We start from the raw sequence: 56,697 nt of genomic DNA, 5'->3' as shown, positions 1-56,697 counted from the left end.
CCCCGGCGACCTCCTTCTGCACATCCGGGCCACCCGGTTCGACCTGTGCTTCGGGCTCGCCGCCGAGCTCATGCGCCGGCTGCGCGACGCGGTGACCGTCGAGGACGAGGTGCCGGGCTTCAAGTACCTGGACGCCCGCGACCTGCTGGGCTTCGTCGACGGCACCGAGAACCCGGTCGGCGCCGCCGCCCGCCGGGCGGTCCTGATCGGTGCGGAGGATCCCGGTCATGCCGGCGGCAGCTACGTGATCGTGCAGAAGTACCTCCACGACCTGGACGCCTGGAACGCGCTGCCCGCCGAGACGCAGGAGCGGATCATCGGGCGGACGAAGGCCACCAACCTCGAACTGGAGGAGCCGGCCTCCCACGTGGAGCTGAACACGATCACCGGACCGGACGGCGAGGAACAGCAGATCCTCCGTGACAACATGCCGTTCGGCAGCCCCGGCGGCGGCGAGTTCGGCACCTACTTCATCGGGTACGCCCGGACGCCGGACGTCATCGAGCAGATGCTGCGGAACATGTTCCTCGGCACCGCGGACGCCTCCCACGACCGGATCCTCGACTTCTCGACCGCGGTCACCGGCACGCTCTTCTTCGTGCCGTCCGACGACTTCCTGGACGATCTGCCCGCGCTTCCCGAAGCGGGCGAGAGGGAACAGTGACAGCGCTGTCCGCGCATGTGATCGTGCTGCCCGGCGGCGGCTACGTCGGGTACGCCGAGCACGAGGCCGAGCCGGTCGCCGAGTGGCTCACCGGGCTGGGGCTGGGCCTGGAGGCGAGCGTCTTCCGGTATCCCCTCGACGCCCGGCATCCGGTGCCCCTCGAAGCGCTGCGCGCCGAGATCCGGCGGCTGCGCGCCGAAGGGGCCGACCGGATCGGGCTGGTGGGCTTCTCCGCGGGCGGACACCTCGCGGGGCTGGCGGCCCTGGCCGCGGACCACGACGTACGGACGTCGGTGCAGTTCGCCGTGCTCGGCTACGCGATCACCTCGATGGAGACGGAGACCTGCCGGCCGTCCCGGATCGTCCTGCTGGGCGAGGACGCCTCGCCGGAGCTGCGCCGGGCCACCTCGCTCGACGCGCTGGTGACCCCGTCGGCGCCGCCGTTCTTCCTGTGGCACACGGCGGAGGACCCGTACGTCTGGCCGGAGCACACCTACCGCCTGGCCACGGCCCTGGCCGCCCACGACGTGCCGCACACCGTGCACGTCTATCCGCACGGCCCGCACAGCCTGGGCCTCGCCCACGGCGCGGGGGAGGCCGAGACCTGGACCCGCTCGGCCGCGATCTGGCTGGCCGAACAGACCGGCCCCGTGACCCCGCTCGGACGCCGCTGAGATGACGACGGGCCCGTATCCGGTCCCGCTCGACCTCGCCGGGGCCGCCGACAAGGCGGGCCTCATGGACCGCGTCGCCGCCGCCCTGGGGCTGCCCGGCCGGACGAGTGGGAGACCGCCCGGCGCGTGTTCACCGACGCCTCGGCCGGCGAACCGGCGCCGACCGTCGTCCTCGCGCCGGGCCGACCTCGTCCCCGTAGGTTCCTCCAAGCGGGCTCTGACCTGCCTGGACCTTCGTCCCGGGCATGACGTACCGGTCCGCATGGGAGAATGAAGTACGTGCTCTTCCCCCTGGCCGGCCGGTCCGGGGGTCACCTCTGATCGACCGGGATGTGCGGCACGTGCGTTTCCTCAATGACCTCCAGCCCCCGTACGACCTGACGTACGACGACGTCTTCATGGTGCCGAGCCGCTCCGCGGTCGGCTCGCGTCAGGGCGTGGACCTCGGCTCGCCCGACGGCACGGGCACCACCATCCCGCTGGTCGTCGCCAACATGACCGCGATCGCGGGCCGGCGGATGGCCGAGACGGTGGCCCGGCGCGGCGGGCTCGTCGTGATCCCGCAGGACATCCCGATCGACGTGGTCACCGACGTCATCACCTGGGTCAAGAGCCGCCACCTGGTGCTGGACACGCCGATCGTGCTGGCCCCGCACCAGACCGTCGCCGACGCGCTGGCCCTGCTGCCCAAGCGGGCGCACAACGCCGGTGTCGTCGTCGACGAGGACGGCCGTCCCGTCGGCGTCGTCACCGACCGGGACCTGACCGGCGTCGACCGCTTCACCCAGCTCGCCGAGGTGATGTCCCGCGACCTGCTGCTGCTCGACGCGGACATCGACCCCCGCGAGGCCTTCAACAAGCTGGACGGCGCCAACCGCCGCTACGCCCCGGCGGTCGACCGGGACGGCAGGCTGGCCGGCATCCTCACCCGCAAGGGCGCCCTGCGCGCCACCCTCTACACCCCCGCGACCGACGCGGACGGCAGGCTGCGGATCGCCGCCGCCGTCGGCATCAACGGCGACTTCGCGGGCAAGGCGAAGCAGCTGCTCGACGCGGGCGTCGACACGCTCGTCATCGACACCGCGCACGGTCACCAGGAGTCGATGATCAGCGCGATCAAGCTGGTCCGCGACCTCGACCCGAAGGTCCCGATCGCGGCCGGCAACATCGTCTCCGCGGAGGGCGTCAAGGACCTCGTCGACGCCGGTGCGGACATCATCAAGGTCGGCGTGGGCCCCGGCGCCATGTGCACCACCCGCATGATGACGGGCGTCGGCCGGCCGCAGTTCTCGGCGGTCCTGGAGTGCGCCGCCGAGGCCAGGAAGTACGGCAGGCACGTCTGGGCGGACGGCGGGGTCCGGCACCCCCGCGACGTCGCCATGGCGCTGGCCGCCGGTGCCTCCAACGTGATGGTCGGCTCCTGGTTCGCGGGCACCTTCGAGTCCCCGGGCGACCTTCAGCAGGACGCCGACGGACGGCTGTACAAGGAGTCCTTCGGCATGGCCTCCGCGCGGGCGGTGCGCAACCGCACGTCCGACGAGTCGGCCTACGACCGGGCCCGCAAGGCGCTCTTCGAGGAGGGCATCTCGACGTCCCGGATGTTCCTCGACCCGGCCCGGCCGGGTGTGGAGGACCTGATCGACTCGATCATCGCGGGGGTGCGGTCGTCGTGCACCTACGCCGGCGCCGGGTCGCTGGAGGAGTTCGCGGAGAAGGCGATCGTGGGGATCCAGAGCGCGGCGGGGTACGCGGAGGGCAAGCCGCTGCACGCCAGCTGGAGCTAGCCGCTGCGCGGGCGCGGTGCGGGACGGCGCGCCTTCGGGCTCGTGTTCTACTTCGTATACGGCTGCCGCCGGTCCCGTCCTGCACCACTGAGAGCTGAACGACCCCTTGCTGAACGATCTCGACGAACGCATCGTGCACGCCCTCGCCGAGGACGCCCGCCGCTCCTACGCGGACATCGGGCAACTGGTCGGCCTGTCCGCACCTGCCGTCAAACGGCGCGTGGACCGGCTGCGCGCCACCGGGGCGATCACCGGATTCACCGTACGGGTCGACCCGGCGGCCCTCGGCTGGGAGACCGAGGGGTTCGTCGAGATCTACTGCCGGCGCAACACCTCCCCGGAGACCATCCAGCGGGGCCTGGAGCGCTACCAGGAGGTGGTGGCCGCGTCGACGGTCACCGGTGAGGCCGACGCGATCGTGCAGGTCTTCGCGTCGGACATGCGGCACTTCGAGAGGGTGCTGGAGCGGATCGCGGGGGAGCCGTTCGTGGAACGCACCAAGTCGGTCCTGGTGCTGTCGCCGCTGCTGAGAAGGTTCTCCTCAGGGGCGCCGGGGTGAGAGCGGGCGCCGGGCCGGCGGTGGTACCGCGCCCTGAAGGGGCGCGGGGAACTGCGCGACCAGCCACGAGACACCCGCACCCGGCACACCACCGCGGCCCCTCTACTCCGCGGTCTTCCTCGCCAGCGCGTTGTTGCCGATGGAGTTGTGCACACTGAAGCTCACCGCGTCCGACCGGTAGCGGTCGTCGGACCACTCCACCGGCCGTCCTTCCCGCGTCGTCGTCACGCGCCGCACCCGCAGCAGCGGGCTCGTGCGGCGGATGCCGAGCAGCTCCGCGTCCTGCGCCCCCGCCGCCACCGCATCGATGACGTGCTCGCCGTAGGCGAAGACCAACCCCGTCTCCTCGTACAGCCGTTGGGTGACCGACGGACACTCGGGCTCTATCGCCTCGACCGCCGGGGAGATCCAGTCCGCGTACACCGTCCGCTCCAGCAACACCGGTTCGCCATCCAGGCCGCGCACCCGGAGCACGTGCAACACCCTTGTGCCGACGGGGAGTTGGAGACGGACCGCGTCCTCCTGGGTGGCGGGGCGGTACTCCTGGGACACCACGTGTCCCGTCGCCTCGCGGCCCATCGCCCGCGCCCACTGCGCGAAGCTGCGCAGTTCCGCGAAGCTCTGGCTGCGGCGGCTGGCCAGCACCACCCGGCGGGCGCCCTGGCGGGAGCCGATCAGCCCCTCCGCGGTCAGCGCGGCGACCGCCTGGCGGACCGTGCCGCGGGAGACGCCGTACTCCGCCGCGAGCTCCGTCTCCGAGGGCAGCCGACTGCCGACGGTGTACTCCTCGCGGTCGATGGCGCGCCGCAGCTCGTCGGCGATCTCCTCGTGTCGCGCCGTCATGCTTCCCCTCTGGATAGACCGCTGTGCACAGCGTGACCAGCCTAATCGACGTTCCCGGGTGATTCGTTTCAGCCCCGAACCGGCCAGGACTGTGCAGCGAATTGGGGCTCAGGGTTTTTCCGGAGTTCACAGTCCCGACACCCACGCCGGGCGTACTGTGAGCCAACTTGTTCAGACAAGTTCGCCCGGTGCCATCCGCAGCGCCACCCACCCTCATGTGTACTACCTGGAGAGACCGTGACCGTGTCCCTGCCGAGAACCGCCCTCCTCGGCGGCTCCCTCGCCGCCGTTGCCGCGCTTGCCCTGAGCGCCTGCGGCGCCGCCCCCGACAACACGTCGTCCACCACCTCCGACGGCAAGAACGCCGCCACCGCGACCTCCGCCGCCGACCTCGGCGGCATGGACAAGCTGGTCGCCGCCGCCAAGAAGGAGGGCACGCTGCACATCATCGCGGTGCCCCGCGACTGGGCGAACTACGGCGCCATCATCGACGGCTTCAAGAAGAAGTACGGGATCAAGATCGAGGACGAGAGCCCCGACGGCTCCAGCCAGGACGAGATCACCGCCGTGACCTCCAGGAAGGGCCAGGACCGCGCGCCGGACGTGCTCGACCTCGGTTCCTCGTTCGCGCTCAGCGCCGCCCAGCAGGGCCTGCTCGCGCCGTACAAGGTCGCCTCGTACGACTCCATCCCCACCGGCCAGAAGGACCCGCAGGCGCGCTGGTACAACGACTACGGCGGCTACATCTCCATCGGCTGCGACGCCAAGCGCGTCAAGACCTGCCCGACCACCTTCGCCGACCTGCTCAAGCCGCAGTACAAGGGCCAGGTCGCCCTCAACGGCAACCCGACCAAGTCCGGTTCGGCGTTCGGCGGCGTCTACGCGGCCGCGCTCGCCAACAAGGGCTCCTTCGACGACATCCAGCCCGGCCTCGACTTCTTCGCCAAGCTGAAGAAGAACGGCAATTACACCCCCGTCGAGTCCACCCCGGCCACCGTCGAGAAGGGCGAGACGCCCATCTCGATCGACTGGGACTACCTGAACGCCGGTTACGCCGACGAGTTCAAGTCCAAGGGCGTGGACTGGAAGGTCAGCATCCCGAGCGACGGGCAGTACGCCCAGTACTACTCCCAGGCCATCAACAAGGACGCCCCGCACCCGGCGGCCGCCCGCCTGTGGCAGGAGTACCTGTACAGCGCCGAGGGCCAGAACCTGTGGCTCAAGGGCTACGCCCGTCCGGTCCTGATGTCCTCCCTGGAGTCGGCCGGCACGCTGGACAAGGCCGCCGCCGCCAAGCTGCCCGCGGTCACCGGCACGCCGTCCTTCCCGACCGAGGCCCAGCAGGACAAGGCCAAGACGGTTCTCGCGACGGGCTGGTCGAAGGCCGTCTCCGGATGACGGCCACGCTCACGCGGGCCGACGTGGCGTCCGCCGCTTCCCAGAAGCGGCGGCGCCGCGCCCCCGGCTGGCTCGCCGTCGTCCCGCTCCTCGCCTTCACCGCCGTCGCCTTCGGGCTGCCGGCCGTCGCCATGCTGAACGGCGCCTTCACGGTCAAGGACCCGTCCAGCGGGGTGAGTTCGTACACCGCGAGCAATCTCAGCGACTCGCTCCAGGGGCCGTACCTCACCGCCCTCGTCGGCAGCGTCAAGCTGTCCGCGCTCTCCGCCCTCATCGCCGCCGTGCTCGGCCTACTGCTCGCGCAGGCCGTCGTCAGCTCGCGCTCCCGGGCGCTGCGCGAGGCCGTGCTCACCGCCTCCGGTGTGCTCGCCAACTTCGGCGGTGTGCCGCTGGCGTTCGCGTTCGTCGCGACCCTCGGCAACGCCGGTGTGCTGACCACGCACCTGCACCTCACGGACCACGGCTGGAACCTCTACAGCTTCTGGGGCCTGGTCCTCGTCTACCTGTACTTCCTGATCCCGCTGATGGTCCTCACCATCACCCCGGCCCTGGACGGACTGCGCACCCAGTGGCGGGAGGCCGCGCGCAACAACGGCGCCACCGGCGTGCAGTACTGGCGGTTCGTGGCCCTGCCGGTGCTCGCGCCCTCGCTGCTCGGCGGACTGGTGCTGCTCTTCGGCAGCGCCTTCGCCGCCTACGCCACCGCCGCCGCGATGGTCGGCAGCGCGGTCCCGCTGGTCACCCTCCAGATCGCGGACGCCATCTCCGGCAACGTCCTGGTCGGCCAGGAGAACGTGGCCCTCGCCCTGAGCCTGGACATGGTGCTGGTGGCGGGCCTGGTGATGGCCGTGTACCTGCCCCTGCAACGACGGAGCGCCCGATGGCTCGACGCCTGACCCCGTGGCGCTGGGCCGTCCTCGGCCTGGCCGCCCTCTACTTCCTGGTCCCGCTGGGCGCCTCCGTCGTCTTCACGGTCGACGTGCCCGGCCAGGGCGTCACCTTCGACGCCTACTCCCAGATCCTGTCCGCCGACGGGTTCGTGTCCAGCCTGGTCCTCTCGCTGGAACTCGCCGTCGCCACCATCGCCGTCGTGCTGCTGCTGATGGTGCCCGCCATGGTCGCCCTGCGGCTGAGCGCCCCCAGGCTGCGCCCGGTCGTCGAGATCCTCTGCTCGCTGCCGCTGGTGGTGCCGCCGATCGCGTTCGTCGCCGGCATCGCGACCGTGCTCAAGTGGGGGCCGGACTACCTCTCCAAGACCCCGCTGTTCGAGACGTTCGTCGCCATCCAGAACCCGACCTTCCCGGTCGTGCTCGTCCTCGCGTACGTCGTGATGGCGCTGCCCTTCGTGTACCGGGCGCTGGACGCCGGGCTGCGCGCGATCGACGTGCGCACCCTCGTCGAGGCCGCCCGCAGCTGCGGCGCCAACTGGCCGCAGGCGCTCGTCCGGGCCGTGCTGCCCAACCTGCGCGGGGCGCTGCTCAACGCGTCCTTCCTCACCCTGGCCCTGGTGCTGGGCGAGTTCACGGTCGCCTCGCTGCTGGGCTACCAGCCCTTCGCCGTGTGGATCTACAACGTCGGCGGCTCCCAGGCCCAGATGTCCGTCGCCGTCTCCGTGCTCAGTCTCCTGGTGACCTGGGCCCTGCTCCTCGCGCTCGCCGGTGCCGGCGGCCGTGACCGAACCGCTTCCTCCCGGGGATGACACACCATGACCACCGCCACCCTTGAGAAGGCCGCGACCGTCGAATTCCGGTCGCTGCGGCGCGAGTTCGGCGCCACCGTCGCTCTCGACGGACTCGACCTGACCGTCCGGCCGGGCGAGTTCCTGGCCCTGCTCGGCCCGTCCGGCTGCGGCAAGACCACGGCGCTGCGCATGCTCGCCGGGTTCGAACACCCCGACTCCGGCGCCGTGCTGGTCGACGGCGAGGACGTCACCCACGTCCCGGCGCACCGCCGTGACGCCGGGATGGTCTTCCAGTCGTACAGCCTCTTCCCGCATCTGAACGCCGTCGACAACGTGGCGTTCGGACTGCGCATGCGCAAGGTGCGCACCAGTGAACGGCGGGCGCGAGCCGCCGAGTTGCTGGACCTGGTCGGGCTCGGCGACAAGGGGGAGCGGTTCCCGCACCAGCTCTCCGGCGGCCAGCAGCAGCGCATCGCGCTCGCCCGCGCTCTCGCCCTGCGCCCCCGGGTGCTCCTCCTCGACGAGCCGCTGTCCGCCCTTGACGCCAAGGTCCGGCTGACCCTCCGCGAGGAGATCCGCCGTCTCCAGCAGGAACTCGGCATCACCACCCTGTTCGTGACGCACGACCAGGAGGAGGCGCTGTCCATCGCCGACCGGGTCGCCGTGATGCGCGCCGGGCAGCTCGAACAGTGCGCCGAACCCGCCGAGTTGTACGGCCGTCCGGCCACCGCCTTCGTCGCCGAGTTCGTCGGCACGATGAGCCGGATCCCGGGGACGGTCAAGGAGGACACCGTCGAGGTGCTCGGGCAGCGGCTCCCGGTCGACGGTCAGGCGCCGGGTGCCGGCGAGGTCGACGTCCTGGTGCGGCCCGAGGCGGTCCAGGTGCGCGCGGACGGCGCCGGTACGGCCACCGTCGTCGCCACCGCCTTCCTCGGCGCGGTCGTCCGGGTCACCGTACGGCTCGCCGACGGCACGGAGGCCAAGGCCGACCTGCCCGCCCACGACGCCGCCGAACTGGGTGCCGGATCCGCCGTGAGCGTGTCCCTGCCCGAGCGGCCGGTACTCGTGGCGGAGCGCGCCCGGAAGTGACGCGACCACCCGTCAGCAGCGCATTCACCATCATCAGTGAGGAATGACAACAACGTGACCCCCCACCCACGACACCCGCTTCAGGCCGTCCTGTTCGACATGGACGGAACGCTCGTCGACACCGAGCGACTGTGGTGGGAGGCAGTGGAACAGGTCGCCGGGCGGCCGCTCACCGAGGCCGACGAGCCGGAGGTGCTCGGCCGGCCGGTGGAGCACACCGCCGACTGGCTGGCCTCGGCCACCGGCCGGCCGTCCGCCGATCTCGCGGCCGGCCTGCACCGGGAGTTCGCCGACCGCGTCCGTACCGGCATCGTGCCCCGCCCCGGCGCCCTCGACCTGCTGGACGCGCTGGCCGCGGCCGGCGTCCCCACCGCCCTGGTCACCGCGTCCCCACGCGCGGTCGCCGACCTCGTCCTCGACGCCCTCGGCCCCGGCCGGTTCGCCGTCTCCGTCACCGCCGACGACACCGGACGCACCAAGCCCGCTCCCGATCCGTACCTGGCCGCCTGCCGCGCCCTCGGCGTCGACCCGGCGGCCTGCGTGGCCGTCGAGGACACCGAGACCGGGGTCGCCTCGGCCGAGGCCGCCGGCTGTGCCGTCCTCGCCGTGCCCTCGCTCGCCCCGATCGCCGGCGCGCCCGGCCGGACGGTCCGTGACACCCTGGCCGGGGTCACTCCGAAGGAGCTGAGCGAGATGGCCGTACCGGAACTCCGGGTGATGTCCTGGAACCTGTGGCTCGGCGGCAGCCGGGTCGACGACCACCGGGCCAAGCAGCTCAAGGCGATCATGGACGCGGGCGCGGACGTCGTCGGCCTCCAGGAGACCGGCGGGACCAGCGCCCGGGAACTCGCCGAGGCCCTCGGCTGGCACCACCACACCGCGGGCGAGAACCTCGGGATCATCAGCCGCTTCCCGGTCACGGCCCGCCTCGGCGACCCGGACGTCGGCTTCTACGGCGCCGCCGGGGTGCGGATCGCCGTCCGCCCCGGCCGCGAGGTCGAGATCTGGACCGCGCATCTGCACTACACGCCGTACGGGCCCTACGAGTTCCACTTCGACGGGCTCGACGCCGAGGAACTGGTCGCCCACGAGGAGGTCCGGCTCGGGCAGTTGGGGGAGGCCCTGCGGCGGATCGGGGACGGAGACGTACCCGTGGTCCTGGTCGGGGACTTCAACTGCCCCTCCCACCTGGACTGGCCGGCGGTCGCGTGGCCGGTGACCAGGGCCGCCGAGGAGGCCGGGTTCCGTGACTCCTACCGGGAGGCGCATCCGGACCCGGTCGCCGCGCCCGGCCACACCTGGTCGCCGATCCACCCCGTCCACGAGGACGGCAGCGGGCGGCCGGAGCCACAGGACCGGATCGACTACGTGCTGCACCGGGGGCTGCGCGTGCTCGACTCCCGGACCTGGGTCACCGGCACCCCGGCGGCCTGGCCCGAGGTGGCGGGCAACGACTGGCCCTCCGACCACGCGGCCGTCGTCACCACGTTCGCCGTCGGGCCGTAACCAGGGGTTACCCGGGGCAACCATTGCGGTCGGGGTCGCGATCCCGTAGTTTGTGCGGGCTTCCCTTACTGACTGGTAACACCGGTAGGTAACCCATGCGCTGGCCTGTCGGCCGACCCACCACTGTCCGGGCGCGGATCGTGGCGCTCGCGCTCGCTCCGGCCGTCGCGCTGACGGCCCTGTGGAGCTTCGCCATGGTGTCCGTCACCGCCGAGCTACGCGCGCTGATCCGGCTTCAGGGGGTGTACGACGACTTCGGCACCCCCGTCGACACCGCCGTCGGGCAGATCCAGATCGAACGGCGGCTGTCGGCGGCCTACCTGGGCGGCCGCCCGGACCCGGCGGCCGCCACCGGCCTGCTCGCCCAGCAGCGGCACACCGACCGGGCGGTGCAGGCCATGCGGGACGCGATCCGGGACGGCGACCGCGGACGCCTCAGCGACCGGCAGCGCGAGTCGCTCGCCGCGATGGTGACCGCCACCGCCGGGCTGGAGAGCCTCCGCGGGCAGGTGCTGTCCCGGAGGATCTCCTGGGACGGGGCCGTGGCCGCCTACAGCGCCCTGGTGGAGCCCGGCTTCGACGTCGAGTCCACCCTCACCGCGCTGCAGGCCGGACAGCTGGCCCGGGAGTCCCAGGTCGTCGTCGAGCTGGTGCGGGTGCGGGAGTTCGTCTCGCGCGAGGACGCGCTGGTCGCCGGGGCGCGGGCCGCCGGACGGCTCACCGACGCGCAGTACGACGCCCTCACCGCGGCCATCGAGGACCGGCGGGTCTTCGAGCGGACCTACGTCCCCGACCTGCCGTCGGACTCCCGGGCGCTGTTCGAGACCTTCCGGCGCGGCGCGCTGCACCGCTCGCTGGTGGGCGGCGAGGACGCGCTGCTGCGGGCGGGCGCGGACCGGGCCGGGGCGGCCGTCGCCGCGGACACCTGGCGGTCGACCACCGACCGGGCCGTCAAGCGGTACATGCTCCTGTGCACCCGGTCGGCCGAGAACTCCGCCGCCCGTGGACGGGCCTTCGCCTACCGGGAGTTGACCAAAGCGGCCGTGGTCGGCGCGGCCGGGCTCGCGGCCGTGGGCCTCTCGCTCCGGTTCGCGGTGCGCGGGGCGCGCCGGATCTCGCGCCGCCTGGAGACCCTGCGGGACGCGGCCGATCTGCTGACGGCGCGCCAACTACCCGCTTTGATGGCGCGGTTGAGTGCCGGTGAGGACGTGGACGCGGTCACCGAGGCGCCGCCGCTGGCCGCCGGGGAGGCCGGGGACGACGAGATCGGCGACGTCGGCCGGTCGTTCAACCGGGCGCGGCTGGCCGCCGTCGAGGCCGCGGTCCGGCAGGCCGCGCTGCGGCGCGGCCTGTCCGCGGTCCTCCTCAACATCGCCCGCCGCAACCAGGCCCTCGTCCACCGCCAGCTGAAACTCGTCGACACGCTGGAACGGCGCACCGCCGACCCGGCCGTCCTGGCCGAGCTGTTCCGCATCGACCACCTCACCACGCGGATGCGCCGGCACGCGGAGAGCCTGATCATCCTCTCCGGCGCGGCTCCCGGGCGGCGCTGGCGGGGGCCCGTGCCGGTCGCCGACGTGGTGTCGTCGGCGGTCGGCGAGATCGAGGACTACCCACGGGTCGTGGTGCCGCCGATGCCCGAGGTGGGCGTGGCCGCGGACGCCGTCGCCGATGTCGTGCACCTGCTCGCCGAGCTGCTGGAGAACGCCACCGTGTTCTCGCCGCCGCACACCCAGGTCACCCTGCGCACCGGCCGGGTCGGCCACGGCTTCGCCCTGGAGATCGACGACCGGGGCCTCGGGCTCGACGCCGACCAGCTCGCCGAGGCCCGCCGCACCCTCACCGACCCCGGCGCCTTCGACCCGACCCGGCACGAGCGGCTCGGCCTCTACGTCGTCGGCCGCCTGGCCGCCCGGCACGCCATCGAGGTGACCCTGCGGGAGTCGCCGTACGGCGGGACCACCGCGGTGGTGCTGCTGCCGACGGCGGTGCTGGCGGAGCCGGAGAGCGCCCGGCAGGGCAGCGGGCGAGGGGGACCGGCGTCTGCGGCGGAACCCGGGGGAGACCGGCCGGCACCGGCGGTCGGCGTGCCGCCGACGTCCGGCGGCACGGCGGCCGCGACGCACGGCGCGGACGGTCCGGGCCGCGAGGCGCGGCCGCCGTCGTCCCGGACGGCGGCCCCCGCTCCCGAAGCACCGCCGGCCCTGCCCACCCGCACCCGTCAGACCTCCCTCGCCCCCGAGCTGCGCACCGGCCCGCCGGTTCCGGACCGGTCGGTCACGCGCGATCCGGACGCCGACGAGATGCGGGCGGTCTTCGGCGCCTTCCAGCGGGGCCTGGACCGGGGCCGCAGGGGGATACCGACCGGACCCGAGGAGCCGCACCACACCGAGGAAGGAACGCGTGCAACCAATGACCAGTGACACCCACCCCAAACCCCCCACCCCACCCTCGGCCCCCGCCTCGGCCTCGGGCTTCGGTTCGGTGTCGGGTTCGGCCTCGGCCTCGGCCTCGGGCTTCGGTTCGGTGTCGGGTTCCGTCCCGGCCTCGGGCTCCGACTCGGTGTCGGGTTCTGCCTCGGCCTCGGGCTCCGACTCGGTGTCGGGTTCCGTCCCGGCCTCGGGCTCCGTCCCGGCCTCGGGCTCCGTCCCGGCCTCGGGTTCCGCCTCGGCCTCGGGCTTCGGCTCGGTCTCCGTCGCTGGTCGTGGCTCTGTTTCTGCTGAGGGCGCTGCCTCGGTCCCGGTCTCTGTGCGCGCCCCCGGCTCTCCCTCCGCTCCCGCCCCGCGACCCCCCGTCGGTCCGGAGTCCGTCGACCGGGTCGGGGCCGGGCTCGGGTGGCTGCTCGATGATCTTGTTGCTCGGACCGACCATGTTCGGCAGGCCGTGTTGCTCACCGCCGACGGGCTGCCGCTGAGTCACTCCGAGGGGATGCGGCGGCGGGACATCGAGCATCTCGCGGCCGTCTGTTCCGGCTTCCACAGCCTGGCCCGGTCGGCGGGGGACCGGTTCGGCGCCGGGGAGGTGCGGCAGACCATGGTGATGCTCGACGACGCCTATCTCTTCGTCACTCCGGCCGGGCACGGCAGCCGCCTCGCCGTGCTGAGCGAGAGCCGTACCGACGTCGGCCAGCTGGCCCACGAGATGGCCCTGCTCGTCCGCCGGCTCGGCGGGCACCTGGACGCCGCCGCGCGCTCGGCCCCCTGACGACCGCGGTGAGCGACGAGCACTGGTACGAGGACGAGACGGGCTCGCTGGTCCGCCCCTACACCGTGACCCGGGGCCGTACCGAGCCCTCCGGACGGCATGCCATCGATCTGATGTCCCGGGTCACGGCCGTGGACAGGGGAGAGGACGCGGGCCGACCGGGCGTCGACCACGCCCGAGCCGCCCTGCTCGCCCTGGTGCGCCGAGACGCCCGGCCGGTCGTCGAGCTCGCCGTGGACGCCGACCTGCCGCTCACCGTCGTACGCGTGCTGCTGGGCGACCTCGCCGAGGCCGGCCTGGTGCGGATCGACGCGCCGCGCCGGGTGGAGCCGGCCGGCCCCGCCGCCGACCCCGAACTGCTGAAGGAGATCGTGGAGCGGCTGCGGGAGCTCTGAGCCCCGGCCCCGCGCAACGAATCGCCGCCGGGCCCCCGGCGCACGCAACGAACCGCTCACCGGCACGCAACGGCTCCGCCTTGTCCGGCCCGGCCCGGCGACCGTACGGTCTAAAGGGCCCAGAACCCCCTGCGTACCGGTGAGGATCCCGCATGCGTACCGCCCTGCTCCAGAGCTCCGGCCGCCCCGGCTCGACCGTCGAGAACCTCAAGGTCCTCGACGAGACCGCCGGCCGGGCCGCCGCCGCGGGCGCCGCGCTGCTCGTCGCCCCGGAGATGTTCCTGACCGGCTACTCGATCGGCGACGACGTCAGCCGCCTCGCCGAGCCCGCCGACGGCGACAGCGCGGACGCGATCGCCGAGCTGGCCCACCGGCACGGCCTGGCCATCGCGTACGGGTACCCGGAGCGCGACGGTGACCGCGTGCACAACTCCGCCCAGCTGATCTCCGCCGACGGCACCCGGCTCGCGAACTACCGCAAGTCCCACCTCTTCGGCGGCTTCGAGCGGGACCACTTCACCCCGGGCGACCAGCCGGTCGTCCAGGCGGAGCTGAACGGCCTCACCGTCGGGATCATGATCTGCTACGACGTGGAGTTCCCGGAGCTCGTCCGCGCCCACGCCCTGGCCGGCACCGACCTGCTGCTCGTTCCGACGGCGAACATGCACCCGTTCGAGCTCGTCGCCGAGTCCCTGGTCCCGGTGCGGGCCTGGGAGAACCAGATGTACGTGGCCTACGCCAACCGCATCGGCCAGGAAGGCGAGTTCGAGTTCTTCGGGCTCTCCGCGCTGGCCGGACCCGACGGGGTCGCCCGCGCCCGCGCCGGCCGCGGTGAGGAACTCGTCCTCGCCGACGTCGACCCCGCTCTGCTGGCCGCCTCCCGCGCGGCGAACCCGTATCTGAAGGACCGCCGCCCCGGCCTCTACGGGTCCCTGGCCTGACCTTCCTCTTCCTTCCCCTTCCTCCGCCGTCCTCCCCCGCTCCACCTCACGCATGCAGCAAGGAGTCCGTACCCCATGACGTCCACGGTGCCCAACGCCGTCGAGCACGCCGACGAGCAGCAGCCGCCGATCACCATGTTCGGCCCGGACTTCCCCTACGCCTACGACGACTTCCTCGCCCACCCGGCGGGCCTCGGCCAGATCCCGGCGACCGAGCACGGCACCGAGGTCGCGGTCATCGGCGGCGGGATGTCCGGCATCGTGGCCGCGTACGAGCTGATGAAGATGGGCCTGAAGCCGGTCGTCTACGAGGCCGACGAGATCGGCGGACGGCTGCGGACCGTCGGCTTCGAGGGCTGCGACCCCTCGCTGACCGCCGAGATGGGCGCGATGCGCTTCCCGCCCTCCTCCACCGCCCTCCAGCACTACATCGACCTGGTGGGCCTGGAGACCCGGCCCTTCCCCAACCCCCTTGCGGAGGCGACCCCTTCGACGGTCGTCGACCTCAAGGGCGAGTCGCACTACGCCGAGACGGCCGACGACCTCCCGCAGGTCTACCGGGACGTGGCCGCCGCCTGGAACAAGTGCCTGGAAGAGGGCGCCGACTTCTCCGACATGAACCGCGCGATGCGCGAGCGGGACGTGCCGCGCATCCGCGAGATCTGGGCGAAGCTCGTCGAGAAGCTCGACAACCAGACCTTCTACGGCTTCCTCTGCGACTCCGAGGCCTTCAGGTCCTTCCGGCACCGCGAGATCTTCGGCCAGGTCGGCTTCGGCACCGGCGGCTGGGACACCGACTTCCCCAACTCCATCCTGGAGATCCTGCGGGTCGTCTACACCGAGGCCGACGACCACCACCGCGGCATCGTCGGCGGCTCCCAGCAGCTGCCGCTCAGGCTCTGGGAGCGCGAGCCGGAGAAGATCGTGCACTGGGCGTACGGGACCTCCCTGAAGTCCCTGCACGAGAACGGCGAGCCGCGCCCCGCCGTGACCCGGCTGCACCGCACCACCGGCAACCGGATCACCGTGACCGATGCCAACGGTGACATCCGGACCTACCAGGCGGCGATCTTCACCGCCCAGTCCTGGATGCTGCTCTCCAAGATCGCCTGCGACGACTCGCTCTTCCCGATCGACCACTGGACCGCGATCGAGCGCACCCACTACATGGAGTCCTCGAAGCTGTTCGTCCCCGTCGACCGGCCCTTCTGGCTCGACAAGGCCGTCGACGACAGGGGAAACCCGACCGGCCGCGACGTCATGTCGATGACGCTCACCGACCGGATGACGCGCGGCACGTACCTCCTCGACGACGGTCCGGACAAGCCCGCCGTCATCTGCCTCTCCTACACCTGGTGCGACGACAGCCTGAAGTGGCTGCCGCTGTCCGCGCACGAGCGGATGGAGGTCATGCTGAAGTCGCTCGGCGAGATCTACCCGAACGTCGACATCAGGAAGCACGTCATCGGCAACCCGGTGACCGTCTCCTGGGAGAACGAGCCCTACTTCATGGGCGCGTTCAAGGCCAACCTGCCCGGCCACTACCGCTACCAGCGGCGCCTGTTCACGCACTTCGTGCAGGACCGGCTGCCCGCGGACAAGCGGGGCATCTTCCTCGCCGGCGACGACATCTCCTGGACGGCAGGCTGGGCCGAGGGCGCCGTCCAGACCGCGCTGAACGCGGTCTGGGGCGTCATGCACCACTTCGGCGGAACGACCGACGCGGCCAACCCGGGCCCCGGCGACGTCTACGACGAGATCGCGCCGGTGGAACTGCCCGAGGACTGACCGCCGGCGCCCGGTAGGGGCGCGGGGAACTGCGCGACCAGCCACGACGGCGCCGCACCCGACGACGGCGCCGCAGTCGGCGGACGCTCTGTCGCGGCAGACGGACGGTCTGCCGCGGCCTTGCAGAAGAGCGCGCTCAGACCCCGGCCGCCCGCGCCTTCTCGTACACCTCCGCGGCGACGTCCTTGAGTTCGCGGGCGTCGCGCGGGGTGCTCTGCAGGTCGATCAGGATCTCGTCCAGGCCGACCGCCGCGTGGGCCGCGAGGTCCTCGACGATCTGGTCGACGCTGCCCTGGAAGGGCTGGCGGTCCGGGCCGTCATAAGGCTTGGGCGTGTACGTGGTGTTGACCCGCACGACCGTCTGGATCGGTTCCGTGCGGCCGCGTTCGGCCGCCAGGTCCTGCAACTCGCGCCACTGGGCGGCGAGCTGCTCGACGCCCATGCCCACCGGCAGCCAGCCGTCCGCGCGGTCGACCAGTCGGCGCAGGGCCTTCCTGCCGTGCGCGCCCAGCAAGACCGGAATCGGCCGGGCGGGCTTGGGACCGACCACTGCGGAGGAGATCTTCGTGATCTCCCCGTCGAAACGCACGGGGTCGGGGCCCCACACCGCCCGGCACACGTCGATGAACTCGTCGAGCACCTTGCCGCGCTCCTCGAACGGCCGGACCCCGGCGGCCGCGTACTCGTCGAGGGACCAGCCGGTGCCCAGGCCCGCCACCACGCGGCCGCCGCTCGCCGCGTCCAGCGAGGCCAGGGACTTGGCCAGTTGGAAGGGGTTGTGCAGGGGGGCCACCAGCACACTGCTGCCCAGCCGCACCCGCTCGGTGGCCGCGGCGGCGAGGGTGAGGGTGACCAGGGGGTCCGCCACGTTCCGGTAGTTGTCGGGCCAGGGGAGGCCTTCGATGTTGTACAGGCCCTGGGTGGCGGGCTCAGGGAAGAGGGCCCGCTCGAACACCCAGACACTCTCGTAGCCGATCTGTTCGGCGGTGCGTGCCACGTCGGGGACGTCCGGGCCGAGGGAGTACTGCTGCATCTGGGGAAGAGAGAGGCCGAGCGGGGTGGTCATGCCGGTGCTCCTTTGCAGTCGGGTGCCTGCCGTCAACGTACGGCGGACGTCCGGGGATTCCGGTCAGGGCTCGCGGCCGACGAGATCAGGCCATCTCAGTCGCGCAGCGGGGTGAGCAGCATCCGGCCGGCCAGACCCACTGCCGCGTCCAGCCGTTCGGCGAACTCCTCGACCAGGTCCTCGAACCTGCGCAGCGCCCACAGCGCCCGCGCCGCCGCCCAGGTCGCGTCCCGGGCCCGCTCCAGGCTCCAGGAACCGAGCAGATGGGTCAGCGGATCGGCGACCTGGAGCACGTCGGGACCCGGCATCAGATCCTCGCGGATGCGCTCCTCCAGCGAGACGAGCAGGTCGCCGACGCGGTCGAACTCGTCCTCCAGATCTGCCGGTTCGCAGTCGAGCGTGCGGCAGGCGTCGACCACGGCCAGGGCCAGGTCGTGCCCGATGTGGGCGTTGATGCCGGCCAGCGCGAACTAACTGGAGTAGCATCACACGCTATGACGCTGCCTGTGCCGCGTGGAGAGAGGTTGCCTCTCCACGCTCCGAGAGTCGTTGGCGCTATCCGACTCAGCCGCTATCACGACTCCTCGACGTCGCCCGAAGTCCAAGAGGAGATGATCACGCTTGCTGCACACCGGGTCGGGGGCGTCATCGTCGGGTGGGCGAAGGATATCGACGTATCGGCTCTCAAAACCCCCCCCTGGGAGCGTGAAGAGCTAGCGCAGTGGCTTGACCATCCTGACCAATGGGACGTGCTGATCTGGCAGCGGATGGACCGCGCCGTGCGGTCCATGGCCGACATGGCAAATCTCGGTCGGTTCGCTAAGCAGCATAGGAAGCGGCTGATCTTCGCTTCCGGTCCAGGGGGCGACATGCTTGAACTGGACTTCGGTTCTGCCATGTCGGAACTCATCATGCTGATTCTGGCTTTCGCCGCACAGCTCGAAGGACAGACGATCGTCGAGCGAAACCAGGGTGCGGCTGCACGTCTTCAGTCACTGGGGCGATGGGCGGGCGGCCCAGTTCCATACGGTTTTCAGCCCGTTCGCAAAACCTTTCCCGACGGCAACGAGGGGTGGTGGCTGGGGGAGCATACGGAGACGGCCGATATTCGAAGGGTGGCTATCGCACGCACCATTGCGCATAAGTCGTATAGCTCAACAACTGATTGGCTCAATGACTCCGGAGCTGTCACGCCGGCTAACCACAGAGCACGGCTTGCCGGACGCGACGAGGACCCGGTAAGCCAATGGTCGGCTACGGTCGTACGATCAATGATGCTGTCGGGCATAAACCGGGGTCACCTCGTCACCCGTGAAGGAACCACCATCCGAAAGGGTGACGGCAGCCCCGTACTCCAGGGTGACGCACTGATCAATGACGAGACAGCCAGGCGACTCAAAGAGGCCGCTGAAGAGCTAGCGGTGGAGGTACTGTCGGCACCCCGTCGACGGGATGCACACGAACTCCTCGGCGTCCTCGTCTGCCATCACTGCGAAGGCAATATGCACACCGGAGTCCGTACGATGCCTGATGAGACGCGCGCTGAGGTCTTCCGGTGCAACCGCGACTCACACGGCAAGGGAATACCGAAGCCGACCGTCACAAAGGCTACGACGCTCGCGTGGGTACACGCTGAGTTCGTCAGTCGTTTCGGGTTCATGCGCCGTACTCAGTTGGTTCGTACCGCGGGAGTAGACCACCGACCGGAGATCGCAGAGTTGAAGGAGAACCTCACGGAGCTTGGTGAGCGGCTGCCGACGATGCGCGGTGCGGCTGCTGACGTCGTCGCCGGTCAGATGAACGGCATTGCCGCCCGGCTGGCGGAACTGGAGCAACTCCCCGTCATCCCGCCGCAGGTTCAGGAGATCGAGCTAGACACCACATGGGGAGACGCGTTCGTAGCCGCGACCGACGAGGGCAAGCGGCGGATTATGTTGGACCTGAGCATCCGTGTCACCGTCGGGCCGCCCACCGGATGGCGTCGGCCGGTTGGCGAGCGCCTTGCGATGACGATCAATCGCTCCCACCCTGAGCAAGATGCGCTCGACGACGTGGCCTACCAGGAGAGCCTCTGACGGTGCCGTGTAACAGAGAGCCCCGCCGGGACGTACCCGGCGGGGCTCTTTCACGTCTGCGGAGGCGTGCTCCACGGGCCGGCGGGAGCCCTTGGCGGAAGTTCATCGGTCCGCCCTAGGTAGTAGTCGACCCACGCACGCACGGAGGCTGATCGGTCGCTCTCTCCTGCCTTCGTCGCCTCGTCGAACGCGTCCCATGTCTCGTCGTCGATACCGCGGATGCCGCGGAGCTTGTGCTTGTGAACGTTGGCCATGCGCCCAGTCTGCCAGGGTGGTTGACCACCTGTCGAGCGTGTGCCACTATCGAGGTGGTTAACCACCCTCGACGCAATCAGCGCGGGAGGCTCGCCCAAGTCTTGGCGGACGACGAGCCTCCCGCTACTCCACGGAGGAGCAGCACGATGCTCGCACACACCATCCGTCCCATCCTCGTCCTCGGGAACGTCACCACGGCCGACAACCTTGCCGACGTCACCGCCTTCGCGTCCGACGTCGCGGACCGCCTCCGCTTCCCCGCCGTCGTCGCGACGCACCGGGACTACGACCTGTCGAAGTTCGAGGGTGTCGTTCTGGCCGACGGCTGGTCGGAGTCGTTCCCGTCGGCTGCACTCGGCTGCGAGGCGCTGACCACCGACATGTGCACCATGGAGGCCCGCGACGTCTACGAGTACGCCGTGAACACCACGTGCGGTCACTGCGGGGAGGTCGACCCCGAGGCGGCCCCGGTGTACCGCGACGGGATGTGGACCGTGTCGGTGTGCCCCGGATGCGTCAGCGCCCACGAGAGCCTGCGGTTCCCCGGCATCGTCCTCCCGGTCGCCGCGTGAGCGCCGCGGAGCGCGACCTCCGCGCCCTCCTGGAGGCTGTATGCGAGGCGCTCACGGTCCCGGGTGACGACTTCGGTGACCGGCGCCTGGCCGACAGGGCGCGTTGGGCGCGGACGACGATCCGGGGAGCGCTCGAAGATGATCCGGCTGACGTCGGATGGAACGTCGGCTACCTCCGCAGGAAGATGGCGGCGGAGGAGGAGGCCGCAAGTAAGTGACCGACAGTGACGGAAAGCCCGCGCAGCCCTTCGGCTGTAGCGGGCTTCCGCGCGTTCCGGGGGTGCCGTCGGCGAGGCGCGCAGGTGACGTTACGGGTGCTTCATCCCTTATGTGCGACTCGTGCGCCTCGTCCTCCCGTGCCGCGCCGTCGGAACTGTCCAAACTCCGCATCCCTCCGACCTGCGGTTTTCTCCAAACCGGTGGCCAAAGTGTCAAACAAACCCCCTTCTCAGCTTTCTCCTAAGACGCGTTAGAGAGAAGTTGAAAATGCCGTTTGGTTTGGCACTTTGACCTCAACTCTGGCCGGGAAGGACGTCGGCCCGCTCTGACGGAGGGCGACGGGGAGGGGTGCGACGGACGAGGTGCGAGGAAGCCCACAAAGGCCCCTCTCGCGCCCGTTCGGCGCTTCGGGGTACGGCGGGGAGCCTGGAAGCGCTCACGCGGCCGTACAGGGCTTCGAGCAGGTCACGACTGTCGCTCTCTACCGATCACCGAAAGTAGTCAACCGTCCGAGCCTAACAATGCGTTCGAATTCCCCCATTACCCCTCTGTAACCGCGCACAGGCGCGGCAGGTCTACTGAGGGGCAGAGGCATGTACGACGACAACGGCGCACCGATCCGACGGCGGACGCGGCTGACGGACGAGGCGGATGAACTCCGGTACCTGGCACTGGAGTTGGAGACGGACCACGAGGCGTTTGTCAGCCGTGGACGCGCCCCGTGGCGGGGGCTGAGCGGACACGACCCGCTCGACGACCTCGAAGACGAGGAGTTCGGCGAGCGGCAGTGGGAGGACTGGCATGACGGCATGTACGACGAGGACGACCCGGAGCGTCCGCAGCGTCGCCGGCCGTCGGGCCGCGGAGTCGACATCGTCCCGCCCGTCGTGGGTGATGTCGTCGTGCGCGTGGATCCGGCTATCGCCGCAGCCTTTGCCGCGCGGCAGCCTGACGCGGAGGAGGGTCCGTCGTGGGAGGTCGACGGTGGGCGCGTGACCGTCGTGGGCGACTTCAAGGTCTGGGCCGGCAACTGCGGGCACTGCTCGACTCCCTTCGAGCAGCGACGTCCGGCAAGCCAGCGCCGGAAGTGGCGCAAGTCGTGCAGTCGCGAGTGCGCGAAGGCGGTCGACCGGGCGAAGGCCAGGGAGCGCATGGCAGCGCAGCGGGGTACCGACGCTGCCTGACGTTCGAAATACATGAGGAAGGGGAGGGGCTGCCTCTCCTCTCCCTCTCTACTTCGCGAAGCCTCCGGTTCCGGAACCTCTGACCGTTGAAGGCTCGCGAGCCAGCGTGGCGCCGTACTCTCCTCCGGCGCCACGCTAAGGGCTCCCGCCTGTGTCCCTCCAGGGAGCGCGTTGAGCGCCGGTTCCTTCCTCTGGCCGTGCTGCTCCGCGTCGCCACTCCACGGGCGGGAGCCCTTTCTCATGCCCTCATTTCGAGCTAAAGACCGAACGCCATGGACGGAGACCAATGCGCACCTTTGACGTGCCTGGCCCGACGTCGCGGCCGTGTCTGACGTGCGGGGAGTCGTTCCCGCTCACGCTGGAACACTGGCCGTTCGACGCGATGGGACGAGGCGGCACACGCCCCCACTGCCTTTCCTGCTACAACCGCAAGCGCCGCGACGCGTACGCCCGGGATCCGGAGCCGACACGCGAGCGCATGCGTCAACGCCGTGCGGAGCGTACGGCGCACTTCCGAAGGGCCTTGACCCCACGTGGGCAGGGCCTTTCGTCGTTTCCTGAGACAGAGGACTGATCGTGATCACGAACCCCGAACTCACAGCGGCTCGCGCTGCCGTCCCGGAGATCGCCGACGCTGAGCGGCGACTCCAGGCAGCGGAGAAGCTCCTCGACGGCGCGCCGACCACCGTGGAGCCGCACGCCGCGCGGAATGCCGTGCTCGACGAGGCCGCGGACGCGTTCATGGCTGACAAGCCATGGCCGAAGGACGTCGGCAAGCGCGCTGCGAAGGCCTTCGAGGACGCGGAGGCGACCGAACTGGAGTTCCTGGCCCGAAAGGGCGCCGTGACGCGCGCCGAGTGGGCTCTGTACGAAGCCCTGGACGCCGGTACGGAGGACGTTCTGTCGGCTCTGGGCGCACGGCTGTCGGAACTCCTCGACGAGGCTCGGAGCGACTTCACGGCCCTTCGTGGTGCCAACTCCGCGGAGGCTGCCATCGAGGCGGGAGGCGACGCTGTAGCGGCGTGGAGCCGCCTCCGGGGCATCGTGCAGAGCGTCGGGCACGTCCGCGCCTCGCAGTGGGAGGTACTCCGCGGCCCGACGGCCCCGGGTGAGGGTATGCGCGGCGACTGGCATGGGCGCAACTGGAGGCTTCAGGGGTTCGGCCATGTGCAGCGCACGCACCCTGACGAGGTGCCCGACGCCGTCCGTGCGGTCATGCGCGACGTGTCCGGGCGCGTTGACATGGGATACGTCCGCTGGCTCGTCGCGCAGGAGGACGCCTATGTACCTGCCAGCGTCGACGCGTTGGAGGGCGACATCGCGGTGTTGACCGTCCCCGCCGGCATGGAGGACTGGCCGGACATCTCGCCCCGTGAGCTCCCCACACGGCCCGGACGCCCGGGAGACGTGTACGCACACTCCCGTGCGGCGCACTTGGACATCTCTCAGCCGGCACCGCCCAAGCCCAAGCCCACGGCCGCGCATCCTGACGGCGAGCCGACCACCCGCGACTACTTCTAGGAACAGACATGAGCGAACCAACCATTGAGCAGCAGCTCGAATCATCCCGCGCCGAACTTGCCCGCCTCCGTGCGGGGCTCGCCGCTGGCCTGACGCCAGAACAGAGCAAGTTCCTCCGCGGGTCGACGTCGGAGGAACTCCAGGCTGACGCACGCACTTTGGCCGTGGCGTTCGGGACGTCGACCGCCCGTCCGCCGTCCGCGTCCGGCAGCGACGTCCAGGGCCACGCCGCCGGGAGCCTGGGCGCCGGAGCCGCGCGCTACCAGAGGGAGCACGGTCTCGACGAGAACGGCCAGCGCCCCCAGGATGCGCGCCCTCCGTTCCACACCACCAACTACCACATGGAGAACCACTGATGGCGACCACTGCCGCACAGGACATCAAGAACCGCGCCGTGACGCTGAACGGCCAGACAGCCGCCGTCAACCTCGTCGGAGGGCAGACCCTGACGGGGACGCTGGACTACGCGACGGTTGCTGTCGAGTGGGGCGGCACTGACTACCCCGAGTCCCTCCAGATCACCGTGGACACGATCGTGCACACGGTGCGGCTGGACCACGTCAGCAGCGTCGGCAGTGACTTCATCGTCGTCGACGAGGACGACGACGGCGAGGGCTGACGGTGACTCCGTGGTCCACGTCGCGCAGGCGCGCCACACTGCCGCGGAACTGGGCCACGCTGCGACGCCGGGTGATCCGGCGCGACGGTAGCCAGTGCACGGCCAGGCACAGCGACGGCACGCGATGTCCTGAGCCTGGCACCGACGTAGACCACATCGTCCCTCACTCGCTCGGAGGGTCGGATGACATGTCCAACCTGGCGTTGCTGTGCCCTTGGCATCATCGGGCGAAGTCCGGCAGCGAAGGAGGACGAGCGGCAGCGCTCACGCGCGTGAGTACGCACCGTCCGCGTCAGTCGCACCCGGCACTCGACGACTGACAGCGCTATGACCTTCGAGAATGCAGGGGGGGTAACTTCCTCCGGGTCACCACGAGCACCGTAAAGGTGCTGGAACTCGCTGCCTGTACGGGTCTGGGGATCTGGGACGTAACGCTTCCAGAGGCCCCCGATGCGGGCCTCAGCGCCGTTCTGACGCCCTTTGGCGGCGTCCGGGCGATGGACCGTAGGTACCGGGTGAACGTCAGCCACGCGAAAAATTCCCCCGTCACGCTTTCTGCGAACTGCAAACTTCGCAGGTCAAGGCACCTTTAGCCGTAACACAGCAAACGTCCTGGCGGACTTCGGTCCCTGGGGCGTTCTGCATTCTCCGGAGGAGACGCAATGACCAGCTTCCCCATGTCGCCGTGTCAGCGCCCGTCGTGCCCGTTCCCGCGCAAGCAGCAGACGACGCCCGACGGCAAGTCCAAGCTTCCGCGGTACTGCTCTGCCGACTGCTCGGTCTACATGATTCGAGCTCGGCGCGCACTGCGCCGCAACGACGGGGTAGAGGCTGCGGAGTTGGTCCGGCTGTGGGACGCACTGAACGCCCGCAAGCGGCCTACGGACCACATCGACGAGGTGTTCGCGAGGCCGGATAAGACCGGCTGACGTCGGCGAAACGACACCCTACCCACCAAGCCCTCTGCGGACGCGCAGGGGGTTTTCGCATTTCCCGGGAGAGACAAGATGACCACTGAAACATCGGGGTGCTTCCGCCCGCATTGCCGATTCTCACCGACGCTGAGACTCACGAGATCCGGCAGTCTCGAAATATCGTCCTGGTGCTCCGACGCGTGCCGCGACTGGACCGTTGCAGCGGTTGCCAACGCCCGTTCTGAGTTCACTCCGGAGACAGAGCGCGAGGCCCATAGGCTCTGCCTCATAAGGCAGCTACTTGACATCCGCGACAACGCCGACGATGTCACGTTCTCCGCGCCGACAACGCCTGTTACGGCCCCGGCAACGGACGAAACGGAGGCGTGATGGCTGCGGATATGGATATCGTCGGCTCCGCCGGAGTTGACGTTGTGCCGGTGGTGCCCCAGTTCCATACGAGGCTGAAGGCCGCTGTACTTCCCGCGGCCGACCGCGTGGGGCAGGAAGTCGGCCAGCGCATGGGTGACGCCATCAGCCGGCATATCGTCATCGCTATCCCTGACGCCGTAACCCAGGGTGGGACGAGAGCTCGCGCGGTGGCGGTCCGTGAGGGCGGCAAGGTCGGTGGCGCCTTCGGCCGGTCGGTCAAAGCCAAGTTGGAGGAGGCATTCCGAAGCCTCCCGCGGGCTGACGTCCGACTGGGCGACACCGGCATCAACGCCGATATCGACCGCTTGCGCGCCCGCATTGCCTCGCTGAGCAACAAGACTGTCGGAATCGATCTGGACGCCGGCGCAGCTCTGACGGAAATCGCGGACATCAGTGCGCGGCTTGAGCGTTTGGGTGCGCAACACCCGAGCATTCAAGTGCGCACCGACACGGCTGCCGCTCGCGCTGCGTTGGCGGAAGTGCAACGGGCGATTAACGACGTCGACCGCGACGACGTCAACATTCGAGTGAAGACGAATGCCTCAGGCGCGATAAGCGAATTGAGGGCTCTCGGTATAGCCCTTGGCGTTGTGGCTGCACTTCCCGTCATCCCGGTCGCAGCAGCCGGAATCGGCTCCATTGCTGCCGCAGCTCTCGCAGCCGGCGCGGGAGTAGGAGCGCTCGCCCTCGTCGCGGTCCCCGCCATCAAGTCCGTGACGAACGTAATGCAGTTGCAGACGGCCGCCACGAACGAGGCTTCGCGGGCTACGGACAACTCGGCGGCGTCGAACGTCCGTGCCGCACAGAACGCGCTCCAGCTGGCAGGCGCACAAGCTTCCCTGACGTCCGCGCACCGACAGGCCGCACAAGCCGTCGCACAGGCCAACGCACAAGTCGCCACTGCGGAGCGCTCCCTTGCCGACGCTCAGCGATCGGCGAAGGCTGCGGAACAAGACCTGACGCAGGCTCGAAAGGACGCCACGGCGCAGCTCAAAGCGCAGCATGACGAGCTCCTCGACGGCATGCTGAGCCAGCGTGACGCGGAACTCCGGGTCGAGGAAGCAGCCGCTGATCTGGCCAAGACGCTGGCCGATCCGACGGCCGACGACCTCCAGCGTCAGCGTGCGCAACTCACGCTTGACCAGGCGAAGCAGGCTCTGAAGGAGCAGAAGGAAAAGACCGACGACCTGAAGAAATCGACGGAGGCCGCGTCGAAGGCCGGCGTCGAAGGCAGCGACGTCGTGAAGCAGGCGAAGGACCGTCTCTCGCAGGCCAACGCCAAGGTTGCCGACCAGGAGCGTGCACTCGCTGACGCCCGTGCGAAGGTCCGTGACGCGCAGATCCAGGGAGCGGAGCAAGTAGCCGCCGCTGAGCGCAACTTGGAATCGGTACGGCTCGTCGGTCGACACCACGGCAAAGACCGTGACGGCCGCGGACACCTATCGCGAGGCGCTCGCCAAGCTCACTCCCGAGCAACGCGACTTGTACGACTCCATTGCGGGTCCCAAGGGACTCAAATCCGCATTCACCGCCTGGTCGACGTCGCTACAGCCGGAAGTCCTTCCGCTCTTCACGCGCGGCGTGAACGCAGCGAAGAATGCGCTGCCTGGTCTGACGCCCCTTGTGCACGGCGCTGCCGACGCCGTGGGTGTCCTCTGGGCCAAGGCATCGAAGGAGCTGAACACGCCGTTCTGGCACGGTTTCAAGCGTGATCTCGACGGCGCTGTGAAGCCTGCCATCATCGGACTGGGTACCGCGTTCGGCAACGTCTTCAAGGGAATCGCTGGCGTCCTCGACGGATTCCTCCCCCATTCCGACAAGATCTCCGATCGCCTCATCAAGACGACGAGTCGATTCTCCAAGTGGGGCCAGAATCTCCGGGCAAACCCCGAGTTCGAGAAGTTCCTCACCTTCTCCTCGGAGCACGGCGCCATTCTGGCCCACGTGTTCGGCGAAGTGGCAAATGCCTTCCTGAACGTCGGATCGAGTCTCTCCCCGATATCAGGACCGCTCCTGAAGGTGCTCGGGGGAGTGGCGGACGCAATAGGCATCATCGCCGGAGACGCGCCGTGGCTACTCCAGGGCATTTACGCCGTGATCGTGGGCATGAAGCTGTGGACGCTGGCAATGATCGCTTTCAACTTCGTGGTGGCTGCCAACCCGTTCGTCCTCATCGGAATTGCAGTTGTCGCGCTCGTCGCCGCTGTGGTCTATGCATGGCACCGCTTCGGCTGGTTCCGTACAGGAGTGGAGGCGGCGTGGAACGGGATCAAGACCGTCACGCTCTGGGTCTGGAACAACTACCTGAAGCCGTCGTTCACGCAGCTCTGGCATATCCTCGCGTGGGTCGGCGCTAAGGTCGCGTGGCTTCACGAGCACATCGTAGCCCCGATCTTCGGCCTGATCGGTAAGGCGGCGAAGTGGCTGTTCGACAAGGCTATAAAGCCGCCGCTCCAGGATATTTGGAACGCCCTCGGATGGCTGGGGAACAAGTTCACGTGGCTCAATGACCGCGCCGTTTCCCCCATCGTCGACGACATCGCGGCCGGTGCGAAGTGGCTGTATGAGAAGGGCGTCAAGCCTCCCTTCGACAGCATCCGATCCGCCATCGGTCTCGTGGGCGACGCATTCGGCGACGCGAAGGACGCGATCCGGAAGCACTGGAACGGGATAGCGAGCATCACAGCCCGCCCCGTCAACTTCGTGATCGACATGGTCTACACCCACGGCATCAAGGCCGTGTGGGACAAGGTCGCGAAGTACACCGGGCTGAAGGCACTGCCGGCTGCCCCGAAGCTCCTCGACGAGACCCCGCGCTTCGCGGAGGGTGGGCGGACGTTCGGCGGCACGCCGGGCGTTGACAGCATCCCAATCCTCGCGATGGCCGACGAGTTCATCGTTAAGCGCAGCAGTGCCCGGAAGATCGGGTTCGGTGCGCTGGAGTACATGAACCGGACCGGTGAGATCCCGCGGTTCGCCGACGGAGGCATCGTCGGAGCGATCGGCGGAGCCGTCGACTGGGCGAAGAGCGCCGTCAGCAAGGGAATCGACTGGGCCAAGACAGCCGCGGACCTGATGGCGAACCCCTCGAAGATCTGGGCGAAGCTCGTCAAGCCGATTCTCGACTCCGTGGCGGCCGGCGTCGGCAGCGCCCCCATGGGCAAGGCTCTCGCCAAGCTCCCCGTCCGCATGGTCGACGGCCTGAAGGACAAGATCGTCGACGCCGTGACCGGTGGGGGTTCGGCTGACGTCTGATTGGGCGACCTCGGAGCACACGGGCCGTCGGCGAAGCAGGCGCAGGACATCGCGCGCGCCATGCTGCCGGCGTTCGGATGGGACCCAGCGACGCAGATGCCGCCGCTCATCAAGCTCTGGAACGGTGAGTCCGGGTGGCGTTGGAACGCCCTGAACGCCTCGTCCGGCGCTTATGGCATCCCTCAGGCACTCCCGGCGGGAAAGATGGCTTCCGCTGGCTCTGACTGGCGTACGAACGCCGCGACACAGATCAAGTGGGGTCTCGGCTACATCAAGAACCGACCCGACTACGGGAGCCCCGCGGCAGCATGGTCGAAGTGGCTGAGCCGCTCGCCTCACTGGTACGACGACGGGGGCTACCTCCCGACGGGACTCTCCCTCGTCGCCAACGGCACCGGATCGCCAGAGCCCGTCTTCACCGGATCCCAGTGGGCCGACATCAAGGCCGCGAAGTCCAGCGCCGGCCCGACGTCGCTCCAGGCCGACGTGAAGGTCTACGTCGGCGACCGGGAGATCGCGGACATCGTCCGCACGGAGATCCACACGCACGAACAGGACACCGCGACGGCCATCAACAACGGCCGTTGGGTCTGACGCACGCCGCACACCGCACGCACACCGGGCCGGTTCCGACACGGGACCGGCCTTTCTCATGCCCCGTCGACGTCAGGTCGGCGGGGCTCACGACCCTCAGAGGAGTTCCCATGGATGCCACCAAGCCAGCTAAGCAGCAGCCCGTAGCGTGCCCGCACTGCGGGACGGGGGTCGAACAGACTCAGGGAGTTGGGAGGGTCAAGCGGTACTGCTCTCCGCAGGCCGGACGCGCGTACCGACGACGCATGCGCGCCTTGGGGTTTGACGTGTGACGCGCGCCACTCTAACAACGGAAGCTCATTCCCCCATAACCAATGTGTCAGCACGGTGACACGGAGGAGAGATCATGCTGAAAGCTGAGAACCTGCGGTTTCTGGGGACGCTGGGCGTCGACGGCGGCCTGTTCACCATCATGGATCCGCTGACGGTCGAACAGTCGACAAGGCACATGACTTACGTTGCCGAGCACATGCCGCACGAGCTGTTGGACCACGACTTCGGGTACGCCACCGTCGCTCCAACCCCGCAGGGAGACGGTCTCTTCGAAGTCTTCTCGGTACTCGACGACGACGGGTGCTACGTAGGCGCCTACATCGACTTTACGAAGCAGTTCGCAGACGCAGACATCGACGACATGTTCCCGGTGTCGGCAAGCGACAGCGTCACAGCATGAGACAGAGCCCCTGCCCTCCGAAGAGGGCAGGGGCTTTTTTTTTGCGTTCCTGGGGTTGGCTCCAGGCGCTCTTGACGCTCGGGCCCCGCAGGTATGACGCTCGTAGACGTCTGTAGAACCCACAGGAGGGTTGGAGCGGTCATGGAGCTACGGTTCATCGCGAAGGACCCCAACACCGACGGGGCGAACTGCCCCACGGTCTGGGTGGACGAGGAACGTCAGGAACTGGTTATGCAGGGTTGGACGGTCGACGAGGCGACCCGCGCCAACTGCCTGATGACCGGGCCCATCCCTGACGGCGAAGAGGTCGTGCGGCTCCCCATGCGAATGGTGACCGCCATCCGGGAGGCTTGTGATGTGGCAGAGCGCACCGCCGTTCGGTGAGCTGCTAGCAGGGTGCCAGCGTTCGGCCGTGCATCTTGAGATGCGCGACCACTACGACGACCCCGACGAGGCTCCGCGCGTAAGTGCGTGGAAGTCCGGCTACCGGCCGGATCCTGCCGACCGGTCGACGTGGTGGCGGCCGTGGCTCGACATGGTGTCCGACACGGTGGCCCGGGGCGTCGAAATCCGGCGTGCCCGCGTCGTGTCGGAGCCTGTCAGCGAGTACACGAACTACCTGTACGACGGGACGTTCGCGAACGTCGCGGCCGGCGAGCAGATTCGTTGGCTGGCTCGCCGGAACGCCTCGGATCTCGCTCTCCCCGGCAACGATTTCTGGGTCTTCGACGACCGTCTCGTCCGCTTCGGCTACTTCTCGGGCGAGGGTGCCTACCTGGGGGACGACGTCACCGACGAGCCCGCCGTGGTGAAGCTCTGCGTCGACGCCTTCGAGGGCGTCTGGTCCAGGGCGACGCCGCACGAGGAGTACAGGATCTGACGGACAACCCCGACCATGCCCACGTCGCCATCATCAAGCGCTCACGCTGCCCGCAGGGCAGTAGCTAACCGGCTACGGGAGATCCGCCGGGACGCTGGCCTGTCGGCTAAACAGGTCGCGGAGCTGACCGGGTGGTATCAGTCCAAAGTCTCCCGGCTGGAGAACGCAGTGACGCCCCCGTCCGACGAGGACGTCAGGGCATGGTGCCGGGCCTGTAACGCTGACGGGATGGCCGCGGATCTCATCGCGGCCACCCGCTCAGCCGACTCCGCCTACATCGAGTGGCGCCGGCTACAACGCACGGGCCTTCGACGGTTGCAAGAGTCCTACATCCCGCTCTTCGATCGCACGCGCGTCTTCCGCATCTACTGTTCGAACGTGGTGCCGGGTCTGCTGCAAACGGACGGATACGCGACCGCACTGCTCGGGTCCATCGCAGCGTTCAGGGAGACACCCAACGACGTCTCAGCGGCTGTAGCTGCCCGCATGGAGCGCTCGCAGGTGATTCGCGAGGGAGGCCATAGGTTCGTTCTCCTCGTCGAGGAGGCGGTGTTGAGGCATCGCGTAGGCGGTGCGGAAGTCATGGCCGGCCAACTCGGTTATCTGCTCTCCATCATGGCCCTGCCGTCAGTGTCGCTCGGTGTGATTCCGTTCTCCGCGGACCGGCGCATGTGGATGTTGGAGACGTTCAGCGTCTACGACGAGGAACAGGCACAAGTCGAGTTGCTGACGGCTCAGGTGAACGTCACTGCACCGTCGGAGGTGGCGCAGTACCTCAAAGCCTTCGGTGAGTTCTCCAAACTGGCTGTCTACGGAGCTCCCGCACGAGCATGCATCACGGCCGCTATCGACGCTCTCGGGTGACTCCCGTGGAATTCCGTAGAACTGGCTGGAACCCCTGACCTATTCCTCCTTACCGTCGAACCATCAAAGTCCGGTGGCGGAGGTGCAGGCGTGGCAACAACGGCGGTACTCAGAAGCGTTCAGCTGCCCGACCCGATGGTGTACCGACCTCCCGAACCGGATCCGGGCTGCGCTGTGTGCGCCGAACTTCAGCGACTCATCGACCTTCACGGCGACCCGCATGGGGACTCCTACGACCCGTCGAAGGCAATTGACCACCGCATTGCGCTTGCGCGTCACAAGGCCGGCAAGGGGGCGGAATGAGGACGATCTACGTTGACCCGTTCCCCGTCGTGGCCTCACAAAGCCAGCTGGACGACATCATCCCGCGCGAGTGGGCCGAGTGCGCCAGGTGCATGGCCATCCACAACCGTGCCGTGGACGGAACGACGGACTACGCGGCGTGGGCGAAGGCGCATGTCCGAAGTCACCCCACGCACGACCGATTCCGCCTCGTGACGTCGAAGGGATTCCGCGTCACGTCCAGGTTGACGGAGGCCGAAGTCCTGGCCCGCGCGGACGTCTGCGGGGAGCTGAAGATCCTCCCCGACGCGTACGTTCAGCGCGCGCTCCAGGAGACGGGAACCGACTGGAGCGACATAACGGTCTCCTGCGCCCTGGAGCCGCACGACGGAGACGACCACATGGCGCGCCTGATGCTCGACGGTGAGCAGCATGGCGAATACCACTGGAACGCGTTGTCCGCCCCCTAGACCCGTAGCCGGCGCCTGTGCGTCGGCTACGGAGGGCGCGGCGGGGGTGAGGCCCCTCAGAGCCGGTGAGGTCGGCCCTCTGTGGCAACCGAGCCCCCGCTAGCGTCCAAGCTTCTCGTCCCCCGCAACCTCACAACTCCCTGGGGGACGAGGCGCCGCCCGTCGGAGGAGTCCACTCGCGCGGACTGCCCGGGGCGGTACGGCCCCGTCACCGGTCTGAGCCGACAACGGTGACGGGGCCACACAATCTGCGTCCGCACGCGGCTCTATGGCCATGGATCCCCGCACCGCGGACGCCCCGCCCGGACACTGATCGACTCCTCACCCCCCGCACCGTGGGGAGGTGTCCGGGCACAGAAGCCCCGCCTGACCTGGCGCTCACCGAGCCGCGGAGGGCGGGGCTTCTTCGTATTCGCAGGTCAGCTAGCCAAGCTATGTGATGCATGTCTACTCAGCTCGCCAGCGCGAACTGCAGCGGGCGCACCCCGGGATGGCGGCGGAACTGGAACAACGGCCGCCAGCAGGCCGGGGGCCGACGGCCCGCCGCCTCCGTGTCCACGGCGGCCAGGTAGCGCTCGGCGAACCGGACGTCGAGGGTGGCCGCGGCCCCGGGATCCGTGAACCGGCCCGTGTCCAGGCGCCGTTCGACCTCCTCCGTGACGGTGAGGTACACCCGGTTGAAGACCGCGATCCCGTCCCGCTCGGGCAGCGCCGCGTCCAGCATGCGCATCCGGGACACGACGGTGCCGACCGGGGCGGTGGTGAGGTGTTCCGACTGCGCCATGGGGGAAGGGTCCCAGCCCCGGGCCGGGGCACACGCCGACGGGCCCAGTGCTTCCCCGGAACGGGGGAACGGATCCGCCGCAATGGGAAGCGGGGCGGCCGTACGGGGAAGCGGGGCGGACCGGGTGCCTAGGTCCGGTTGCCGTCGTCGTAGGAGCTGGTGCCCTCGTCGAGGAGCGGTTCCCGTCCCTTGAGGTGGGCCGGGGCCAGGGCGCGCAGGGCGTGGTAGCCGGTGATGACCACCAGGGTGCCGAGGGCGATGCCGCTGAGGGAGAAGGTGTCGGTGAATTTCAGGCTCACGTTGCCGACGCCGATGATGATGCCGGCGGCCGCCGGGACCAGGTTCAGCGGATTGCGCAGGTCGACCCCGGCGTGCAGCCAGATCTGGGCGCCGAGCAGGCCGATCATGCCGTAGAGGATGACCGTGATGCCGCCGAGGACCCCGCCCGGGATCGCGGCCACGATCGCGCCGAACTTGGGGCACACGCCGAAGAGCAGCGCGAAGCCGGCGGCGGCCCAGTAGGCGGCGGTGGAGTAGACACGGGTCGCGGCCATCACGCCGATGTTCTCGGAGTAGGTGGTGTTGGGCGGGCCGCCCACGGCGGTGGAGAGCATCGAGGCGACGCCGTCGGCCGAGATCGCGGTACCGAGCCGGTCGTCGAGCGGGTCGCCGGTCATCTCGCCGACGGCCTTGATGTGCCCGGTGTTCTCGGCGACCAGGGCGATCACGACGGGGAGCGCGACGAGGATCGCCGACCACTGGAAGGACGGCCCGTGGAAGGAGGGCAGGCCGATCCAGTCCGCCTTGCCGACACCGGAGAGGTCGAGCCGCCAGTGGTCGGTGACCTTGCCGCTCGGGCTCGTCGAGTGGATCCTGCCGAAGATCCGGTCGAAGGCCCACGAGACGGCGTACCCGAAGACCAGGCCCAGGAAGATCGCGATGCGTGACCAGAAACCACGCAGACAGACGACGGCCAGACCGGTGAACGCCATCACCAGGAGCGCCGTCCACTGGTCCTGCGGCCAGTAGGTGGAGGCGGTGACCGGCGCGAGGTTGAAGCCGATCAGCATCACCACCGCACCGGTGACGATCGGCGGCATCGCGGCGTGGATGATCCGTGCCCCGAAGCGCTGCACCGCCACGCCCACCAGGAACAGCACCGCGCCGACCACGAAGACCGCGCCGGTCACGGTGGCACTGGTGCCGCCCTGTGCGCGGATGACGGCGGCCACCCCGACGAAGGACAGCGAACAGCCCAGGTAGCTGGGCACCCGGCCGCGCGTCGCCAGCAGGAAGAGCACGGTCGCGACGCCGGACATCATGATCGCGAGGTTGGGGTCCAGGCCCATCAGAACGGGTGCCACGAAGGAGGCACCGAACATGGCCACCACGTGCTGGGCGCCGAGCCCGACCGTGCGCGGCCAGGAGAGCCGTTCATCGGGCCGTACCACCGCTCCCGGTGCGGGCGTGCGCCCGTCGCCGTGCAGTTTCCAGCGCACACCGAGATCCATGGTGGGCTTCGCTTTCTTTGTACGTGAAGACGGTCCGAACCATTGTCACGGCTACCTGGTGGTTCTACGCTCGCACGGTCCTACTCATGAACTGAGTTCACATATCTGATTTCATGTTGATCGGAGTGCTCGATGAGTGGAAGATCCCGCGCGGCCGTCCTGCTGACGGCCCTGGTGGCGTTCGGAGCGGTCCTCGTCCCCTCCGCCCATGCCGCGAGCAGGGCCCCGGACACCGCCGTCCTCGACGGCGCCCGGCTCCAGGACACCAAGGCCCGGCTGGGCGCCGGTGACCCGCGACTGGGGCGCGCGCTGCGCGACCTGACGACCCGCGCCGACACCTGGCTGGACCAGGGCCCCTGGACGGTCGTCGACAAGCCCAGGCCCGCCCCGGGCGGTGACGTGCACGACTACCTCAGCCAGGCCCCCTACTGGTGGCCCACCACCACGCCCACCGCCGACAACCCCTGGGGCTGCCCCTACGTCCAGCGCGACGGACAGCGCAATCCCGAGGTCGACAGCGGCACCGACCGCCAGGACGTCGAGAAGGTCTTCGACTCGACGTACGACCTCTCCCTGGCCTGGTACTACACCGGAAAGCGGGAGTACGCCGAGAAGGCCGGCCAGGTCCTGCGCACCTGGTTCCTCGACCCGGCGACCCGGATGAACCCGAACCTGAACCACGCCCAGTTCATCCCGTGCAAGTACGACGGCCGGGCCATCGGGATCATCGACTTCTCCCAGTCGTACACCAGCGTGGTCGACGCGCTGGCGATCCTCGGCACGGGTGCCCCCGGCTGGAGCGCCGGGGACCGTGCCGGGATGCGGAGCTGGAACACCGACTTCCTCGGCTGGCTGAAGAACAGCGCCTTCGGCCAAGAGGAGGGGGCCGCCGCCAACAACCACGGCACCTTCTACGACATGCAGCTCGCCGCCCTCGCCTACGCGACCGGTGACAAGGCGCTGGCCAGGAGGACCGTGCTGGACGCGCGGGCGAAGCGGATCGACCCGCAGGTCGCGGCGGACGGCAGCCAGCCGCAGGAGCTGGCCCGCACCAGGAGCTGGCACTACTCGACCTTCGACCTGGTCGCCTACACCCGGCTCGCGGCCATCGGCCGGCACGTCGGTGTGAACCTCTGGACCTACCGAGGGCCGGCCGGGCAGAGCCTGTCCAAGGCCGTGGACTACCTGCTGCCCGCCGCCACCGGCGCGGCCGCCTGGCCGTATCCGGAGCTGGAGTTCCACCGCTACGCGGCGAGCGACATCGTGCACGCGGCGGCCGACGCGGGCGACAAGGCGGCCCAGCGGGCGGTCCGACGGCTGGAGGCGCCGCCCGGCGGTGACCTCTGGGCGCTGCGGCCGGCCGCCGAGCAGCTGGACTCGATCGCCGGCTGAGCCCGCCGGACCGGGCTCCTGAGCGATCGCTTAGGGTGGCGTCGTCCCCGATGCTCAGGAGCCCCGCCCGTGACCGCCGAAGCCCTGCCCGCACCTGTCCTCTCCTACGGCCGGCTGCTGCCCGTCAGCGTCCACTTCGACGACCTCGACGCGCTCGGGATGCTGCACAACGCCCGCTATCCGCTGCTGGTCGAGCGCGCCTGGACCGAGCTCTGGCAGGAGCACGGCATCCGCTTCGACGGCGACTGGGCCACCGCCGGGGACGCCTGCAACGTGGTCAGGGAGCTGGTGATCGGCTACGAGGCGCCGGTCACCAGGTCGGGCGCCTACGCCGTCCACCTCTGGCTCGAACGGCTCGGCGGCACCGGCCTGACCTACGGCTTCCGCTTCTGCTCGCCGGACGGCGCGACCACCTACGCCCGAGGCACCCGGGTCCTCGTCCGGCTGGACCCGGCCACCCTGCGCCCGGCGCCGTGGAGCGAGACGTTCAGGGCCGCGGGTCGGCAACTGCTGCGGCCTGCGGACTGACCTCGGCGCGGGCGCCCCGGGTCCCGGCGCGCAGCACGCCCGCGAACACCACCAACCCCAGGGCCAGCGCCGTGACCACGCAGAACGACACCACCAGACTGGTCGCCTGGGCGATTCCGCCGATCAGGCTGGGTGCGACCAGGCCCGAGGTGTAGGTGATCGTCGCCACGCCCGCGATCGCCTGGCTCGGGTTCGGCCCGGCGTGCCCGGCCGCCGCGAAGCACAGCGGTACGACGACCGCGATGCCGAGACCCATCAGCGCGAACCCGGTCATCGCCACCGCCGGCTGCCCGGCGAGGACCACCAGCAGCCCGCCGAACGCGGCCAGCACACCCCCGGCGCGGACGGTACGGACCGCGCCGTAGCGGTTCACCACCGCGTCCCCGCTGATCCTGGCCACCGCCATGGCCAGCATGAACCCGGTGGTGGTGGCCGCCGCGAGCCCGGCCGAGCTGTCCATCCGGTCCCGCAGGAACACCGCCGACCAGTCCAGGCTGGCCCCCTCCGCGAACACCGCACAGAAGCCGACCGTGCCGATCAGCAGCGCGGACCGGGGCGGCAGCGTGAACCGCGGCGGCGGTTCCTCGTCCGCGCCGGGCCGGACGTCCAGGACGAAGCCGGCCGTCAGCACACCGAGCGCGGTGAGCACGGCCGAGGCCAGGGCGAAGTGCACGCGCGCGTCCGTGCCCAGATGGGCGGCGAGGGTGCCCGCGGCCGAGCCGATCAGGGTGCCCGCGCTCCACATGCCGTGCAGCCCCGACATGATCGACCTGTCGAGCAGCCGCTCGATCTCCACGCCGAGAGCGTTCATCACCACGTCCGCCATGCCCGCGCTCGCGCCGTACACGAACATCGCGAGGCACAGCAGATACAGGTTCGTGGCGAGGGACGGCAGGATCAGCGCCAGCGTCCACATCGCGATCAGTCCGCGCAGCGCCGTACGGCTGCCGAAGCGGTGGCTGATCCGGCCCGCCAGCGGCATCGAGCAGGAGGCGCCGAACGCCGTGAACGCGAGCGCGAAGCCCAACTGGCCGGCGCTGAGCGAGGCATGGTCCTGGACCCACGGCACCCGGGTCGCGAACGAGCCGGTGACGGCACCGTGCACGGTGAACACGGCCGCGACGGCGTACCGCGCGCGCTTCACCTCGTGCTGCTCGTGACCCACGTCTCCCATGGTCCTGCCCTCCCCGGACGAGTACCGCCCCGCTGTTCGCCTGTTCGCCGTAAACTATCAGGGACCCTGCATGATAGATAGGGAGCCATGTGGCCGTCCTGGGCCGTACGGATCTGGGAGGATGCCCGTCATGCCCGCATCACCGAGCACCGCCCGGGCCATCAACGACCGGCTCGCGCTGAGCCTGCTCCAGCAGCAAGGCCCGCTGACGGCAGGGCAGTTGAAACACCTGACCGGGCTGTCCAGGCCGACCGTCGCCGACCTCGTCGAACGGCTCACCGAGTCCGGCCTGATCACGGTGGTGGGCGAGTCGGGCGAGCAGCGCCGCGGGCCGAACGCCCGGCTGTACGGCATCGTCGCCGACCGGGCGTATCTGGCCGCCCTCGACGTACGCACCGAGAGCGTCTCGGTGCTGGTCTCCGACCTGGTGGGGCGGGTGCTCGCCGAGGGCTCGGTGCCGGTCGCCCCGGAGGCGGGGGAGGCGGCGGCGGTCGAGCGGGCGACGGAGCTGGTGGAACGCGCGGTGAAGGAGGCCGGACTGTCCGCGGACGGCGGTCAGTTGCACACCATGGGCATCGGGGCGCCCGGACTCGTCGACCCGGCCACCGGTGAGCTCCGCGACTCGGCGGGCCTGCCCGCCTGGCACCGCCGCCTGGTCGCCGCCCTCCAGGAACGCTTCCCGTCGGCCCGGGTGGGCGTCGAGAACGAGACCAACCTGGCCGCCCTCGCCGAACAGCGGGAGGGTGCCGCCCGGGACCGCGACACCTTCGTCCTGCTCTGGCTGGGGGACAGCTGCGGCGCCGCCGTCGTCCTGGACGGCGGCCTGCGCCGGGGCGCCTCCGGCGGCACCGGCGAGATCGGCTTCCTGCCGGTGCCGGGCACGACCGGCCTGCCCACCGCGACGGACTGCTCGGGGGGTTACCACTCGCTGGTGGGGGCGGCGGCGATCGTGGAGCTGGCGCGGGAGTTCGGGGTGGGTCCGGTCGGTGCGACCGCCGCGAGTCTGGTGGCCGGTGTGAACGCGCCCCAAAGGGGCGCGGGGAACTGCGCGACCAGCCACGACGGCGCCGCACCCGACCCCCGACCGGACCCGGCACCCCCCACCGCACACGCCTGCTTTCTCGACGCCCTCGCCGACCGCGTCGCCGTGGGCGTCGCCGCCGTCGTCGCCGTCCTGGACCCCGGCTGTGTGGTCCTCGGCGGCGAGATCGGCCCCGCCGGCGGAGCGGCGCTCGCCACCCGGGTCGAGGCGCGGCTCGGCCGGATGTCCCCCCTGGCCACCGAGGTACGGGCGAGCACGCTCGGCGGCGCGGCCGTCCTGCGCGGAGCTCTGCTCACCGCCCGCGACCGCGCCCAGGACGAACTCTTCGCGGCGCCGGACCGCTGACGCCCGCACCGGGCGGGCCCGGCGACGGGCAAGGGCCGTCGTCACCGCCACCGGGTCCGTCCGAACCCTAAAAGGACTAGACCAGTAGGGTCAATAGATGTGACTCGACGTCAGGAGCCCTGGTCCGGAGCCCGGTTGCGCACACGACGGTCCGCCGGGGAAGTCCAGCGGCAAGCGCTGTGAGGCACCCCACACGGTTCCCCTGTATGGACCACGATCGGGCGTGGCACACTGGCCATGTACCAGAAGCAGCGCACTCCGGGGTCGGTGAAAGTCCGAACCGGCGGTTATAGTCCGCGACCCGTCCGCTTCCAGCGGCCGGTTGACCAGGTGAAATTCCTGGACCGACGGTTAAAGTCCGGATGGGAGGCAGTGCGCGGCGGGCGAGCATGTACGTGTGCGCGCCGCCGTATCTGGTCTCGTCCCTCGCGGACGGGACCTTGTCGGCGTCGCCCTCGGTCTGCTTGTCCGTACATTCTGTCGTCCGTCGACAGGCCCCGGAGTCCGTGCCCTATTGAGGCAGGAGGACCCGGGAAGTGTTCACCGGAATCGTCGAAGAGCTGGGTGAGGTCACCGCCGTCGAGAACCTCGGCGACGCCTCCCGTTTCCGGCTCCGTGGCCCCGTGGTGACCGACGGCGCGCAGCACGGCGACTCCATCGCCGTGAACGGCGTCTGTCTGACCGTCGTGGAGCACGAGGGCGACGAGTTCACCGCCGACGTCATGGCGGAGACCCTCAAGCGTTCCTCCCTCGGCGCCCTGGACGTCGGCTCCCGCGTCAACCTGGAACGCCCCACCGCGGTCGGCTCCCGCCTCGGCGGCCACATCGTGCAGGGCCACGTCGACGGCACCGGTCAGGTGCTGGCGCGCACGCCCTCCGAGAACTGGGAGATCGTCAAGGTCTCGCTCCCGGCCGACCTCGCGCGGTACGTCGTCGAGAAGGGCTCGATCACGGTCGACGGCATCAGCCTCACCGTCGTCGAGGCCGGCCCCGACTACTTCACCGTCAGCCTCATCCCCACCACCCTCGACCTGACCACGCTCGGCCGCAAGCAGCCCGGCGACCCGGTCAACCTCGAAGTCGACATCGTCGCCAAGTACGTGGAGCGCCTGCTCGCCAACACGCAGGGAGCAGGCCGGTGAACTGGCTGAACTCCGAGGCCTTCGTCCTGTTCGGCCAGCACATCCTCTGGTCGGACATGACCGGCAACATCCTCGGTCTGGCCGCCCTCGCCCTCGGCTGGCGACGCAACCTGTGGAGCTGGCCGGTGCAGTTCGCCTCCGGCCTGATCCTCTTCGGCGCCTTCTTCGGCCACCTCACCGGCAGCGCCGGCAAGCAGGTCGTCGTCATGGTCGTCGCGCTGTACGGCTGGTGGCAGTGGAACCGCAACAGGGGCCGGGCCGAGGACGGCGGTGACGGCCACATCGTGCCCCGATTCGCCACGTGGCGGGAACGCGGCGCGATGGTCGCCGCCGCGGCCGTCGGCACCGTCGCCGTCGCCCTGCTCTTCAAGGCCTACCCGTCCCTGTCCTGGGACCCCTGGCCGGACGCCTACATCTTCGTCGGCACCGTCGTCGCCATGTACGCCCAGGCCCGCGGCATGGTCGAGTTCTGGATCGCCTGGCTCCTGGTCGACGTGGTCGGCGTCCCCCTGAACTTCGCCAACGGCTACGCCTTCTCCGGCTTCGTCTACGTCATCTACGGCGCGCTCGTCCTGTGGGGCATGCGCGACTGGTGGCTGCGCTCCCGCCAGGGCACGCGGCCCGCTCTGGAAGGAGCACCCGCATGACCGCGGCACCGATCCTGTACAGCGCCGACGGCGTCGAGGACCTCACCCTCGACCCGGTCGAGCGGGCCATCGCCGACATCGCGGCCGGCCGGCCGATCGTGGTCGTCGACGACGAGGACCGCGAGAACGAGGGCGACCTCGTCGTCGCGGCGGAGAAGATCACCCCCGAGATCGTCGCCTTCATGATGAGCGAGTGCCGCGGCCTGATCTGCGCCCCCATGGAGGGCGAGGAGCTGGACCGGCTCCAGCTGCCGCAGATGGTCGGCGACAACACCGAGTCCATGAAGACCGCGTTCACCGTCTCCGTGGACGCCTCCGGCGCGCACGGCGTCACCACCGGTATCTCCGCCGCCGACCGCGCCACCACGCTCAGGCTGCTGGCGAGCGGTCGGGCCGAGCCGACGGACCTCGTCCGCCCCGGCCACGTCTTCCCGCTGCGCGCCCGGGACGGCGGCGTCCTGACCCGCGACGGCCACACCGAGGCCGCCGTCGACCTCGCCCGCCTCGCGGGCCTGCGCCCGGCCGGCGCCATCGTCGAGATCGCCGGCGAGGACGGCCGGATGCTCCGCCTCCCGGAGCTGATTCCGTTCGCCCGCAAGCACGGGCTGACGATCATCTCCATCGCGGACCTGATCACCTACCGCCGGGCCGCCGAACCCACCGTCCGCCGCGAGGCCGAGGTCAGCCTGCCCACCAAGCACGGCACCTTCACCGCGTACGGGTACCGCTCCACGGCCGACGGCGTCGAGCACGTCGCCCTCGTCCACGGGGAGCTCGGCGACGGCGAGGACGTCCTGGTCCGGGTCCACTCCGAATGCCTCACCGGGGACGTCTTCGGCTCCGCCCGCTGCGACTGCGGCCCGCAGCTCGACGCCGCCCTGGAGCGCATCCAGGACGAGGGCCGGGGCATCGTCGTCTACCTGCGCGGACACGAGGGCCGCGGCATCGGGCTGCTGTCCAAGCTGCGCGCGTACGAACTCCAGGAGCGCGGCCGCGACACCCTCGACGCCAACCTCGAACTCGGCCTGCCCGCCGACGCCCGTGACTACGGCGCCGGTGCCCGGATCCTGGCCGACCTCGGGGTGCGCAGCGTCCGGCTGATGACCAACAACCCCGACAAGAGCGACGCGCTGCTGAGCCACGGGCTCAAGATCAGCGGGCGCGAGCCGATGCCCGTACAGGCGGGTGAGCACAACCTCCGGTACCTGCGCACCAAGCGGGACCGGATGGGCCACGACCTGCCCTGGCTGGACACGCCTCCCGCGCTGTCCACCTGCGCCAACCAGTAGACCGTGGCCGGCTGCGGCCACCCGTAGAGAAACAGCACTGAGGAGAGACGTGAGCGGCAAGGGTGCACCGGAACTGTCCGTACGCAATGTCAGCGACCTGCGGGTCGCGGTCATCGCGTCCCAGTGGCACGAGAAGGTGATGGACGGTCTGGTGGACGGTGCCCTGCGCGCCCTGCGCGACCTGGGGATCGACGAGCCGACCCTGCTCCGGGTCCCCGGCAGCTGGGAGCTCCCGGTCACCGCCAAGGTCCTCGCCGGCCGCGGCTACGACGCGATCGTCGCCCTCGGTGTCGTCATCCGCGGCGGCACCCCGCACTTCGAGTACGTGTGCCAGGGCGTCACCCAGGGCCTCGCCCAGGTCTCCGTCGAGACCGGTGTCCCGGTCGGCTTCGGCGTGCTCACCTGCGACGACGAGGAGTCGGCCCTGGACCGGGCGGGCCTTGAGGGCTCCCACGAGGACAAGGGCCACGAGGCGGTGACGGCGGCGGTGGCGACCGCGGCCACCCTCCGCTCAGTATCTGAACCCTGGCACTGAGCGACGCGGCAATTGGCGTAGTCTGGCGCTCACCATGTCCAACAAGACTTTCGAGGAGCTCTTCACCGAGCTCCAGCACAAGGCCGCCCACGGCGACCCCGCCACCTCCCGCACCGCCGAGCTGGTCGGCAAGGGGGTCCATGCCATCGGCAAGAAGGTCGTCGAGGAGGCGGCCGAGGTCTGGATGGCCGCCGAGTACGAGGGCAAGGAGGCGGCCGCCGAGGAGATCTCGCAGCTGCTCTACCACGTCCAGGTGATGATGGTCGCCCGCGGCATCTCACTGGACGACGTCTACGCCCACCTGTAGAACACCCGTCGTCAACACCCCTTATCCGAGCAAAGGAAGCCGACCTCATGCTGCGCATCGCCGTCCCCAACAAGGGTTCCCTCTCAGGCCCTGCGGCGGACATGCTGCATGAGGCCGGCTACCGGCAGCGCCGGGAGTCCAAGGAACTCCGCATCGTCGACCCGGTCAACGACGTCGAGTTCTTCTACCTCCGCCCCCGCGACATCGCGATCTACGTCTCCTCCGGCCGCCTCGACATCGGCATCACCGGCCGTGACCTGCTCGTGGACTCCGGCGCCAACGCCGAGGAGATCCTGCCGCTCGGCTTCGCCCGCTCCACCTTCCGCTTCGCCTCCAAGCCCGGCGAGGCGACCGGCCTGGCGGACCTCAAGGGCAAGACGGTCGCCACCTCCTACGAGGGGATCGTCGCCAAGCACCTCGCCGACAGCGGCGTGGACGCCTCCGTCGTCCACCTCGACGGCGCCGTGGAGACCGCCATCGAGCTGGGCGTCGCCGAGGTCATCGCCGACGTCGTGGAGACCGGCACCAGCCTGCGCAACGCGGGCCTGGAGGTCTTCGGCGAGCCCATCATGAAGTCCGAGGCGATCGTGATCCGCCGCACCGGCGCGGACATCGAGGAGCCCAAGGTCCAGCAGTTCCTGCGCCGCCTCCAGGGCGTCCTGGTCGCCCGGACCTACGTGATGATGGACTACGACTGCCGGGTCGAGCAGCTGGAGAAGGCCGTCGCCCTCACCCCGGGCCTGGAGTCGCCGACCGTCTCCCCGCTGCACAACGAGGGCTGGGTCGCCGTCCGCGCCATGGTCCCCACCAAGGACGCCCAGCGGATCATGGACGACCTGTACGACATCGGCGCCCGGGCCATCCTGACCACGGCCATCCACGCCTGCCGTCTCTGAGGTCCCGCGCGAGATGTCCGAGCTTCCCTCGTTGCCCGTCACCTTTCGGCCGGGCCACACCCGCGTGATACTCCTCACCGCGGGCGTCGCGATCTTCGCCACCATATCCGGGGTCGCCCTGCTCCTGGAGCAGCTGGGCCCGGGGGAGAAACTCAGCTTCGTCGTCACCGGCGGGCTGATCTTCTGGGTGCTGGCCCAGCTGGCCCGGGTGAAGGTGGTCGCCGACGACTCCGGGGTCACCGTCGTCAACATCGCGAGCAAGCGGCGCCTGGAGTGGGCGGAGATCCTCCAGGTGAACCTCCGCCAGGGTGACCCATGGGTGTTCCTCGACCTCAGTGACGGGACCAGCCTGCCCGCCCTCGGCATCCAGCCGGGCATCGCCAAGCAGCGTGCCATCGCCGACGCCAGGGCCCTGCGCGCCCTCGCCGAGGCCCACACGATCCGCGACCCCGAACAGCATCAGGGCTGAAATCACGCAACTTCGGGGCCGTCTCGGGGCCGTCGCCCCTGCCGCACCGGCCCCTGTCTTGATTAATCTGTTGGCGGAGGCTTTTCACGTCCCGCCTCCACCCCTGTCGCGCGCCCGGCGCACAGGGGTTCCTGCTACCCGAGGAGTGACCCTCTCCGGCGATGGACGGATCGTCCTGTAGTACCTGCGCCGCCCCCTGCCGACATACCGCGGACCGCCTTCTCGCAGTCCGCGCGGGTTCGGAGGCGGCGGCATCATGACCACCCCCCTGCTGCTCCTGGCAGCCGCGCTCCTGCTCATCCTCGCCAACGGCTTCTTCGTGGCCGCCGAGTTCGGCCTGGTGACCGTGGAGCGACCCGAGGCCGAGAAGGCCGCCGCCGACGGTGACAAGCGAGCCGGTACGGTCGTCGAGTCGCTGAAGGAGCTGTCCTTCCAGCTCTCCGGCACCCAGCTCGGCATCACCATCACCTCCCTCGTCGTCGGCATGCTCGCCGAGCCGGCGCTGGCCGAGCTGCTGCGCGGCCCGCTCACCGCGACCGGCCTGCCCGACGGTGCGGTCTCCGGCATCGCCGTCGTGGTCGGCATGCTGCTCGCCTCGGCGATCCAGATGGTGATCGGCGAACTCGTGCCCAAGAACTGGGCGGTGTCCAAGCCCCTCCAGGTCGCGCGGGTCGTCGCCGGCCCCCAGGCCCGCTTCTCCCGCCTGTTCCGGCCGGTCATCGCCGCGCTGAACACGGTCGCCAACCGGCTGGTCCGTGCCCTCGGCGTCGAGCCCGCCGAGGAGCTGGCCTCCGCCCGCACCCCCGGCGAGCTGGTCTCCCTGGCCCGGCACTCCGCCCAGGCGGGCGCGCTGGAACAGGACACGGCCGACCTGTTCGTCCGCACCCTGTCGCTGGGCGAGCTGACCGCCCAGCACGTCATGACCCCCCGGGTGAAGGTCAGCGCGCTCCAGGACACGGCGACCGCCGAGGACGTCGTCAACCTCACCCGGGCCACCGGCCTGTCCCGCTTCCCGGTGTACCGGGAGAAGATCGACGAGATCGTCGGCATGGCCCATCTCAAGGACGCGCTGGCGGTCCCGGTCCACGACCGGCTGCGCACCCCGGTCGGCCGCATCGCCCGCAAGGCCCTGCTGGTCCCCGAGACCCTCCCGGTCCAGCCGCTCCTCGCCCGGCTGCGCTCCGAGCAGCCCATCGCGGTCGTCGTCGACGAGTACGGCGGTACGGCCGGCGTGGTGACCCTGGAGGACATCGTCGAGGAACTCGTCGGCGAGGTCCGCGACGAGCACGACAGCCCGGACGCACCCGAGCTCGCCGCCGCCCCCGCCCAGGACGGCAAGCCCGCCTGGGACGTCGACGGCAGCGTCCGCGTCGACATCCTCCAGCGGATAGGCCTCGACGTGCCCGAGGGCCCGTACGAGACGGTCGCCGGCCTGGTCGCCGACCTGCTCGGCCGCATCCCGGCGCCGGGCGACCGGGCGGAGCTGCCCGGCTGGCGGCTGTCGGTGCGCCGGGTCGGCCACTACCGCGCGGAACGGGTCCGTCTGGTCCGCACCGCCCCCGCCGTCGCGGAGGCCGCCCGATGAGCGTCCTGCAACTGGTCTTCGCCGCGCTGCTGGTCCTGGCCAACGGCTTCTTCGTGGGCGCCGAGTTCGCCCTCGTCTCCGTACGCCGCAGCCAGATCGAACCCCTGGGCACGGCCCGGGCCCGCCAGGTCCTCTACGGCCTGGAACGCCTCCCGCAGATGATGGCCGCCGCCCAGTTCGGCATCACCGTCTGCTCGCTCACGCTGGGCGCGGTGGCCGAACCGACGGTGGCCCACCTGCTGGAGCCGCTGTTCGAGGCCGTCCGCCTGCCCGACGACATGATCCATCCGCTGGGCTATGTGATCGCGCTCGCCGTGGTCGTCTTCTTCCACCTGGTCATCGGCGAGATGGTGCCGAAGAACCTGGCGATGGCGGCGCCGGAGAAGGTGGCGCTGTGGCTGAGCCCCGGCCTGGTGGCGTTCGCCCGCGTCTGCCGGCCGATCACGGTCGCCCTCGGCGCCTGCGCCCAGGGCATCCTGAAGCTCTTCCGAGTGGAGCCGAAGGACGAGGTCGAGGCCGTCGTCACCAGCGAGCAGCTGAACCGGCTCCTGGAGGACTCCGGGCAGGCGGGCCTCCTCGACCCCGAGGAGCAGGAGCGCCTGGAGGACGCGCTGGAACTGGGCTCCCGCCCGGTGACGGACGTGCTGTTGCGGCGCGAGTCCCTGATCACGGTCCCGCCGTCGGTCACCCCGGGCCAGGTCGTCGAGCTCACCGCGCGCACCGGCTACTCCCGCTTCCCGGTCGCGGCCGAGTCCGGCGCCTTCATGGGCTATGTCCATGTGAAGGACGTCCTGGACCTGGAGGACTCCGACCGTGCGGTGCCGCAGCAGATATGGCGGCCGATGACGACGCTGCGGGCCGAGCTGCCCCTGGACGACGCGCTGACGGTGATGCGCCGGGCGGCGACCCACCTGGCACAGGTCGCCGACGGGAAGGGCCGGGTCCTTGGCCTGGCGGCGCTGGAGGACGTCCTGGAGCTGCTCGTCGGCGAGGTGACGGACCCGGCGCACCGGGAGCAGCCGACGGTGCCGCGGACGCCGGAGCCGAGGGGGAGCGGGGAGCCGGAGGAGGTCATGGCCGGGTGAGGTCGTAGTTCGCCTGCGGGCGCGCGGGGGCTGGTCGCGCAGTTCCCCGCGCCCCTTACGGCGCTGTAGTCATGTCAGTTGCTTAGCTGCGGGCAGGCGTGCCGCAGGGCGGCACGGGTGGGCGCGGCGGCACCCGGCCAGCGCCGGTAAGCGACACCCCCCCGCCCCCGCCTACATCCCGGCCGCCGGATCCTGCGGCCCCCTCCCCGACAGCACCTCCCCGTACGCCTGCATCAGGTCCGGCAGCCGCAGGGTCGCCAGGTCGTCCCGGGACAACACCCCCGGATACGCGGACAGCCGCAGATCCCGGTACGCACAGCTCTTCTCGTACAGCGTCCGCAGGAAGCGGCCGTTGCCCAGCTCGTCGATCCAGCCCTGGTCGACCACGTGCCCGGCGATCGACCGCAGCTCCTCCAGCGCCTCCGCGTCCCACACGTCCCCGTTCTCCGCGGCCAGCACCTCGCCGATCGAGGTCAGTTCGAGGGGACGGTAGGAGGGGAAGTCCACGCGGGTCGTGAAGCGGGAGGACAGTCCGGGGTTGGCGGCCAGCAGGCGGTCCATGCCCTCCGGGTAGCCGGCCAGGATCACCACCAGGTGGTCACGGTTGTCCTCGGCCCGCTTCAGCAGCACCTGGAGCGCCTCGTCGCCGTACGCGTCCCCCTTGCCGTAGCCGGAGTTGGAGAGCGAGTAGGCCTCGTCGACGAACAGCACCCCGCCGATCGCGGAGTCGATCAGCTCGTTCGCCTTCACGGCGGTCTGGCCCAGGTACTCACCGACCAGGTCGGCCCGTTGCGCCTCCACCAGGTGGTCGCCGCCCAGCAGCCCCAGCGCGTAGAACACCCGGCCCAGGATGCGGGCGACCGTGGTCTTCCCGGTGCCCGACGGTCCGGAGAAGACGAAGTGGCGCTTGGGCGGCTGCACCGGCAGCCCCTGCCCGGCCCGCAACCGGGCCATGTTCAACTGCGCGGACAACGCCTTGACCTGCCGTTTCACCGGCTCCAGCCCGACCATGCGCTCCAGTTCGGCGAGCGCCTCCTCAAGCAACGCGGGGTCGGTCGGCCCGGCCGGCAGCGGAGGCGACGGCACGATCTTCTCGCGCACCGCCGGGTCGATCACCGACGGCATCGCCCCGGCCGGCGGCTCCGGCTCCCCGAACCGCAGATCGCGCCCCTCGGTGCCGAAGAGCGGGTCGAGCAGGTCGGGCCCGTCCACGACGTCCTGCCCGGCCCCGGTGAGCGTGATCGCCGCGAAGTCGGCCGTGTCGTCGTACCCGTCGCCCTCGGCTATCGCGGCCAGCCGCGCCGAGGTGTCCATGAAGGCGGGGTCGACGCGGTGCACGGCCCGGTAGAGGGGGAGCGCGGCGGCGCTGCGTCCGGTGCCCTCGTGCGCCCGCGCCAGCCAGTAGCGCAGCTCCTTGCGCTGCGGCTGCTCGCTGCGGCAGCGCATCAGCGCGGCGGAGAGCAGCGGTTCGGCCTGGCCGTACATTTCCAGACGGACCCGGGCCATGCCGCCGAACAGGCCCGCCTCGATGCCGAGCATGGGGTCGTCGAGCAGCGGGTCGGTGTGCCGTACCAGCTGCTCCCAGTCCTTGACCAGGTAGGCCCGGCAGGAGTGCAGGAAGCGGACCTGGGGGTCGGCGTCCACCGGCGGCAGCCCGGCGAGGGCCCGGTCGAGCTCCGGGACGTGCCGGCCGTCCAGCCAGTGCGAGGCATGCGCGAGCAGGAGGTCGCGCGGACTCTCCAGGACCGGCTGTACCCACCAGCCGAGCCAGTACCAGGAGTTCAGGGTGCGCCGATGCCGGCCGCGCTGTTCGCCGAACCGGTCCCGGTGCCGGAACATCCGCAGCAGCGCGGTTGTCGTGTCCACGCGCAGCGCGTGCAGCCCGAGCCAGCCGTCGGCCATCCCGGGATCCATCCGCACCGCGGTGCGGAACTCCTCCTCCGCCTGCGGATAGGCGCCCATCGTGTAGGCGTCCACGCCTCGTAGCCAGGCGAGGTCGGCCGGGGCCTCGGGGCCCTGCGTGCCGAAATCCATCACGTCCCCCACAAACCGTGCCCCCGTGGTTGGCCCCCGGGCTCCCCCCGATGGCCGCCGTTGGTCGAACCGCTGTGCCGCGGACCGGAGTTGCAGGTGCGCGAAGCAGCCGTTCGAAGGTCGCACCGAGGGCATCGTACCTGCGGTTCCACCGCCCGCCGAAGGGTGCCGCACAGGCCGTTTGGCGAGGTGGGGGCAGAGCGGGCGCACCCGGGTCGGTGACCGAGGGTGAGCAACGGCACGCGCACGCGGCGCACAAAAGGGGTAAAGGGCAGAACGAAGCCCCCGATCACGGGGGAACAACCGGGGGCTTCGCGTCTCTGGGTCGGCCTGCAAGGGCCGCACAGTGAGAACGTAAGTCCTGTACGGCCCCTCGGTCAAGCCGAGTTGAGGTACTCGGGCAACTTCTTGGAGGCCCGCCTTCACAAGTTCAGCACACAGCGGACGGCCCATCACGCTGGGTGACTTCCTGGTCCGGTCCAACCGTCGTCACCGGCCCCGGCAGCACCTCATATCCCTTCTGTGACTGTGTCACCAGAAGGTCTGCGTACGGTCTGGAGGGGTCCTCGGTGAAGTGTTCGAGTTCCGCCCCGACCCACTCGGCCCAGAAGTCCCGTTGTTCCGCGCCGTCCCGCGTCCTGCCCCGCCTCCAGGACTCCTCGTGCGGCAGCTCCATCCACAGCAGCCGCGCCAGGAAGGGACGCAGTGCCCGGCGGCCGGCGCCGACGCCCTCGACGAGGACCACCGGGGCCGGCGGCAGCGGGCGGGGCGGCCCGAAGCGGCGGGTGTGCCAGTCGTAGGGGGAGTAGTGGGCCGTCCCGCCACGGCCGAGCGGCTCGATCACCTGGGTCAGCAGCCGGCCGGTCCAGGCGAACAGCTCCTCGTGGCTGGCGATGTCGTCGAGGTGCAGCACCGGCGCCCCGCCCAGGGCGCCGGCCAGCCGCCCGGCGAACGTGGTCTTCCCGGATCCGGCGTGCCCGTCGACACCGACGAGGCGGACCGGACCGCAGGAGGGCGGCAGGGACCGGAGTGCGGAGGCTAGGCGGTGAATGGCCGTTCCCTTGGTGTGCGACGGTGCGGGGTGCTTTCCGGAAACATTCTAGCCGTGCGGCGCATAGCGGACGTTTTCGGCCCCGGGAAGGTCTCGGCTTGAACTAATTTCGAGCCGTTCTCCGCCGTGCCCATTAATATTTCCGACCGGCTGACCGATATGTCGACCTCGCGCGTTTCCGGTGCGCCCGGCCCTGAGTAGGGTGCCTTCAGCGTGCACGCGTCGAGCGGGGACGGACAGGGGAAGATGGCCGCGGAGTTATTCGAGGGGCAGTACGTCTGGCATCCTGCGGCCGATGACCGCCTGCTCGCGAGCGTATGCGTGGATGTGCGCGCCGGAAGATATCTGAGCACCCGGGAGGCGCTGGCCGAGACGCGTGCCGACTTCGGCCTGCGGGCCCATCGCTCCCTGGTGCTCGCCTCCGAGGCGGCCGGAACCGACCTGGTGGAGCGGTGGCTGGCGGAGGAGCCGGGCCCCGAGTCCACGCTGATGTGGGCCCGGGTGGCCGTACAGCGGGCGATCCGGGCGGCCGACGCCCGGGACGAGCGGGCCGAGGCGCTGGAGCGGATCGCCCTCGCCGCCTGCGACCGGGCCAGTGCCATGAACCCCGCCGACCCCACGCCCTGGGCCGCCAAGCTGGCCATGGCCCGGCTGCACCGCCCGCACGACCCCGCCCCCGGCGGCCTGCTGACCTCGCCGCCCGGCCCCTGGCGGCTGTTCGCGCACACTCTCGCCCTCGACCCCTGGAACCGCGAGGCCCACCACCGCTTCCTCTCCTTCTTCTTCACCCGGTACGGCGGTTCGGTCAACGCGGCCTGGGACGTCGCCGCCTTCCTCGCCCAGCGGGCCCCGGCGGGCTCTGTGCTTCGGCTGCTGCCGCTGGTCGCGCTGGTGGAGAGCCACAACCCCACCCAGCTGCTCGCCGAGCGGGTCTGGGAACAGCCCCAGTGGCGCAGCACCGCGTTGTCGAACTACCACAACTGGCTGCCCATGGTGGCCGAATACCGCTTCACCCCGGTGCTCGACCTGGCCTACCTCGCGCACGCGCTGGTCATGGCCCGGTGCGAGTTCGAGGCGCGGGCGGTCTTCACGGCCATGGGGCCCTACGCCTCCCGCATGCCCTGGAGCGTCTTCGGCGAACCGGCCGACCAGCTCTCCCGGGCCCGCCGCGCCTGCGGCCTGCCCATCCCCTCCTAGAGTCCTAGAGAAAGGTCGGCACGTGTCAGAACGCACCACGAACCCCGCCACGCTCGACGACGACGCGACCCTGCACGCGATGGGTTATCCGCGGAAACTCACCCGCCGATTCAAGGCCTTCGACAATTTCGCCATCTCCTTCACCATCATCAATATTCTCTCCGGAATTTTCTCGTCCTTCGGATTCGGTATGAACGCGGGCGGCCCCCGCATTCTCGTGTTCGGCTGGATCGGCGTCTGTGTGATGGTGCTCTGCATCGGCGCGGCCATGGCGGAAGTCGCCTCCGCCTATCCGACGAGCGGTGCCCTGTATTTCTCCGCCGGTAAACTCGCCAAACGGCACAAGGGCGCCTGGTCCTGGTACACGGGCTGGCTGAACTTCGTGGGCCAGATCGGCGGCACCGCGGCCACCGGCTACGCGGCGGCCACCTTCGTCCAGGCCTTCATCGCGCTCCAGTGGACCTCGTACACGCCGACCACCCACCAGACGGTCCTGATCACGGCCCTGATCATCGTGGTCCAGGGGCTCGCCAACACCTACACCGTCCAGCTCGTCGCCGTACTGAACCGGATTTCCGTCTGGTGGCTGCTGATCGGACTCGTGGTGATCGTGAGCACACTGATCGTGATGCCGGACCAGCACCGGTCGGCGTCCTTCGTGACGCATTTCGTGAACAACACCGGCTTCACCGACGGCCTTTACGGCGGCCTGCTCGGGCTCCTGGTCACCAGCTGGACCTTCACCGGCTTCGACGGCAGCTTCCACATGTCCGAGGAAACCGTCCAGGCGACCGTCAACGCCCCCAGGGGCATCATCCGTTCCATCGGCTATTCGGCGATCACCGGCCTGATCCTGATGCTCGCACTGGTGTACAGCATCGGCGACTACGCCAAGGTGGCGGGCTCCTCCGCGCCGCCCGTCCAGATCCTCATCGACGGACTCGGCATGGGCTGGGCCAAGGCGATGCTGCTCGTCGTCATCGGCGCCATGCTCTTCTGCGGCCTCGCCAACCTCACCAGCAACACCCGGCAGATCTTCGCCTTCTCCCGGGACGGCGCCATGCCCGGCTCCCGCCTGTGGCACTCGGTCTCGCCCCGTACCCGGACCCCGGTCAAGGCCGTCTGGCTCGCGGTGGCCTGCTCGGTCGTCCTGGTGGTGCCGGGCTGGTGGTCGCACACGGCGTTCACCGCGATCGTCAGCGTCAACGTCGTCGGCTTGTTCCTCGCCTACGCCGTGCCGGTGTTCCTGCGGCTGCGTCTGGGCGACGAGTTCCAGCCGGGCCCGTGGAACCTGGGCCGCTGGAGCAGGCCGGTCGGCTGGCTGGCGGTGGTCTGGATCCTGCTCAGCAGTGTCCTGTTCATGCTGCCGCAGGCCTCGCCGATCACCGTCGACTCCTTCAACTACGCGCCGATCGCGCTGGCCGCCGTCCTGGTCGTGGCCACCGTCTGGTGGTTCGCCACCGCCCGCCGCCGCTTCCAGGGCCCGGTCAGCTACGGCCGCCCCGACGAGGTCGCCGCGATGGACCTCATCTGAGCGGTCCGGACGGATCCCTTCCGAACGGTCCGAAGACGGCCCCGGCGACCGCGCCGGGGCCCTTTCGGCGGACGAGACCAATATTTGGGCGTGGCATGAGCGGAAGTGCTGGCAGGGGCATGGCGCCTGCTCCATAGTTGGCGCACAGCCCTTGCTCCGGATCAGCCGTGACGCGCACACCTGGGGGTCCTCCACCCATGAGCAGAGCCGAACAGCCGTCCCGCAGAACCGTTCTGACGGCCGCCGCCTCCGTCGCGGCGGCCGCCGTGGCCCAGGGCGTGGTGCCCGCGGTGCCCGCGGCCGCCGCGCCGGAGACCGACGCCGACGAGACCGCCTGGACCGAGACCCGTCGGACCGGGAGCGGCCGGGCCGGCCGCCACCGGGCCGACACCCGCCCGATCGACTACCGCTCCTGGACGACCTACAGCGACTGGAAGACCGGCACCGCCAAGGGCGCCGGAGCGGTCGCCGGGGACCGGCCGGGCGTGGTGATCGGCACCCCGGCCGGCACCACCTCCTACACCGACCCCCACACCGGCACCACCGCCAGCTGGGAGTACGCGACCTGGACCGGCCCGGTGCACCAGCCGGCCGTTCCCGCCACCGAGACCATCGCCTCCTGGAACGCGGACACCCCGGCCGGCACCTGGATCAAGGTCGAGCTGCACGGCACCTACTCCGACGGCACCGAGACCCCCTGGTACGTGATGGGCCGCTGGGCGGCCGGCGACCAGGACATCAAGCGGACCTCGGTGGACGGCCAGACGGACGGCAAGAGCACCATCTGGACCGACACCTTCGCGATCGACGACGCCACCACGGGCCTGCGCCTCACCTCGTACCAGCTGCGCCTGACCCTCTACCGGAAGCCGGGCACGAAGCTCACCCCGACCGTCTGGCGGCTCGGCGCCATGGCCTCCGACATCCCGGACCGCTTCACCGTCCCCGCCTCCACCCCCGGCCTGGCCCAGGAACTCAAGGTCCCGCGCTACTCCCAGGAGATCCACAAGGGCCAGTACCCCGAGTACGACAACGGCGGCGAGGCCTGGTGCAGTCCCACCTCCTCGCAGATGATCGTCGAGTACTGGGGCGGCCGGCCCACCGCCGCACAGCTGGCCTGGGTCGACCCGTCGTACACCGACCCCCAGGTCTGCCAGGCGGCCCGCTACACCTACGACTACCAGTACGGCGGGTGCGGCAACTGGCCGTTCAACGCCGCCTACGCGTCGACGTACCCGGACCTCCAGGGCGTGATAACGCGACTGGCCTCGCTCACCGACCTGGAGACGCTGATCGCGGCCGGTGTCCCGGCCATAACGTCACAGTCGTTCCTCGCCTCCGAGCTGACGGGCGCCGGCTACGGCACCTCGGGGCACCTGATGACCGTGATCGGCTTCACTCCGGCCGGCGACGTGATCGCCAACGACCCGTTCTCGGCCGACGACGACGCGGTCCGGCGGGTCTATCTGCGCCGGGAGTTCGAGAACATCTGGCTGCGGACCAAGCGGTACAACGCCAGCGGCAAGGTCGTCTCCGGTACCGGGGGCGTCTGCTACCTGTACTTCCCGGTCTGTCCCACCCAGGCCCAGCTCAAGGCGCTGGCGGCGGTCGGCGTGCGCTGACCTGGTACGAAGGCGGCCCCCGGGTTTCCGGGGGCCGCCTTCCTGTGACCAAGCTCCCAGCCGCAAAAGCCGCAATCGGTGGCATGGTGGACCTCATGACCACGCACTCCGCCACCGCCGCCCGCACCCGTACCGGCGGCCCAGAGAACGACGGCCCCAAGGTTCTGGAACACGTCATGGGCTGGACTCTCGTCGTGGTCATCGCCATGTTGGTCACCCAACTCGGTCTGCTGTGACCTGACCCACGACCCGACCTGCCATACTGCGGATGTCCCGCAGCCCGTTGAGACCAGGGTCGAATTTGAATATCAGTCAACAGCGTGCCGCCGCCCGTCCCCGGGCGCGCGGCACCGAGCGTTCCGTGGCCCGCCGTGCTGAACTCATCGCCATCGGGCGGAAGTTGTTCGCCGACACCTCGTACGACGCGCTCTCCATGGATGACATCGCCAGGCAGGCGCATGTCGCCAAAGGGCTGATCTACTACTACTTCCAGTCCAAGCGCGGCTACTACCTGGCGATCATCCAGGACTCCGTCGCCGACCTGGTCACCTACGCCGCGAGCGGCCTGGAGCTGCCCCAGGCGGACCGCGTCCACCGGACCATCGACAGCTATCTGCGCTACGCCGAGCACCACCAGGCCGCGTACCGCACGATCGTCAGCGGCGGGGTCGGCTTCGACACCGAGGTGCACGCCATCCGGGACGGGGTGCGCGAGGCGATCGTCGCGACCATCGCCGAGGGCGCCTACGGCCGCACCGACATCGCGCCGCTCGCCAGGACGGGCCTGCTCGCCTGGCTGTGCAGTGTGGAGGGCGCCACCCTGGACTGGATCGACCGGCCCGTGCTGTCCCGCGACACCCTGTGCGAGCTGCTGGTCAAGACGCTCGGCGGCACCCTGCGCGCCATCGAGGAACTGGACCCGGTCTACCGCGCCCCGGCCCCGGCCCGCCGGGACACCTGACGTGGAAGGGGCGGAGGGCTCGTGGTCCCCCCGCCCCGAGTCCCCCGTGAAGGGGGCTAGTCGATGGCCTTGACCAGCTCACCGCTCGCGGTGTCGCCGCTCAGCTCCCAGAAGAAGGTGCCGCCCAGGCCCTGCTGGTTCGTGTAGGTCATCTTGGTCCCGATGGTCGCCGGGGTGTCGTAACTCCACCAGTCGCTGCCGCACTTGGCGTACGCCGTACCGCCCACCGTGCCGGTGACCGGGCACTTGGCCTTGAGCACCTTGTAGTCGTCGATGCCCTGCTCGTACGTCCCCGCCGCCGGGCCGGTCGCCGAGCCGCCGGGTGCCGCCTGGGTGACGCCGGTCCAGCCGCGGCCGTAGAAGCCGATGCCGAGCAGCAGCTTGGCCGCCGGGATGCCGAGGCCCCTGAGCTTGGCGATGGTCGCCGAGGTGTAGTAGTTCGCCGTCGGGATGCCGGAGTAGGAGTTCAACGGCGAGTGCGGGGCCGTCGGACCGGTCGAGGCCCAGGCGCCGAAGTAGTCGTACGTCATCGGGTTGTACCAGTCGACGTACTGGGCCGCGCCCGCGTAGTCGGTCGCGTCGATCCTGCCGCCGGCGGTGGCGTCGGCGGTGATCGCCGCCGTGACCAGCGAGCTGCTCCCGAACTTCGCGCGCAGGGCCGCCATCAGCTTCCGGAACGCGTCCCGGCCGCTGGTGTCGCAGGTGTTGCCGCAGGCGTTCGGGTACTCCCAGTCGATGTCGATGCCGTCGAAGACACCGGCCCACCTGGAGTTCTTCACCAGGTCGTAGCAGGACTGGGCGAAGGCGGCCGGGTTCCGCGCGGCCTCGCCGAAGCCGCTCGACCAGGTCCAGCCGCCGAAGGACCAGAGGATCCGGAGATTCGGGTGCTTCTTCTTCAGCTTCAGCAGCTGGTTGAAGTTGCCGCGCAGCGGCTGGTCCCAGGTGTCCGCGACGCCGTCCACGGACTCGGCGGCGGTGTAGGTCCGGTCGGTCGCCGCGTACGAGTCGCCCATCGCGCACTTGCCGCCGGTGACGTTGCCGAAGGCGTAGTCGATGTGCGTGAGCTTCGCGGCCGAGCCGGAGGTCTCGATGTTCTTGACCAGGTACCTGCGGTCGTAGGTACCCCATTCCGTGAAGTAGCCGACGACCTTGGAGCCGGCCTTCAG

At 70.1% G+C, this 56,697-nt stretch carries 56 protein-coding genes, 2 pseudogenes and 1 riboswitch (2 of these 59 running past the window's edge); of the genes and pseudogenes, 48 read left to right on the top strand and 10 right to left on the bottom strand.

The features are described from left to right. The 4 genes from IEZ11_RS41080 to IEZ11_RS41065 all read left to right on the top strand — a co-directional run. On the top strand, positions 1–664 hold the 3' portion of the coding sequence (locus tag IEZ11_RS41080) for a Dyp-type peroxidase (RefSeq protein ID WP_229713665.1). The gene continues 302 nt to the left of window position 1, outside the view; 664 of the gene's 966 nt are visible here — the last part of the coding sequence; its start codon lies off the left edge, out of view; it ends in the stop codon at positions 662–664. Beyond that, positions 661–1,338 carry an alpha/beta hydrolase gene (locus tag IEZ11_RS41075; RefSeq protein WP_189268155.1) on the top strand — a complete coding sequence of 226 codons (678 nt, stop codon included), beginning with the start codon at positions 661–663 and terminating at the stop codon, positions 1,336–1,338. The genes IEZ11_RS41080 and IEZ11_RS41075 overlap by 4 nt, the downstream gene beginning before the upstream one ends. Before the next feature lie 341 nt (positions 1,339–1,679). Then, a complete protein-coding gene (locus tag IEZ11_RS41070; protein ID WP_189268154.1) occupies positions 1,680–3,122 on the top strand; it encodes a GuaB1 family IMP dehydrogenase-related protein in 1,443 nt (480 codons plus the stop codon). Positions 3,123–3,228: 106 nt separating this feature from the next. After that, positions 3,229–3,681 carry an Lrp/AsnC family transcriptional regulator gene (locus IEZ11_RS41065; protein ID WP_123978555.1) on the top strand — a complete coding sequence of 151 codons (453 nt, stop codon included), beginning with the start codon at positions 3,229–3,231 and terminating at the stop codon, positions 3,679–3,681. Positions 3,682–3,783: 102 nt separating this feature from the next. On the opposite strand, the gene IEZ11_RS41060 is transcribed toward IEZ11_RS41065, so the two are convergent. Beyond that, positions 3,784–4,524, bottom strand: a complete 741-nt coding sequence (locus IEZ11_RS41060) for a GntR family transcriptional regulator (protein ID WP_189268153.1) — start codon at positions 4,522–4,524, stop codon at positions 3,784–3,786. Positions 4,525–4,761: 237 nt separating this feature from the next. On the opposite strand from IEZ11_RS41060, the gene IEZ11_RS41055 reads away from it, so the two are divergent. The 10 genes from IEZ11_RS41055 to IEZ11_RS41010 all read left to right on the top strand — a co-directional run bounded on the left by IEZ11_RS41055 (position 4,762) and on the right by IEZ11_RS41010 (position 16,526). Continuing rightward, a complete protein-coding gene (locus IEZ11_RS41055; RefSeq protein ID WP_189268152.1) occupies positions 4,762–5,922 on the top strand; it encodes an ABC transporter substrate-binding protein in 1,161 nt (386 codons plus the stop codon). Beyond that, on the top strand, positions 5,919–6,818 hold the full coding sequence (locus IEZ11_RS41050; RefSeq protein WP_189268151.1) for an ABC transporter permease: 900 nt from the start codon (positions 5,919–5,921) through the stop codon (positions 6,816–6,818). Before IEZ11_RS41055 ends, IEZ11_RS41050 begins: the two co-directional genes overlap by 4 nt. Further along, entirely contained in the window at positions 6,803–7,621 is an 819-nt protein-coding gene (locus tag IEZ11_RS41045; protein WP_189268150.1) for an ABC transporter permease, read from the top strand. The genes IEZ11_RS41050 and IEZ11_RS41045 overlap by 16 nt, the downstream gene beginning before the upstream one ends. A gap of 6 nt (positions 7,622–7,627) precedes the next feature. Then, positions 7,628–8,692 carry an ABC transporter ATP-binding protein gene (locus IEZ11_RS41040; protein ID WP_189268149.1) on the top strand — a complete coding sequence of 355 codons (1,065 nt, stop codon included), beginning with the start codon at positions 7,628–7,630 and terminating at the stop codon, positions 8,690–8,692. Positions 8,693–8,746: 54 nt separating this feature from the next. Continuing rightward, positions 8,747–10,198 carry an HAD-IA family hydrolase gene (locus IEZ11_RS41035; protein WP_189268148.1) on the top strand — a complete coding sequence of 484 codons (1,452 nt, stop codon included), beginning with the start codon at positions 8,747–8,749 and terminating at the stop codon, positions 10,196–10,198. Positions 10,199–10,293: 95 nt separating this feature from the next. Further along, on the top strand, positions 10,294–12,621 hold the full coding sequence (locus tag IEZ11_RS41030; protein ID WP_189268147.1) for a sensor histidine kinase: 2,328 nt from the start codon (positions 10,294–10,296) through the stop codon (positions 12,619–12,621). Positions 12,622–13,036: 415 nt separating this feature from the next. Continuing rightward, positions 13,037–13,402 carry a roadblock/LC7 domain-containing protein gene (locus tag IEZ11_RS41025; protein ID WP_229713666.1) on the top strand — a complete coding sequence of 122 codons (366 nt, stop codon included), beginning with the start codon at positions 13,037–13,039 and terminating at the stop codon, positions 13,400–13,402. 8 nt (positions 13,403–13,410) lie between these two features. Beyond that, positions 13,411–13,797, top strand: coding sequence for a DUF742 domain-containing protein (locus IEZ11_RS41020; protein WP_189268145.1), 387 nt, complete (start codon positions 13,411–13,413; stop codon positions 13,795–13,797). A 152-nt stretch (positions 13,798–13,949) separates the two neighbouring features. Continuing rightward, positions 13,950–14,738 carry a carbon-nitrogen hydrolase family protein gene (locus tag IEZ11_RS41015; RefSeq protein ID WP_189268144.1) on the top strand — a complete coding sequence of 263 codons (789 nt, stop codon included), beginning with the start codon at positions 13,950–13,952 and terminating at the stop codon, positions 14,736–14,738. A gap of 75 nt (positions 14,739–14,813) precedes the next feature. Next, positions 14,814–16,526, top strand: a complete 1,713-nt coding sequence (locus tag IEZ11_RS41010; protein WP_189268143.1) for a flavin monoamine oxidase family protein — start codon at positions 14,814–14,816, stop codon at positions 16,524–16,526. 136 nt (positions 16,527–16,662) lie between these two features. Here the strand turns inward: IEZ11_RS41010 and IEZ11_RS41005 are convergent, their stop codons facing one another. Next, on the bottom strand, positions 16,663–17,592 hold the full coding sequence (locus IEZ11_RS41005; protein WP_189268142.1) for an LLM class F420-dependent oxidoreductase: 930 nt from the start codon (positions 17,590–17,592) through the stop codon (positions 16,663–16,665). 95 nt (positions 17,593–17,687) lie between these two features. Next, positions 17,688–18,062 (bottom strand): annotated as a pseudogene (locus tag IEZ11_RS41000) (DUF5995 family protein); the annotation flags it as partial. Positions 18,063–18,086: 24 nt separating this feature from the next. On the opposite strand from IEZ11_RS41000, the gene IEZ11_RS40995 reads away from it, so the two are divergent. Continuing rightward, positions 18,087–19,667 carry a recombinase family protein gene (locus tag IEZ11_RS40995; protein WP_189268140.1) on the top strand — a complete coding sequence of 527 codons (1,581 nt, stop codon included), beginning with the start codon at positions 18,087–18,089 and terminating at the stop codon, positions 19,665–19,667. Between the two features lie 50 nt (positions 19,668–19,717). Here IEZ11_RS40995 and IEZ11_RS40990 read toward each other — a convergent pair whose 3' ends face one another. Then, entirely contained in the window at positions 19,718–19,921 is a 204-nt protein-coding gene (locus IEZ11_RS40990; protein ID WP_189268139.1) for a hypothetical protein, read from the bottom strand. A gap of 147 nt (positions 19,922–20,068) precedes the next feature. On the opposite strand from IEZ11_RS40990, the gene IEZ11_RS40985 reads away from it, so the two are divergent. From IEZ11_RS40985 to IEZ11_RS40910, 16 genes are all read left to right on the top strand, one after another. Then, entirely contained in the window at positions 20,069–20,494 is a 426-nt protein-coding gene (locus IEZ11_RS40985) for a hypothetical protein (protein WP_189268138.1), read from the top strand. Next, positions 20,491–20,712, top strand: coding sequence for a hypothetical protein (locus tag IEZ11_RS40980; protein ID WP_189268137.1), 222 nt, complete (start codon positions 20,491–20,493; stop codon positions 20,710–20,712). Before IEZ11_RS40985 ends, IEZ11_RS40980 begins: the two co-directional genes overlap by 4 nt. Positions 20,713–21,306: 594 nt before the next feature. After that, a complete protein-coding gene (locus IEZ11_RS40975; RefSeq protein ID WP_189268136.1) occupies positions 21,307–21,897 on the top strand; it encodes a hypothetical protein in 591 nt (196 codons plus the stop codon). 576 nt (positions 21,898–22,473) lie between these two features. Continuing rightward, entirely contained in the window at positions 22,474–23,418 is a 945-nt protein-coding gene (locus IEZ11_RS40970) for a hypothetical protein (RefSeq protein WP_189268135.1), read from the top strand. 8 nt (positions 23,419–23,426) lie between these two features. Then, entirely contained in the window at positions 23,427–23,774 is a 348-nt protein-coding gene (locus tag IEZ11_RS40965) for a hypothetical protein (protein ID WP_189268134.1), read from the top strand. Then, the gene (locus IEZ11_RS40960; RefSeq protein ID WP_189268133.1) at positions 23,774–24,037 is read left to right on the top strand and encodes a hypothetical protein; all 264 of its coding nucleotides are present in this window, start codon (positions 23,774–23,776) and stop codon (positions 24,035–24,037) included. The genes IEZ11_RS40965 and IEZ11_RS40960 overlap by 1 nt, the downstream gene beginning before the upstream one ends. A gap of 2 nt (positions 24,038–24,039) precedes the next feature. Then, positions 24,040–24,357 carry an HNH endonuclease gene (locus tag IEZ11_RS40955; protein WP_308426582.1) on the top strand — a complete coding sequence of 106 codons (318 nt, stop codon included), beginning with the start codon at positions 24,040–24,042 and terminating at the stop codon, positions 24,355–24,357. A gap of 342 nt (positions 24,358–24,699) precedes the next feature. Next, the gene (locus tag IEZ11_RS40950; protein WP_189268132.1) at positions 24,700–24,966 is read left to right on the top strand and encodes a hypothetical protein; all 267 of its coding nucleotides are present in this window, start codon (positions 24,700–24,702) and stop codon (positions 24,964–24,966) included. Between the two features lie 506 nt (positions 24,967–25,472). Beyond that, positions 25,473–27,095: a hypothetical protein gene (locus IEZ11_RS40945; RefSeq protein ID WP_189268131.1), complete on the top strand. Its 1,623-nt coding sequence runs from the start codon at positions 25,473–25,475 to the stop codon at positions 27,093–27,095. Beyond that, positions 27,028–28,638 (top strand): phage tail tape measure protein, encoded by a 1,611-nt coding sequence (locus IEZ11_RS40940; protein WP_189268130.1) that lies wholly within the window; start codon positions 27,028–27,030, stop codon positions 28,636–28,638. The genes IEZ11_RS40945 and IEZ11_RS40940 overlap by 68 nt, the downstream gene beginning before the upstream one ends. Before the next feature lie 60 nt (positions 28,639–28,698). Then, positions 28,699–29,232 (top strand): aggregation-promoting factor C-terminal-like domain-containing protein, encoded by a 534-nt coding sequence (locus IEZ11_RS40935; RefSeq protein WP_505997111.1) that lies wholly within the window; start codon positions 28,699–28,701, stop codon positions 29,230–29,232. Positions 29,233–29,578: 346 nt separating this feature from the next. Continuing rightward, positions 29,579–29,905: a hypothetical protein gene (locus tag IEZ11_RS40930; RefSeq protein ID WP_189268128.1), complete on the top strand. Its 327-nt coding sequence runs from the start codon at positions 29,579–29,581 to the stop codon at positions 29,903–29,905. Between the two features lie 141 nt (positions 29,906–30,046). Further along, positions 30,047–30,289: a hypothetical protein gene (locus tag IEZ11_RS40925; RefSeq protein WP_189268127.1), complete on the top strand. Its 243-nt coding sequence runs from the start codon at positions 30,047–30,049 to the stop codon at positions 30,287–30,289. After that, positions 30,261–30,785 (top strand): DUF6879 family protein, encoded by a 525-nt coding sequence (locus IEZ11_RS40920; protein ID WP_189268126.1) that lies wholly within the window; start codon positions 30,261–30,263, stop codon positions 30,783–30,785. Before IEZ11_RS40925 ends, IEZ11_RS40920 begins: the two co-directional genes overlap by 29 nt. A 15-nt stretch (positions 30,786–30,800) precedes the next feature. Further along, on the top strand, positions 30,801–31,649 hold the full coding sequence (locus IEZ11_RS40915) for a helix-turn-helix domain-containing protein (protein ID WP_189268125.1): 849 nt from the start codon (positions 30,801–30,803) through the stop codon (positions 31,647–31,649). A 299-nt stretch (positions 31,650–31,948) separates the two neighbouring features. Next, on the top strand, positions 31,949–32,401 hold the full coding sequence (locus IEZ11_RS40910; RefSeq protein ID WP_189268124.1) for a DUF7848 domain-containing protein: 453 nt from the start codon (positions 31,949–31,951) through the stop codon (positions 32,399–32,401). Between the two features lie 425 nt (positions 32,402–32,826). Here the strand turns inward: IEZ11_RS40910 and IEZ11_RS40905 are convergent. Further along, positions 32,827–33,185, bottom strand: a pseudogene (locus tag IEZ11_RS40905) (DUF5995 family protein); the annotation flags it as partial. A gap of 128 nt (positions 33,186–33,313) precedes the next feature. Next, the gene (locus IEZ11_RS40900) at positions 33,314–34,696 is read right to left on the bottom strand and encodes a uracil-xanthine permease family protein (RefSeq protein ID WP_189268123.1); all 1,383 of its coding nucleotides are present in this window, start codon (positions 34,694–34,696) and stop codon (positions 33,314–33,316) included. A gap of 132 nt (positions 34,697–34,828) precedes the next feature. On the opposite strand from IEZ11_RS40900, the gene IEZ11_RS40895 reads away from it, so the two are divergent. Both IEZ11_RS40895 and IEZ11_RS40890 read left to right on the top strand, forming a co-directional pair. Next, on the top strand, positions 34,829–36,088 hold the full coding sequence (locus IEZ11_RS40895) for an alginate lyase family protein (RefSeq protein WP_189268122.1): 1,260 nt from the start codon (positions 34,829–34,831) through the stop codon (positions 36,086–36,088). A gap of 69 nt (positions 36,089–36,157) precedes the next feature. Further along, on the top strand, positions 36,158–36,616 hold the full coding sequence (locus tag IEZ11_RS40890) for an acyl-CoA thioesterase (protein WP_189268121.1): 459 nt from the start codon (positions 36,158–36,160) through the stop codon (positions 36,614–36,616). Here IEZ11_RS40890 and IEZ11_RS40885 read toward each other — a convergent pair. Next, the gene (locus IEZ11_RS40885) at positions 36,576–37,790 is read right to left on the bottom strand and encodes an MFS transporter (RefSeq protein ID WP_189268120.1); all 1,215 of its coding nucleotides are present in this window, start codon (positions 37,788–37,790) and stop codon (positions 36,576–36,578) included. The genes IEZ11_RS40890 and IEZ11_RS40885 overlap by 41 nt on opposite strands. 130 nt (positions 37,791–37,920) lie before the next feature. Between IEZ11_RS40885 and IEZ11_RS40880 the strand changes: the two genes are divergently transcribed. The 10 genes from IEZ11_RS40880 (at position 37,921) to IEZ11_RS40835 (ending at position 47,132) form a co-directional block, all read left to right on the top strand. Then, positions 37,921–39,177: an ROK family transcriptional regulator gene (locus IEZ11_RS40880; RefSeq protein WP_189268119.1), complete on the top strand. Its 1,257-nt coding sequence runs from the start codon at positions 37,921–37,923 to the stop codon at positions 39,175–39,177. A 249-nt stretch (positions 39,178–39,426) separates the two neighbouring features. Next, positions 39,427–39,557, top strand: a riboswitch (FMN riboswitch). 156 nt (positions 39,558–39,713) lie between these two features. Further along, on the top strand, positions 39,714–40,319 hold the full coding sequence (locus IEZ11_RS40875) for a riboflavin synthase (RefSeq protein ID WP_189268118.1): 606 nt from the start codon (positions 39,714–39,716) through the stop codon (positions 40,317–40,319). After that, positions 40,316–40,966, top strand: a complete 651-nt coding sequence (gene pnuC / locus IEZ11_RS40870) for a nicotinamide riboside transporter PnuC (RefSeq protein WP_189268117.1) — start codon at positions 40,316–40,318, stop codon at positions 40,964–40,966. The genes IEZ11_RS40875 and pnuC overlap by 4 nt, the downstream gene beginning before the upstream one ends. After that, the gene (locus IEZ11_RS40865; protein WP_189268116.1) at positions 40,963–42,255 is read left to right on the top strand and encodes a bifunctional 3,4-dihydroxy-2-butanone-4-phosphate synthase/GTP cyclohydrolase II; all 1,293 of its coding nucleotides are present in this window, start codon (positions 40,963–40,965) and stop codon (positions 42,253–42,255) included. Before pnuC ends, IEZ11_RS40865 begins: the two co-directional genes overlap by 4 nt. 49 nt (positions 42,256–42,304) lie before the next feature. After that, a complete protein-coding gene (ribH, locus tag IEZ11_RS40860) occupies positions 42,305–42,790 on the top strand; it encodes a 6,7-dimethyl-8-ribityllumazine synthase (protein ID WP_189268115.1) in 486 nt (161 codons plus the stop codon). A 34-nt stretch (positions 42,791–42,824) separates the two neighbouring features. After that, entirely contained in the window at positions 42,825–43,097 is a 273-nt protein-coding gene (locus IEZ11_RS40855; protein WP_030946750.1) for a phosphoribosyl-ATP diphosphatase, read from the top strand. A gap of 47 nt (positions 43,098–43,144) precedes the next feature. After that, positions 43,145–43,993 carry an ATP phosphoribosyltransferase gene (gene hisG, locus IEZ11_RS40850; RefSeq protein ID WP_189268114.1) on the top strand — a complete coding sequence of 283 codons (849 nt, stop codon included), beginning with the start codon at positions 43,145–43,147 and terminating at the stop codon, positions 43,991–43,993. A 13-nt stretch (positions 43,994–44,006) separates the two neighbouring features. Continuing rightward, on the top strand, positions 44,007–44,462 hold the full coding sequence (locus IEZ11_RS40845) for a PH domain-containing protein (protein ID WP_189268113.1): 456 nt from the start codon (positions 44,007–44,009) through the stop codon (positions 44,460–44,462). Positions 44,463–44,718: 256 nt separating this feature from the next. Further along, positions 44,719–46,047, top strand: coding sequence for a hemolysin family protein (locus IEZ11_RS40840; protein WP_189268112.1), 1,329 nt, complete (start codon positions 44,719–44,721; stop codon positions 46,045–46,047). Then, entirely contained in the window at positions 46,044–47,132 is a 1,089-nt protein-coding gene (locus tag IEZ11_RS40835) for a hemolysin family protein (RefSeq protein ID WP_189268111.1), read from the top strand. The genes IEZ11_RS40840 and IEZ11_RS40835 overlap by 4 nt, the downstream gene beginning before the upstream one ends. A 171-nt stretch (positions 47,133–47,303) precedes the next feature. Here the strand turns inward: IEZ11_RS40835 and IEZ11_RS40830 are convergent, their stop codons facing one another. Then, on the bottom strand, positions 47,304–49,166 hold the full coding sequence (locus tag IEZ11_RS40830) for an AAA family ATPase (protein WP_189268110.1): 1,863 nt from the start codon (positions 49,164–49,166) through the stop codon (positions 47,304–47,306). Between the two features lie 430 nt (positions 49,167–49,596). Beyond that, positions 49,597–50,217 carry a uridine kinase family protein gene (locus IEZ11_RS40825; protein WP_189268170.1) on the bottom strand — a complete coding sequence of 207 codons (621 nt, stop codon included), beginning with the start codon at positions 50,215–50,217 and terminating at the stop codon, positions 49,597–49,599. A 246-nt stretch (positions 50,218–50,463) separates the two neighbouring features. Between IEZ11_RS40825 and IEZ11_RS40820 the strand changes: the two genes are divergently transcribed. The 5 genes from IEZ11_RS40820 (at position 50,464) to IEZ11_RS40800 (ending at position 55,531) form a co-directional block, all read left to right on the top strand. Continuing rightward, a complete protein-coding gene (locus tag IEZ11_RS40820; protein ID WP_189268169.1) occupies positions 50,464–51,414 on the top strand; it encodes a hypothetical protein in 951 nt (316 codons plus the stop codon). Positions 51,415–51,493: 79 nt separating this feature from the next. Beyond that, positions 51,494–52,948: an amino acid permease gene (locus tag IEZ11_RS40815; protein WP_189268168.1), complete on the top strand. Its 1,455-nt coding sequence runs from the start codon at positions 51,494–51,496 to the stop codon at positions 52,946–52,948. A 197-nt stretch (positions 52,949–53,145) separates the two neighbouring features. Next, positions 53,146–54,570, top strand: a complete 1,425-nt coding sequence (locus IEZ11_RS40810) for a C39 family peptidase (RefSeq protein WP_189268109.1) — start codon at positions 53,146–53,148, stop codon at positions 54,568–54,570. A 95-nt stretch (positions 54,571–54,665) separates the two neighbouring features. Continuing rightward, positions 54,666–54,806 (top strand): SCO1431 family membrane protein, encoded by a 141-nt coding sequence (locus tag IEZ11_RS40805; RefSeq protein ID WP_189268108.1) that lies wholly within the window; start codon positions 54,666–54,668, stop codon positions 54,804–54,806. A gap of 65 nt (positions 54,807–54,871) precedes the next feature. Then, positions 54,872–55,531: a TetR/AcrR family transcriptional regulator gene (locus IEZ11_RS40800; protein ID WP_189268107.1), complete on the top strand. Its 660-nt coding sequence runs from the start codon at positions 54,872–54,874 to the stop codon at positions 55,529–55,531. Between the two features lie 56 nt (positions 55,532–55,587). Here the strand turns inward: IEZ11_RS40800 and IEZ11_RS40795 are convergent, their stop codons facing one another. Beyond that, a protein-coding gene (locus IEZ11_RS40795) for a glycoside hydrolase family 18 protein (RefSeq protein ID WP_189268106.1) crosses the window boundary here: on the bottom strand, positions 55,588–56,697 show its 3' portion. Its footprint extends 123 nt past the window's final position; only the last 1,110 of its 1,233 coding nucleotides appear in the window; its start codon lies off the right edge, out of view; its stop codon occupies positions 55,588–55,590.

The sequence above is a fragment of the Streptomyces fuscichromogenes genome (assembly GCF_014645815.1).
GTDB lineage: Bacteria > Actinomycetota > Actinomycetes > Streptomycetales > Streptomycetaceae > Streptomyces > Streptomyces fuscichromogenes.
The sequence above is the reverse complement of the archived record's forward strand: the minus strand, read 5'-3'. Positions and strand labels throughout refer to the sequence as shown.

Coding starts and splice junctions, on each gene's coding strand:
- IEZ11_RS41060 (WP_189268153.1), bottom strand. CDS start 4,524: ATGACGGCGCGACACGAGGAGATCGCCGACGAGCTGCGGCGCGCCATC.
- IEZ11_RS41050 (WP_189268151.1), top strand. CDS start 5,919: ATGACGGCCACGCTCACGCGGGCCGACGTGGCGTCCGCCGCTTCCCAG.
- IEZ11_RS41045 (WP_189268150.1), top strand. CDS start 6,803: ATGGCTCGACGCCTGACCCCGTGGCGCTGGGCCGTCCTCGGCCTGGCC.
- IEZ11_RS41040 (WP_189268149.1), top strand. CDS start 7,628: ATGACCACCGCCACCCTTGAGAAGGCCGCGACCGTCGAATTCCGGTCG.
- IEZ11_RS41030 (WP_189268147.1), top strand. CDS start 10,294: ATGCGCTGGCCTGTCGGCCGACCCACCACTGTCCGGGCGCGGATCGTG.
- IEZ11_RS41015 (WP_189268144.1), top strand. CDS start 13,950: ATGCGTACCGCCCTGCTCCAGAGCTCCGGCCGCCCCGGCTCGACCGTC.
- IEZ11_RS41010 (WP_189268143.1), top strand. CDS start 14,814: ATGACGTCCACGGTGCCCAACGCCGTCGAGCACGCCGACGAGCAGCAG.
- IEZ11_RS41005 (WP_189268142.1), bottom strand. CDS start 17,592: ATGACCACCCCGCTCGGCCTCTCTCTTCCCCAGATGCAGCAGTACTCC.
- IEZ11_RS40995 (WP_189268140.1), top strand. CDS start 18,087: ATGACGCTGCCTGTGCCGCGTGGAGAGAGGTTGCCTCTCCACGCTCCG.
- IEZ11_RS40990 (WP_189268139.1), bottom strand. CDS start 19,921: ATGGCCAACGTTCACAAGCACAAGCTCCGCGGCATCCGCGGTATCGAC.
- IEZ11_RS40985 (WP_189268138.1), top strand. CDS start 20,069: ATGCTCGCACACACCATCCGTCCCATCCTCGTCCTCGGGAACGTCACC.
- IEZ11_RS40975 (WP_189268136.1), top strand. CDS start 21,307: ATGTACGACGACAACGGCGCACCGATCCGACGGCGGACGCGGCTGACG.
- IEZ11_RS40965 (WP_189268134.1), top strand. CDS start 23,427: ATGAGCGAACCAACCATTGAGCAGCAGCTCGAATCATCCCGCGCCGAA.
- IEZ11_RS40960 (WP_189268133.1), top strand. CDS start 23,774: ATGGCGACCACTGCCGCACAGGACATCAAGAACCGCGCCGTGACGCTG.
- IEZ11_RS40950 (WP_189268132.1), top strand. CDS start 24,700: ATGACCAGCTTCCCCATGTCGCCGTGTCAGCGCCCGTCGTGCCCGTTC.
- IEZ11_RS40945 (WP_189268131.1), top strand. CDS start 25,473: ATGGGTGACGCCATCAGCCGGCATATCGTCATCGCTATCCCTGACGCC.
- IEZ11_RS40935 (WP_505997111.1), top strand. CDS start 28,699: ATGCTGCCGGCGTTCGGATGGGACCCAGCGACGCAGATGCCGCCGCTC.
- IEZ11_RS40930 (WP_189268128.1), top strand. CDS start 29,579: ATGCTGAAAGCTGAGAACCTGCGGTTTCTGGGGACGCTGGGCGTCGAC.
- IEZ11_RS40925 (WP_189268127.1), top strand. CDS start 30,047: ATGGAGCTACGGTTCATCGCGAAGGACCCCAACACCGACGGGGCGAAC.
- IEZ11_RS40920 (WP_189268126.1), top strand. CDS start 30,261: ATGTGGCAGAGCGCACCGCCGTTCGGTGAGCTGCTAGCAGGGTGCCAG.
- IEZ11_RS40915 (WP_189268125.1), top strand. CDS start 30,801: ATGCCCACGTCGCCATCATCAAGCGCTCACGCTGCCCGCAGGGCAGTA.
- IEZ11_RS40910 (WP_189268124.1), top strand. CDS start 31,949: ATGAGGACGATCTACGTTGACCCGTTCCCCGTCGTGGCCTCACAAAGC.
- IEZ11_RS40900 (WP_189268123.1), bottom strand. CDS start 34,696: ATGGATCTCGGTGTGCGCTGGAAACTGCACGGCGACGGGCGCACGCCC.
- IEZ11_RS40895 (WP_189268122.1), top strand. CDS start 34,829: ATGAGTGGAAGATCCCGCGCGGCCGTCCTGCTGACGGCCCTGGTGGCG.
- IEZ11_RS40885 (WP_189268120.1), bottom strand. CDS start 37,790: ATGGGAGACGTGGGTCACGAGCAGCACGAGGTGAAGCGCGCGCGGTAC.
- IEZ11_RS40880 (WP_189268119.1), top strand. CDS start 37,921: ATGCCCGCATCACCGAGCACCGCCCGGGCCATCAACGACCGGCTCGCG.
- IEZ11_RS40865 (WP_189268116.1), top strand. CDS start 40,963: ATGACCGCGGCACCGATCCTGTACAGCGCCGACGGCGTCGAGGACCTC.
- IEZ11_RS40855 (WP_030946750.1), top strand. CDS start 42,825: ATGTCCAACAAGACTTTCGAGGAGCTCTTCACCGAGCTCCAGCACAAG.
- hisG (WP_189268114.1), top strand. CDS start 43,145: ATGCTGCGCATCGCCGTCCCCAACAAGGGTTCCCTCTCAGGCCCTGCG.
- IEZ11_RS40845 (WP_189268113.1), top strand. CDS start 44,007: ATGTCCGAGCTTCCCTCGTTGCCCGTCACCTTTCGGCCGGGCCACACC.
- IEZ11_RS40840 (WP_189268112.1), top strand. CDS start 44,719: ATGACCACCCCCCTGCTGCTCCTGGCAGCCGCGCTCCTGCTCATCCTC.
- IEZ11_RS40835 (WP_189268111.1), top strand. CDS start 46,044: ATGAGCGTCCTGCAACTGGTCTTCGCCGCGCTGCTGGTCCTGGCCAAC.
- IEZ11_RS40830 (WP_189268110.1), bottom strand. CDS start 49,166: ATGGATTTCGGCACGCAGGGCCCCGAGGCCCCGGCCGACCTCGCCTGG.
- IEZ11_RS40820 (WP_189268169.1), top strand. CDS start 50,464: ATGGCCGCGGAGTTATTCGAGGGGCAGTACGTCTGGCATCCTGCGGCC.
- IEZ11_RS40815 (WP_189268168.1), top strand. CDS start 51,494: ATGGGTTATCCGCGGAAACTCACCCGCCGATTCAAGGCCTTCGACAAT.
- IEZ11_RS40810 (WP_189268109.1), top strand. CDS start 53,146: ATGAGCAGAGCCGAACAGCCGTCCCGCAGAACCGTTCTGACGGCCGCC.
- IEZ11_RS40805 (WP_189268108.1), top strand. CDS start 54,666: ATGACCACGCACTCCGCCACCGCCGCCCGCACCCGTACCGGCGGCCCA.